Raw genomic sequence first — 57,671 nt, forward strand, 5'->3', positions numbered from 1 at the left:
AACATGTACAATTACACGAGTACGTTCGATATGACGCAGGAATTGATGTCCAAGGCCTACACCTTGATGAGCACCTTCGATAAGTCCCGGTAAATCAGCCATTACAAAGCTACGGTGATCTTCCGTTTCTACTAACCCTAAGTTAGGTACAATGGTTGTAAAATGATATGATGCTATTTTAGGCTTAGCAGCTGATACTACAGAGAGTAATGTAGATTTACCAACGCTTGGGAAGCCTACTAGTCCTACATCAGCTAACACTTTTAACTCTAAAACAACGTTTAACTCGTTTCCTGGTTCTCCTTTTTCGGATAACTCAGGTGCTGGATTCGCTGGTGTTGCAAAACGTGAATTTCCGCGTCCGCCTCGTCCACCTTTAGCGATAACAGCTCTTTGTCCATGCTCAACTAGGTCAGCGATAACTTGTCCAGTTTCCTCGTTCATCACTACAGTGCCTTCTGGTACTTTAACAATTAAATCATCCGCGTTTGCACCGTGCATATTCTTACTACCACCGTGTACTCCTCGGTTCGCTTTAAACTGTCGCTTATATCGGAAATCCATCAAAGTACGTAATCCTTCATCTACTTCAAAGACTACATTACCTCCATTTCCTCCATCGCCCCCAGCGGGACCTCCCATAGGAACATACTTCTCACGACGGAAACCGACCATACCATCTCCGCCATCTCCACCTTTTACATACACCTTTACGTGATCGACAAACATTTATTTCACTCCAATCTTTCCTTTGCAACTAACTTAAATTGCAGGTATCCTACTGTGTTGTTCAGTCTTTCCATAGTAAATAATTCATGATTCGAATATTCTATCCAAGAGAATGGAGACCAATCTCCATTTACTTCAATTATAACTTCAAGTAATTCATTTGAATGGATATGAACCTTTAGAATCTGTTCTTGATAGCCTTGCAGCTTAGGATAAATAGTTTGCACAAAGCAATCGAGAATATTTTCTAATTCATAATCGAACATTTCTAATCCACGTTTTGACACAGATGTTTGAATTTCTAAAGTCATCTGACCATACGTTATAGGAAACGTTTGCAGCCATTCATTCGTCTTTAACAATCCTAAATTGTTTAAATCGAAGAATTGGGCGCACTTCTTTGAATACCTATGAATTAATTGTTTAGCCTCTTCGGGTCTACCGATATCCAAATTCATTTGAATTAAATGCATATGATTTAAAAAATCATGCAGGGAATGACGAAGTACTTCGTTAATTGATATATTTTTAGGATTCATATTAGTATACACGCTCCAACGTTTACTATCCTTCTAGTATAACAGGTATAGAATTATTTTGTGCAGGAGTATGATTACTTTTTTGTTATTTAAGAAAATAAAAAAGGACTGCATAAATGCAGTCCTCTTATTTTGTAAATTAAGCTTCTTGAGCTACAGGATATACACTTACTTTTTTCTTGTCGCGGCCGAAACGCTCAAAGCGCACTACACCGTCAACTTTCGCGAAAAGTGTGTCATCTCCACCACGGCCAACGTTTTCACCTGGGTGAATTTTTGTACCGCGTTGACGGAATAAAATTGATCCGCCTGATACGAATTGTCCATCAGCACGTTTAGCGCCTAGACGTTTCGATTGAGAGTCACGACCATTTTTAGTCGAACCTACTCCTTTTTTCGATGCGAAAAACTGAAGATCTAATCTTAACATATGTTCCACCTCCTACTTTTTGAAGGTTATTTTTATATACTTAGCGTAATCTTGCTCAATCGTTTGTAAAGATACAATCATTGACTCCAATATTAACTGCATGCTTGCAGCTTTTTCAGAGCTTTCAATGCTAGGTACTTCAACGTATAAATACCCTCCGTCACCCTTTTGCTTAATAATAGGAGTAATTTTTGTAAGTGAGATAATGGCATTCACTGCACCAAATGATACAGCAGAAGCTCCTGCACAAACTAAATCCTTCCCATGTTCAGCAAAATCAGCATGTCCTTTCATTTCAAAGGAATGAATAAGACCTGATTGATCTCGTGTAACAGTCACTTTAATCATATTATAAGCTAATAGATTCTACTACTAATTTAGTATATGGTTGACGGTGACCTTGTTTTTTACGATAGTTCTTTTTAGCTTTGTATTTGAAAACGATGATTTTTTTAGCTTTGCCGTTTTTTACAACTTTCGCTGTAACTTTAGCACCTTCCACGAATGGAGCACCAACTTTAACATCATTCCCACCTACGAATAAAACTTTATCAAAAGTTACAACTTCATCAGCGTTTACATCTAATTTTTCAATATAGATTTCTTGCCCTTGTTCAACTTTGATTTGTTTACCACCAGTTTCAATAATTGCGTACATTTACCTGCACCTCCTCTTAGACTAAGACTCGCCTTACAAAAGGTGATTCGATCACTCGAATGCTTGAACCTTTTCAGAGCGGTTGTAGCAACGGGTGCTGCTACAAACAATAACATTAAAATGTTAACACATATAAAAAATCGAGTCAAGCGTTTTTCGTCATTCGATCAAATGCTAGCTTGTACTTTCTAAATCTCCAAGAAGAATAATTTTGTATAGCAACAAATAAAAAGATTAGCGATACAAATAAACCTTTAGGAAAGTAGTACAGACTGGTATAAAAGATTAGCATACTGATCCATAGAGAAAAACTGACTAACTCGATATAAAAGTTCGGAAATATTGAATAGATAACGCGTCCGCCATCAAGTGGATAAATAGGAAGTAAATTTAATCCTAGGATTACTAGCTGCGTATAGGTAAGTAGCTCCACCTGTGGAAAATGCAAAATTAGACTTAATAAAAGAAGTAACAAAGTAACAAATGGTCCTCCAAAAATAACAACAAGTTGCTCTCTCTTTTCCCATTTAGAAAATTGTTCGATTTTAATTTCTCCTCCATACGGGAGAATCGTACATGAATATATTTTCCCACCAACTAGCTTTGCAGCTCCTAAATGACCTAATTCATGTAAGATGAGAGAGCCGAAAACGATAGCATAAACTGCAATCTCTCCAGATAAATAGAAAAAAAGAAGAAAGGGGATCATAATCGGATGTATACGGAAAAGCCTATTCTTCATAGTTTAAAGCTAGCCAGTCAACGATTTCCGTCGTATCTAATACTTCCCCATCCTTCTCTACTTGCACATACAGTATATCTCGCTTTACTGATGCAAATATTTCTCCAGCGCTTACAGAAGTATACGGTAGCTGGAAGAAATCCTTCACAAATCCATAAGTAACTGTTTCTCCATTGTCGTATAAAATAGATATAGTCTTGCCAGTTTTCTTTTTGTAGCCAGTAAATATAATCAGACCATTTTCAGAAGCTCCAATTTCCTGTGAAGCAGAGAGCGACAGGACTGCCCCCTCACTATATGGTTGAATAGTGCTGTACTCCAGTACTGGATTTTCTAAAAGCGGTCCACTCACTGTGACTACTTCCTCGTTTGGGGTAATCCAATCTCTTACTTTTTGATACATTTCTGTAGGCTTTTGAGGAGCTAAAAGTTTAGACGCATAGTTAGTAGACAGTGCATCATTTTCTTCTAATTTGTCCATCGCGATAAAAGTAAATACTAATAGAAATGCAAGAACCCATTTTCTTTTCGATAGCATAACATTCCCCCTAAAAAAATATATGACTATCTGTCCCATTTCATGATAGAAAAATGGAATTGCTTATTAATTTAACTGTTCTTGTTTAAGAGATAAAGGTCATTTATGAAATTAATAGGGAGTAGACATTGATTTACGTTCCAGACGGGCGGTTTCCGCCGGCATGGCCTCAGCCTCCTCGTCGCTGGGGTCTTCGCTTAATGCTTTTCCGGCTGGAGGAGTCATCGTCTTCCATTTCAATCAAAAACTAGGGAGGTTTTTGATAAGGCAAGCTTGCTTCTATTTATAAATTTATCTATTTTATATACTTTTAAAAAGATAAATAGCGATCAAACTTTGATTTACGTTCCAGACGGGCGCTTTCCGCCGGCATGGCCTCAGCCTCCTCGTCACTGTGTTCCTGCGGGGTCTTCACCTCATGCTATTCCGGCTGGAGTCGCCATCTTCCACTGCAATCAAGAACTAGGGAGGTTTTTGATTAGGTAAGCTTGCTTCTATTTATGAATTTATTTATTTTATATACTTTTAAAGAAATTAAAAGCGAGTAGACTTTGATTTGCGTTCCAGACTGGCGCTTTCCGCCGGCATGGCTTCAGCCTCCTCGTCGCTGTGCTCCTGCGGGGTCTTCACCTCATGCTATTCCGGCTGGAGTCGCCGTCTTCCACTTCAATCAATTAGTATCTTCTATACGATTAATAACATATGATCGGTTCGAAAAGTAAAATCTGTAAGTCGATTTGGTAAGTTTAAAATTAGTAAGAACACGCAGAGCAATTCGCCTTTATGAAAAAGAGTGTGTTGTTTTAAGCTATCAGGAAATAAACAAAGAAAGAAGGCACTTTCTGTTCAAAATAGAACAGAGAGTGCCTTCTTATAATGTCTCTTATTTTTTTATTTAGCAAAAATAGATTTTAATTTAGAAATAACGCCTTTTTTAGGGGTATCCATTGACATAAGTGGTACGGATTCTCCTAGAATGCGTCTTGCAATGTTTCGATAACCAAGTGCAGCACGGTTAGATGGGTCCATTACTACAGGCTCTCCTTTATTGGAAGATGTAATAACATTCTCATCATCAGCTATGATACCTAATAAATCGATGGATAAATGCGTTGTAATTTCATTGATATCTAACGCGTCTCCACTTTGCATAAGATGCTGGCGGATCCGATTGATAATTAATTTTGGAGGATCGATAGCTTCCTCTTGCTCCAACAAGCCGATTATTCGGTCTGCATCACGCACGGCTGAAATTTCAGGTGTCGTGACAACAATTGCTTTGTCAGCACCTGCAATTGCATTCTTATATCCCTGTTCAATACCAGCAGGGCAATCTATTAATACATAGTCATAATCTCGTTTAAGCTCCGTTACCAGTTCTCTCATCTGTTCAGGGTTGACTGCATTTTTATCCGTTGTTTGTGCTGCTGGCAATAGGTAAAGTTTATCCTCAAAACGTTTATCCTTTACTAATGCCTGGTGAATCTTACAGCGTCCTTCCACAACATCTACTAAATCATAAATAATTCTATTTTCAAGTCCTAGAACAACGTCTAAGTTTCTAAGACCTATGTCTGTATCCATTAAACAAACTTTCTTACCTTGCAAAGCCAATGCAGTACCAAGGTTAGCAGTGGTCGTCGTTTTACCGACTCCTCCCTTACCTGAAGTTATTACGATTGCTTCTCCCACATTAGCTTCCTCCTTTAAATGTCGATAAATTTGGTCTTATTAATCTAAGCTCCTGTAAACGGTCAATTGCGATAGAGCCATTAGTATGTAAATAAGCACATTCCATTTCGGGTTGCTCCGATAAGACACTTAACTCATCCGTCATCGTTTCTATAACATTATCAATTATTAGATGGGTTGCCTCTAGCCAGGAAGCAGCGATGACTGCATTTTTATTGCCATTTGAACCAGCATGTGCGATGCCCTTTAACCTTCCAAGCACAAACACATTTCCTCCGGCTACTACTCGTCCATTCGGATTGACATCTCCAATGACCACGAGGTCGCCCACAGCTTTGATGACTTGTCCAGACCTTACAATCCCAACATATGTCTCTGACTGATTTTCTAATAATCTTCTATTACAATCTTCAACGGTCATTACTTCACTCTGTATTTTAGAAACACGGAGATGTGCCGTCTGTTGTACACAATTTATAATTTCTTTTGCCTGTTCGTCATTACAATATCGATATCCAAGTTGTAAGAGTACTTCTGCCTGGCCTTCAAAACCTTCATCAGAAACCTTTTTCGTTAATTCTTCTAAAAGTTCTGTGTATGAACACTGATCGTCTAAACGTAATACAAGGCCCTCTTTCGTTCCTTTAATCGATATTAACTGCTTTTTCGTCAATCAAGTCACCTCAGATCTACTGTGAAACCAAAAAATATTATTTTTGAAGAAGTAATGCTTTTTGATTAAAACGGTATAGAAGAATATATTTAAATAACCATCCGAACATCAATATAAAGATGAGGTTCGCCAACATTGTTGGTAAAAGATTATGTTCATAAAAACTACTAAATGTCATGATTTTAATACCAATTGCTGTATAGAAAAAGAACAGCAATGTCTCTACTACTGCCACTAAAACTAGCGACAAGATAGTAGCTACCAGCAAGTGTTGGTGTATAAATTTTACTATAAAACTTGCTACCAAGCACATTAATGGGTAAATAAAAGAATATAATCCAATAATATCAATGAAAAAGACATCGTACAAGAGCCCAAACAACAATCCATATAACATTGCCCTTTTTTTATCATAATAAATAGAAACAAAAATCAAATATATAATTAAAAACCTTGGTACTAGTGTATAAAGTTCATTATTTAGCTCAATTGGCGAGAAAAGACCAAAAATCGGTTCCATATAAAATAATAGAACCGAAATGAGCACTACTAGATATCGCATCATGAGCCATCCCCTGCCTCTTTCTCGGCAGCCAAGTCAGCCTCCGTATTAGCACCATCAGAACCATCTACTCCGTTCATAGAACGATTTGCGATGATTACATGGTCCAATATAGAGAAGCTTGCCTCTGGTTTAATGTAAGCGAGTTTAGTCAAACCATAATCATCTGTGGTAACCTCAGTTACCTCACCAACTAAAATTCCTTTTGGGAATATTCCACCCAAGCCTGAGGTAGTGACTTTCTGCCCTTTTTTCACCTCAAACTCCGAATCAATTCTCTTCAGAACTAATTCTTTTCGTTCTTCGTCAAAGCCTTCTATTAATCCAAACACTTCTCCCTCTTCGCTTGCAATGACAGCTGATACACGATAATTCGGGTTTTGTGTAGATAAAAGCTCAACCGTAGAGGTATATGGAGTAGTTAAAATGACCTTACCAATTAGACCTTTGGCAGTCATTACGGCCATATTTGCTTCTACTCCATGAATTTCTCCCCGATTAATGATTATTTTCTCTTCCCATTGATCGGGATTACGAGCAATAACCGTTGCTTGGATAGGGTTGAAATCACGAAGATCTTCTTTTTTATCAACTATTTCTTGTAATTCTTTTTTTTCGAGCTTTAAATCATTTACTTCTGCTTGTAAGGAGGCATAATCTTCTAATCTTGCTTTCAATCTTTTGTTCTCATCATATGTATTAAGTAAAGAATCTATATTATTAAAAACACCCGTTACATATTGAGTAGGTTTGGAAAACAACGTTTGTCCAAACCCGACTACATCTTTTACTAATTGTTCTGGCAATGATGCATGATTTCGATCGCGCAATGTAAAGCTGATAAGTGCCACAAGAAAAATCATCCCTACAAGTAGCAAGATTAATCGCTTATTTGAAAAAAACTGTGGCATATCTCACTTCCCCTTAACCTTTTGTTTGTTGACGTTTCAATAATCCCATATGATCTAACGCTTTACCAGTTCCGATTGCAACACAATCTAATGGGTTTTCAGCGATAAATACAGGCATATTCGTTTGATCACTAATTACTTTGTCCAGGTTACGAAGTAAAGCTCCACCACCTGTAAGCATAATGCCGCGCTCCATTACATCTGCTGAAAGCTCTGGAGGAGTCTGTTCTAACGTTTTCTTCACTCCATCAATGATAGACGCAATAGATTCACGCAATGCATTTGCGATCTCTTTTGATGATATTTCAATTGTTTTTGGTAACCCCGTCACAAGGTCACGTCCACGAATATCCATAGACTCTTCTGCTTCCATAACACGTGCAGATCCAATTTCCATCTTGATTGCCTCTGCAGTACGTTCACCGATTGTTAGGTTATACGTCTTACGAACATAGCTTGTAATTGCTTGGTCCATTGCATCCCCGCCAACACGAACGGATTCACTCGTTACTACTCCACCAAGAGAAATAACAGCAACTTCTGTAGTTCCTCCACCTATATCAACGACCATACTTCCAGTAGGTTCCCAAACTGGCAGATTAGCTCCGATGGCAGCTGCAAACGGCTCTTCGATAGTCAATGCTTCACGAGCTCCTGCTTGCTTAGCAGCATCAATTACAGCGCGTTGTTCTACTGAAGTAATACCAAAAGGTACGCAAATCATGACATTGGGCTTGCTCCAAGACATTCCTGATGACTTCATCGCATTTTTCAAATAGTATTCTATCATGGCTGAGGTAGTATCAAAATCTGCGATAACCCCATCCTTCATTGGGCGAATCGCCACAATAGAACCGGGAGTACGGCCAATCATATTTTTTGCATCGTTACCTACTGCAACAATGTCACCGTTTTGTACGTTTTTTGCTACTACGGAAGGCTCTCTTAAAACGATGCCCTTCCCTTTGATGAAAACAAGCGTATTCGCTGTTCCTAAGTCTATTCCTACATCTCTTGATCCAAATCCAAACACTATTTTTTACTCCCTTTCTAATCTAAACAAGTTTCACTTATTTTTTAAGTAATAACACTTATTATAACGGAAAGAAAGAAAAATGCACAGTGTCACATATACCCCTTTTCTTTTAAACTTATAAATTGATGGTCCCCTATGATTACATGGTCAAGAAGTTCAATACCCATAAGCTCTCCCGCCTCCATTAACCGTTTCGTTACATCTATGTCTTCAGTCGAAGGAGAAGGGTTTCCTGAAGGATGGTTGTGAGCACAAATAATGGATGCAGCGGAACGTTTTACCGCTTCTCTAAATATTTCCCTAGGATGAACGATGGAAGCGTTTAAAGACCCGATAAATATCGTTTGCTTGTGTAGTATTTGATTTTTTACATTTAGGAATAATGTTACGAAGTGTTCTTGCGTGAGGGAGGTCATATCTGGCATTAAATAAGTGGCTGCGTCACTCGGGGATCTAATTGTAAACTTCTCATTAGTTTTTTGCTGCGATAATCTTTTTCCTAGCTCGACCGCTGCTAGAAGTTGGACAGCCTTTGCTTGGCCAATTCCTTTAACCGTCATCATTTCTTCCAGCGTAGCATTTTTTAACTCTTGAATCTGTTCAAAAAAACCCAAAACTCGATTGGCAAGATGAAGAACAGACTCTTGCTTCGTTCCAGTACGAAGCAAGATTGCAAGTAGTTCTTGGTTTGATAAGCTTGAGGCACCTTGTCTAATCAGTCTCTCTCTTGGTCTGTCCGCTATATGTACATCTCGGATCATTAGAGCGGGAGAAATTTTAGCACTCATTCAGAAGTCTCCTTTTCTAACTGGATGACTTTCAATGTTAAAAGCGTCTGGAACAAACGACCTAGCGGTAATCCGACTACATTATTGTAATCGCCAGTGATTTTTTCAACGAACATTCCACCCATTGTTTGTATACCGTAAGCGCCTGCCTTATCGAGTGAATCTCCACTAGCAACATAAGCATCTATCTGTTCTTCTGTCAGTTCGTAAAATTGCACGGCAGTAGTTTCGGTAAAGCCAATAGAAATACCTGCTCCTTGGATGGATACTCCTGTGATCACCCGGTGCTCTTGACCAGAGAGTGCTTGAAGAAACTCTTTTGCCTGATTAGAATCAACAGGCTTAGTTAATAGTTTTTCGCCCAAATATACAGTAGTATCCGCGGCTATAATGATGGCATCTTCATTTCCTAGTACTATTTCATCTGATTTTTTGGTCGCTATCGCAAGTGTAAATTCCTCTGGAGATAGCTCCTGTTCGATTTCCTCGGATACACCAGAGGCTTGTATTTCAAATGGGATCCCTAATCTACCAAAAAGCTCTTTTCTTCTTGGTGACTCGCTTGCTAGAATAATTCTGTTATTTGATGTTATTTTCATTGAAATTCCCCCTTTTCCTAAGCATACAAAAGAATGGAGAAAATGAAAATTGTGTTAAAAACGTGACTATTTGATTTTGGGCTGTTTTCTTATTTAAAAATTTAATTTTACACAATCGTTCTGTTCTAAATAGTGCGTAAAAACATGCAGTCGAATGACTGATGGACTGTCCGAAAACGTTGTGATAGCTTGAACAATTGTAGCTAGATCATCGGGATATTTCTCCTTACTGGCAATGGAGTCAAAAAAATTTTTAGACAAATTTTCCTCAGTTAATAATGTCATCATGTTTTTAACTTTTGGATTCTCACAGCTGCTAGTAGACACATAAAAATTTTTTATAAAGGATGGCAATGCTTCTGTGCTAACAGCAGCAGTTTCTTTTACGTATAAATCACTCCAAATATAAAACTGTCCTTCTGCCTGAATAATACCGGCGCGTTCTAGTGAGGGTTCAACTGCCATAAAAGAAATGGCACTTTCTTTTGTAGAGAACATTCCATATTGCTTGGCCTTGAAAGTTAGGGACGGCTCCGTAGATGTCTCTACCTTTTCTCCTCCCGTTTCCTTTCCATTTTCGGTAGCCGGCTTTTCCGTATTCTTATCTCCACTTGCCTCCCCTTCAACCTTCCGATCGTTAGCTATATTTAATAACAACCCAAACAATAAAACCCCGACAACTCCTATAACAAGCCCTTGTAGTCCAGCCATTAAAATCATTTTCTTAGGATTTTTTTTTCGAAATGGCATAAATTCACCTCTTTTTTCACCACTTTACCATTCCCCAATTAAAAAAGGACAAGACCTTTGTCGGCTTGCCCTAAAAACTTATCGAGTTAAAAAAACAAATTAATATACAAGTCGACAATTGCTTGACCATAGAAAAAAGAAATTATCGCTGCGATTGCTATAGAAGGTCCAAATGGAATAGGAGTTTTCCTTCCCTGCTTGGATATTTTCAACGTAATAATACCCACTACCGTTCCTATAACAGAGGCTAAAAATAATGTCACTAAGGTGGATACCGTTCCTAACACGACACCAATAACAAAGAAAAGCTTGATATCACCTCCACCCATGCCACCTTTCGACACCATAGCGACTAAGAGTAATATTCCAAATCCAACAATTGCTCCGACTGCACTGTCCCACCAAGGAGTTAAAGGTGAGATAATGCGACCAATAATTAGTGGAATTAAAAAGAATAAAAGTATTTTATCAGGGATGAGCATATACGCAATATCGGAAACTGTAATGATAATTAATAAAGAAATAAAAAATAGTGAAACAAAGAACTCCCACGTAAAACCTAGTTGGAAGTATGCAAATGTGAATAATACGCCTGTAGTTAGCTCGATGACTGGGTAAACCCAATGGATTTTAGTACCACATCCGCGGCACTTTCCCTTCAAAAAAACATAGGATAAGACCGGCACCAAGTCTTTAGCCGTTAAATTGCGGTCACATATCGTGCAATGAGAAGGCGGACGAACAATAGATTCACCTTTCGGCACCCTTAACCCCACAACATTATAAAAAGAGCCAAGCACTAAACCATATATAAATACAAATATTGCGATTACGATTTCCATTCAAACACCTTATTTCCTACTTTTTAAACTTTCTTTATCAGCATACATATTGAGGTCAGCTACATGAAAAAGATCCTCAAAGGAACCTCCCTGCTCAGGGCAGTAGGCTATCCCAATACTTGGTATAACCTTGATATGGATATCGTTATAAATAAAGTTTTTTTCCTTAAATGTCATTCTTAATTGAGATAGCCATCCATCAAAGTCTTCACGGGTTTTAAAGTCATCCAAAAATAGAACAAACTCATCTCCACCAAAACGGGCTACCAAATCGGTTTTGTTCGTTGCATCTTTTAAAACTTCAGCAGTATACTGCAGGACTTGATCCCCGACCGAATGACCAAAGCTATCGTTAATAATCTTAAATTGATTTAAATCTAGTAAAACAAAGTATGCCTCTCCAACGTCCTTCTGCGACAGTTCTACTAATTTTTTGTTAATATGCGTGACAAAAAAAGCTCGATTATGTAAATCGGTCAGGACGTCATGATAGGCCATATGCATAATCATTTTTTCCTTTTCAACCTCGCTCGTGACATCTCTAAGCATAGCGTAGTAGATTCTTTCCTTTCCAGTAACCACGTACTTGGCATCTATGGAGATGTGTATTCGTCCATCAAGGTATAGATTGTCTAGCGCCAAAGAATAGTCTCGTAAAGTACCTTTTAGCTGAAGTTGTTCAATTAGTTTCCGGAGAAGCTTTTTATTATGCTTGGTCCGCGCATATTTCATCAAATTCATATCCGTAGGATCACTGATATTCAACAGAAACTTACCTTGCTTGTTTATTTCTAAAATATCCAAGTTATTATCTAATATCATGATTGGTATGGGACTGATATCAAATAAGGTTCGATACCGCCGAGAAATGTTTGGCAGTAAATCGTTATGCAGGAAGGAAAAAGATATAAAAATTGAGAAAACAATTCCTTCGATCAGGAATGTATAGGGAGGTATATGTTCACCGAAATTTAGATAACCCATGGACGCCTTTAAAGTAAACACAACCAATGTACAAACGATTAAAAACTTTAATAGCTTTCGTTGCTGTAAATTCACGGTCTTTCGCAAACCTATCATTAAAATAAAAACCATCATAATATTCAACATAGCAGATGACGTCAAAACAATATAATATTCCTCATTATAAATAGGCACGTACCAGAAGCCCCTCGACTCGTGAGAAATAAATGGAATGGTCCTCCAATGTAAAATTTGAGCCACTAGCATGATCAAAAAAGGCACATAAAAGACAACAGGATACACGATGCGTGGGATATATATGTACAAGTTGGAAACGTGTATATACAAATGGAGAGTAAGACACACCACCAACAAACCAATTAAACCAAGTCCAATACCAGAAACGGTTGAACTATATTCAATCGGTAACAGGTGCCGAAAAAACTCCCCAAAGTAAAGGAAACTGTAGGCCACTAAAATAGCCGTAATCAATCTATTTTCCAATCTCCTGGACTGCTGTATTAGCACCACACAAGCTAAGCCAAACAAATATAAAGCCGGCATAATATACACGGCTAGATAAATACACAATTGAGATATCGACATAGATAGACTCCCTATCTAGTTATATTTTAAATGTTAGATGAATCATTCCTTATGAAAGAAAGTAGTTAATTGAATGGTGGCTGAGGTAGCAGTAGGTAATTCTTCATCTAGCAGCTCTTGTTCCCCAGGAGCATTCATAGTAATTTGATCTACTCTCAAGACTCGCTCTAAATTTTCAATTTCTTCTATTAAAAGAACTAAATGTTCATAGTTTTTAGTTTGGACTGATACATTGAAGGTAATTAGCTTTAAATTAGCTGGTAAGGGTGCATCAGCCACTGGAGAACTAGGAGGCTCCTCTATTGTGCCTTCAGCTTCATCTGTTGATTCTGATTCTCGTTCAGTTTGTACATCCTCTTCTGTTTGAGTCGTGTCCTCTTCTATACTATCTTCTTGATACAACTCTAATTGCATTTGATCAAGTATCCCATCATAATTATTAAATTCTATAGCTTCAATCTTAGAGTCACTAATCAATTCCACTTGCTCTAAAGATAGCAATAGTTCATCTAGTTCTCGTTCGTATGGAACTTTAGACTCTAAGGCAAATACATTATCAACCTTTACATCTGAAGCTTGAAACGAATCATATTGTTCTTTTAAGGAAGCCACTTCCCCCTGAAGTACTTCGACAGAGATTTCTTTCGAATATTTTTCATCCTTTAGTGGAGAAATAATAAAATAATAGATAGCAAATAACAATAACAAGATAAGGGCCCCTGTTATTAAATAAGCATTTCTTTTATTGCTAACTAATTCATTCAAGGAGTTCCACCCCCATTTCTTAAGTAACCTGTATCTATTTCTAAAGTTAATGTAGCTGAATACCTAGGAATTATATTAAAATGCACTTCATTGTTATCAGTATCATTACTTGGGTTGAAATTACTGATATTTTCTATCTTAGCATCTGTAAAATACTCACTTTCCAATAGATTGGTAACTAAATAGGAAAGAGAACTTAATGTTTCAATATCGACTACTAAAGTCATTCCTTGTTCTAAAAACCCATACTGTCGTAAGTATGTATGTTCCTCTATTAAAGCGTCTACTTCTATAAGTAAAGGGCTAACAGGATAAGAAATATTCTCTGCAAAAGCAACAGAGGAAGGAAAATCTCCTTCCGATGAAAGATCCACAGTAGACATATAATCTGCTATGTCCGTCTTTTCTTCTATAGAGTAAATTTCTTCATTTTCCAAAAGCTCTATATCACCCTTTAAACTCATGTATTGAATAAAAAACCACAAAAGAACTGTTACAATTAAAATAATACCAATTACTAAGATTAGCACGGAATTACTTTTTCTTCTTTCCATTTGAGGTAAGAGGTTTATTTTTGGAACCATGTTTATACCTCCCTATAAATAAGCCCAATCAGCGGAATATCCCTTGATTTGAAATTGGGGTGCGTCTTTTTTACCTTGGTGTCGTCAAAATGCTGGACAGGGGTAACTAAATTAGCTGTCATTTCTGAATAGATATATTCTATTTCAGGATTGTCCCCAAATATAAAAATTTCATCAACGGCTTTTTCTCCTTTATACAAAGAAAAACGGTAGAAGTTTAAAATACGGTCAACCTCTGCAATTTGATCGATGAGTTGCCCACGATATTCGTCAGCTTCTCCATTATATTCATATATGAATTCCTCACCCTTAGTCGCAATGATCCAATTAGAACGTTCTGTTTCTATAGATTGATAACGCAGGAATTCGACTTTACCACCCGAATAAATACTGATAGAAACTCCAGCAATAGACCATTCCATGATTAAGTAACTTTTAGTGCTTTCCATATTTTTTACTTCCTCAAAATATCGTATAGAAGCTAACGCTCTTATTTCTGCAATAGAGGGATGTAAAGACAAATCATCTAATAGACCAGCCATTTTAATAATTTCCTCAGAAGGAGCAGCAAACAGTGTCGCTTCCCCATCACCTTGTTTAAAGTCATAAACATCAAGTAATGGCTGAGAATATGGCAGATGAATAGATCTCCCAAGCTCCATTTCCACAAACCCCTTTAAATTCTCAGTCACAACATCATCTGGATGCTCAAAAGTTTTCATCATAACTGTACTTTCAGGAACAAAAAAACGAACATCTAAACGCTTCAACCCCCATTTTTCTAAGAGTTCCTTCATTAGCTCATAGAACGCCATCTCGTCTACTAATGTATCTCCGTCAAATATTCCATCCACTAAAAGAGATTGATAAATTACAGCATTTTCAATCTGGTTCGTGTTAATCACAACAGCTTTTATTAAAAACTCATTGATATCCATAACGACAAATCGATTGGATTTTTTCTTAAATCGATCAAACATGTTTTGTCTCCCCTATGTATAAGAATTAGTAACACTTTTCAACGAACGATAATCGTTTGCTCAAAAGTTTTACTAAAAGCTACAGCAGCGGGTGGCTGCTGTAGTGTGTTGATTCTTTTAAGACCCTGCTTTCGGGACACTTTTGCTGTTTGGATCACTACCTTTTTGTATATCTTTATTTATAATATCTAACGTTGCTTTGGTAAAAGTAACATTTTTATCTCCTGAGTAAGGTATCGCTCCTGTAGTAATAGAATTTGGACTTCCCTTAGCTACTGAAGCATCTGCTGGAATTTTCCCAGCCGATTCTAAATAATTTTTTTCTATTAAAACGCTCACTTTTACTGATACAACACCATCTGTAGCCTTCTCCTCGGGATTATCAATAAAATACATCTTCGCTGCATTCAATACATTTGTTGCATCTGCTTTTACTGCGCTATATCTACTATTTTCTATAATTCCACCGATTGCTGGAACTGCGATTGCTGATACTATTGCTAGGATTACGATTACTGCTAGTAATTCAACTAGCGTTAAACCTTTTTGATTTTTTAATAAGTGCTTCATCTTCTTCATTGAACTATCCCCTTTGTTTGTCATTTCATTTGATACATGTTGATTTATATCCATGACTTTTTCACCTCCTTTTAATGGATTTCTGTTTATATTTGTTCATACATACTAAACATAGGAATCATAATTGCCATTACGATTGTTCCGACGATACCTGCCAATAAAAGAATCATTAATGGCTCGATAAGAGATTTTAAACTATCGACTGTCCTATCTACGTCATCCTCATAGAAATCTGCAATTTTTTCTAACATATAATCTAGTGAACCCGTTTGCTCACCTATTGCCGTCATTTGTGAAACTAGTGGAGGGAAAATCCAGCTTTTCGATAATGGGGCAGATAATGTTCCACCTTTTTCTAGGCTCGATCGTGATTCTTTTACCACTTTTCCTACTACTGGATTACCAATTACTTTTTCCACAATCGTTAACGCCTGAAGGATTGGAACGGCACTACTGAATAAAGAAGATAGTGTCCGAGTCATTCTCGCTATGGCGGATTTTTGTAGTAGCTTACCAAATACCGGAACTCTTAAAAGAAACAAATGGACGGAATAGTTAAACCTCTCATTGTTTTTAAAGAAATAATGAAAGATAAAAACTACTAATATAATAATTAATAAAAATATATACCAGGATGATTGGAGGGATTCACTTAAACCCATTACTGCTTTTGTAATCAAAGGTAGTTCTGCTCCCATTTCATCAAACATGGACACAAATTGAGGGACAATCGTTAGCATTAAAAAGACCGAGACAATTAAGGTTAAACATAAAAGAATAATAGGATACGCTAATGTCGATTGAACCTTTTTCTTTAAATTGAATTGTTTTTCGTAGGAAAACGCTAAACGATCTAATGCTGAATCTAAGTTACCGGTAGCCTCACCAGCTTTAATCATATTGACAAATAATGCAGGAAAAACTTTTGGATTTTTTGAAGCTGCATCAGAAAAGGAAATACCCGAGCGAACATCTTCTTCGACTGCAAGCAATCCATTTTTTAAAGGCTTACTGGACGTTTGCTCGGCTAATATTTTCGTAGATTCTAGGATTGATACACCTGCACGAATAAGCGTTGCAAATTGTCTGCTATAAATGACAAAATCCTCATTTTTAACCTTGCCACCAAGCGATAATTCTTTATGAAGAATGCTTTTTGATTCATCGATTTCTCTAGCGTTAATGCCTTGAGATCGTAATTTACCAATGGCATCCTGCTTACTGGGTGCATCCACGATTCCTTTTTTTATCGTCCCTGTCGTTGTTCTCCCAACGTATTTATAAACAGTCATTAAAATTCACCTGCATTCATAAACGGCTTGGCTGCATCCAATGAGATTTGTTTTGAAACAAGGAGCTGCTGAATGGATGATTCCAGCGTATGCATCCCTAAAGCACGACTAGTTTGCATCACATTTTTTATTTGATGAATCTTCTCGTTACGAATAAGGTTTGCAACCGATGGGGTTTGTATTAGTATTTCTGTAGCTACAACCCTTCCTGATCCGTTAACCTTTGAGAAAAGACGTTGTGACACAATCCCCTGTAAAACATTCGCTAATTGGATACGAATTTGTCCTTGCTGATGAGGCGGAAAAACGTCAATAATACGATCAATTGTAGTTGGTGCGCTACTAGTATGCAATGTTGCCATTACTAAATGTCCCGTTTCAGCTGCTGTAATCGCCGTAGAGATAGTTTCTAAATCTCGCATTTCTCCTACTAGAATTACATCAGGATCTTGACGCAGCGCTGCACGCAATCCATTCGCAAAACTTTGGGTATCCGAACCAACCTCTCTTTGATTGACGATAGATTTCTTATGTCTATGAACATATTCAATCGGATCTTCAAGCGTAATAATATGTTTTGATTTTGTTGCATTAATATAATCAATCATCGCTGCTAGTGTTGTAGATTTCCCTGATCCGGTAGGTCCAGTGACAAGAATAAGGCCTTGTGGCTTGTCCGCAAGTGTGTAAAGGACGTTTGGCATTCCTAAATCTTCAACAGAAGGTATGATAGATTCAATAATTCGGATAGCAATGGCAACATTATTTTGTTGGAGATACGCATTGATTCGAAATCGGCAAAGGTCCTCTAACGCAAAACTAAAGTCTATCTCTCCTTTTTGAGAAAACTCATCCAGAGCATCCGTATCTAACAGATTTTCCAGCATTTTTTTAGTGTCATTATTCTGCAACTGGTAATCTCCAAAGTTTTCAAGCTTCCCATGAACTCTAAAAACCGGCGCTAGGCCAACTGTTAAATGAAGATCAGATGCTTTATCTTGATATGCTTTTTCCAATAAGTTAAAAATATTTAAATCCATCTCATTCACCTCAGTTAACAGTTGCTACTCTCAATACTTCCTCAGTAGTAGTTAGTCCGTCTCTAACCTTCATTAGCCCATCATCTAAAAGACTTAGAAAACCAGTTTCTTTCATATGACTTTTTAATACTGATGGGCTTTTCCCAGTTAAAATAATTTCTTTGACGTATTCATCTACTCGTAGGACTTCGTGGATTGCGAGTCTGCCCCGATAGCCAGTTTGATTGCAGGCTGGACAACCTTTCCCACGTCGAATCTTGTCTATCTCTATTCCTCTTTCCATGAAAATCTCTTTTTCTCTTACACTCGGAACTACACTTTCTCTACAATCTCTACATACTTTTCGAACAAGCCTTTGAGCTACTATGCCTACTAGCGAAGAAGATAATAAAAATGGCTCGATTCCCATATCCTTTAAGCGGGATACGGACTCTACCGCACTATTAGTATGTAGAGTGCTTAAAACTAAGTGACCAGTCAAAGAAGCTCTAACAGCTATTTGAGCAGTTTCAAGATCTCGAATTTCTCCAACCATCACTACATCGGGATCTTGTCGTAATATAGATCTTAATCCGACTGCAAACGTTAAATCTACTTCTTCGCGGACTTGAATTTGATTTATCCCATTTAACTGATATTCTACTGGGTCCTCTACAGTAATAATGTTAATATGCTCATCGTTCAGCTTGTTAAGTGCTGCATAAAGTGTAGATGATTTTCCGGATCCTGTTGGACCAGTTATTAAAACGATTCCGTTTGGATGTTCAATCATTTTGTTAAATGCAGCTAAGTTTTTATCACTAAAATTTAGTTTAGTAACATCATTTAAGGCATTAGTCATATCCAGTATCCGCATTACGACTTTCTCGCCGTAAATCGCTGGAAGAGTAGATAGACGAATATCAATCGACCTCATATTAACTGTAATTTTAATACGGCCATCCTGAGGTATACGATTTTCAGTAATATTAAGATTTCCCATAATTTTAATACGGGCCAGTACGACATTTTGCATGTATTTAGGAAGTGAACGCTCTGTTTTAAGCATCCCATCCACACGATAACGTACTCGCAATTCCGTCTCTTGAGGATCAAAATGTATATCGCTAGCTCTTTGAGCAACACCATTAGCTATGATTTGATTGACTAGGCGAACTATTGGCGAATCCTCGTCTGTTATTTGCGTATCGTTTTCCATTTCCTTTGGAGACATATCGATTAGCGCTTGCTCCATGGATTCCTGAAAATCATAATACTTTGTAATTGTGCGATATAAATCATCCTTAGCTGCAATGGCTGTCTCTATTTGACACCCAGTGGCCATACGTATTTCTTCGATAGCGAAATAATCCATCGGGTCTGCCATAGCAATCAATAATTTATTTTTCGTTTTTCTTAAAGGCATTACATTAGTTCGCTTTGCTAATTCCTTTGGAACCAATTGGATGAGTTCAGGATTTATAGAAAACTGGTTTAAATTCACATGCGGAATACCTAATTGAAATTCTAGAACTTCTATTAATTGTTGCTCTGTAATTAAGTTCTCACTAATTAAATAATCCCCAAGCTTCTCTTCTCGTTTTTTGTTTTTTAACGCATGATCAAGTTGAGTTGAAGTTATAACATGTGATTCAACTAGTAGGTCTCCTAATAATTTACGAGTCTTGCTTTTCATTTTTTCTCACCTCGTATTTCTTTATTTCGGTGTAATAATATTTCCAGCCTTATCATAATAGCTACCTTCTGGTAATTCACCAGTTTGCTCTGAATTTGGTGAATCTGGAGTGTTAGATGGAGCTTTATCTGTTTCTTCTATATCTGGCAACCCATCTCCATTTAAATCTATGTCAGTCAAGGTATTGGATCCAGCACTTACCGAAGTTTCTATAGACGTAAGTACGATTCGATGCATTGGTGGATAATAATCCTTGCTAATTACTTCTTGTTGTTCATAAGGGCCTATCTTATCCGCAACTGTACGATATACAGTAACTCTTAAGCCTGGCTCCCCCTCCTGAACTAACTCCTCTTCTCCCTCTTTTAAATTGTTAGAGTAACGGTAGATTGTTCGAGGATTAACAATTTCTTTTTCTAAAACTTCATAAGTGCCTTTTATTTCAGATTGGGCTGTATAAAATTCAACTAATATCTCGTTTCCTTTTATACCAGTCTTTAAGACAACCGGTAGTTGAAGAGAATTTATAAATTTAAAGTCTTTACTAAAATCACTTTCTACATCAGCCTCAATACCAGGTTCTAAATACGGAGGAATTATCCCTTGCGAGTGTCTCTCAACGATTTCAAAATCAGTTTGAAGGACAGTTGCATATAAGAGCGAAGCAATGAAATCCATTGTGGCATCGTTGTATGGAACATTTGATTCCTGTAGCTTAGTTAATAACGAAAAAGTCTGACCTTCAGGTATGACGACATCATTCAATGCTTCAATAATATCTGCCTGTCCCACTAAATTTTGAGTAACACTTTCAAGACTAAAGGCACTTCTCTCGGATTCTAAAATAGAATAATCGAGCTCTACAGCTTCAATTGGCGTTGTTACTAAATTCTCTACACTGCTTTTTATATTTTCAATCGTTTTCTCTATATTTAGTGATGGATATTGAGCTAGGATATCTATTAAAGATTCATCTATTTCCACTGTTAAAGGAAGATTCACCTCAACATCTTTCTTCCAAAATTTAAACCAAGCATTGGAAGTAGCCTCGATGTAGGATTGAGAACTATATTCCACATCAAAACTAAAGCTATTTGGATCAAGTATTATTTCCTTGGCTAGAGTTTTTAAGATTATTGGTCGTTCTTTCCACTTTGCTATTTCTTCATTTAAAAGAGCAATGACCTCTTCACGATCTTTAGTTTCTATAGTTACGCCACCAATAGTGGAGCTACCACCATCTGTATTCTTCTCGGCATTTGCCACACCGTTAAGGATAACTATTGAAAATAAGACAAATACGATAGATATCAAAATAATCTTCCTCATATTATTCACCCACTTCTTAATTCACTTATTATTGCCTTTTTTAACCTTTAAAATGGATATTTTTCTTAAAAATAAGAGTATATAAAAGATAATAACTTAATTTAAGTAAAATTACACATGACTTTAGTATCTATTTTTACATAATTCTTCTAAAATCTCTACATTTATATCTATTTATTCTTATTTTTTATGATAATATTGGAAGTATAATAGATTATTTTAAATATTAATAGGTCAAAGAGGGTGTTTTTTTGGTAAATCAAAAGGGGTTAACACTTGTTGAAGTTCTTGCATCATTAGCTATCATATCAATCGTTCTACTTTCATTTTTTCAATTGTTTATAAATACTAGTGTCAATACTGTTAAAAATAACGAGAAATTAGTCATGATTTATTTAGCTGAGGCTGAATTGGAAAGATTAAAAATTAACCCATTTGAACACATAGCTAAGATTGAAAAAGATTCAAATTTGTTATACAACACGTCTTTTACTCGTGAAATAAAATTAAACGACGAAAATTACAAAATAGTAACTTATACATTTCAAGATATGAGAGAAAAGGAACTGCAAATTTTTAACGCCAAAGTTGAAATAAAATCTTTATCTAGTCAAAACAATAGCTCAGTAGAAGGGTATGTGGTTTATGAGTAAGTATCTATCTAATTCAAGTGGATTAACACTTTTAGAGTTATTAGCATCTCTACTTTTATACACTACAATTACAATTTTTTCTTTTTCCTTAATAACAAAAGGGATAGAGCATTATGAAAATATAAAAGTTTCTAATGCAATGAGAGATGAAGCTGATTTTCTAATAGCTACATTAACAAAAGAAATATATACAACAAAAGAAACACAAATCGAATCATTGCCCGATAAAGTCTCAAATAAAAATTATTTTTTAATAAAGAAAGATAATTCCCCTCCCAGAAAAAGTGGTTTTGAAAATAACCAAATTGTTATAGAAGACAGTTACATCCGCCCGGAAAATAAATATATTAGTATTTCATCCAAATCATATATCCAAAAAACTGATAATAGTCTCTATAAAGTCATTCTCGTTCTAACTAATAAAAAAAATAATCAAGAGAAGGTGTTTGAAACTCAAGTAAAAACTATAAATGATAGAGAGGAAGAATAAAATGGATGTTATTAAAAACAAACAAGGAAATACCTTTATAATCACTATTGTTCTTCTCTTAATTTTTAGTATATTAGGCCTAAGTTTAATATCTTTAACTTTAAGTGGAGCAAGTAAAAATGAGGTTCGCCAAGATGAGGTTCGAGCGTCTGCGTTAGCTGAAAAAGGTATGGACAGAATTATACAAGAGATTAACTCAGAGCTTACTAAATCAATAGGAGATGGCGTGGATAGAAATACTTTTAAAAGTAATTTGAATCAAATAATTCAGCTAAATAAATGTGAGACCAAAGAAAATACAACAGCCAATAAATATGACGCATGTATAACCAATACAACTCCTGTAATAGATGTGATTAATGGCATACAAAAAGAGAATGACATAAGAAAACTATTAACAATTAAAAGTATAGGAAAATCAGGTGAGATTTTAAAGACTATCTATACAGATATAGAAATAGGAGCAGAGGTTTCACCAGAAGTGTTAAATTATGCTATTGGAACTAATTTAAATAAAAAGGATGGAATTGATGACGGAGAAGGAAATTTATTTCTCCATGGGGGCGTATCAATAACAGGAGATATAAAAGTAGATAGGGACCTTATAACATCTAAAAGATATTGGTTGCCCGATGAATTGCCTACCATTTCACCTGCTCAAGGTAAAGAAAAATCTAGAATAGTTCTCAGTGGAGATTCTTACCGTATGAATAGCTTTCTTGATAGTTGGCAAGATTTCTTTAAAGGAAAAAAAACTTATATAAAAGAAGATAACATTAATAATTTATTTTCGAAATCTCAAGCAGAAATAATAAAAAAAGACCCTTCTAATAATTTCATAAATATCACAGACCAAAAGAATAATTTTATTATAAATTCGGTTGGGAACTACTCAACAGGGAGACTTAATTTCCCAATATCCAACGTAACTAAGGATACTCTAATTCCTACTATTAAAAAAGACAGCTGCTATTTTGAAGGTATACTTTTAAAATGTAGAGAAATTGAAGATCCTAATGGCTCCTTTAAATTAACAGGAAATAATACTTTTAATAAATTCTCCACTATTGGAGATCTTCATATATATAATTCTACAACAACGTTTAAGAAAGGGTTATTTGTAGGAGGAGACCTACTTATAGGTAGAAGAATTTTAACACCTGATGTCAAAGTAAATTTAGATGGGCCTATTTATGTTGGTAATAACGTGAACATTCAAGGAGCAGATTTAACAACAAACTTACTTATATATGCTGAAGGTGATGTGGATATTCAATTTTCAAAAATTGAAGGGAAAAAATTTGATGACGAAAAACGTGGTAGTTTAATTATTTTTGCTAAAGGAAAGATTAAACTTAAGTTTAACTCAGTAATAGATAATAAGCCCAGTGAAATCAACGGATTTTTCTATTCTGAAAAAGACATAGATATTTCTGGTATAGTGTCAAAATTAAATATTAGGGGAGGAATTTCTGCAAAAAAAATTGTTTTGTCTGGTGAAGAAAGCCGTGATAATTCTAGATTACAAATTATATATGATCAAGATATCATAGAAACCTATTCAAATCTTAAACAACCAGAGCCTATAATTTATAAAGTCGAACCCCCTATAATTAAAGATAGAGAGCTGTAACAGTCGCAGTCCCAGATAAAGGCGAGAATGCTAGTCAGCATCCTCGCCTTTTACTTGTTATTAAGACTTCACATACTCCGCAACCCTATTCCGACCTGCTTGCTTAGCTCCAATATACAGTGCTCGATCGGCATTGCGTATTAGTGAGTTACCCTCGTCACTGTCCTCTGGAGCAGTTGAAACACCAATACTTGCTGTAATAAAGATGATTTCTTCTCTCGTTACGTCAGCTAGATCTAGTTCGACTATAAATGGCGTTTGCTCGATCTTTAATCGCAGCTGCTCGGCGAGATTCATGGCTTGTAGTTTGGTGTAATTAGGCAGGATGACGACGAACTCTTCTCCACCATATCTACCTACAGTACCTTCCCTACCGATTTCGCTTTTTATGAGCTGAGCAAATTCCTTTAAAATTAGGTTTCCACTATGATGTCCATACGTATCATTCACGACTTTAAATTTATCTATGTCCAGCATGATTAATGAAAGAGATTGATATGCCCCTGCCTCCATTTTTGCCATATCGCCCGCTATTTGTTTATCTAAATATCTATAGTTAAAGAGTTTTGTAAGCTCACAGATTTCACTTTGTTCAACAGCTTCGCGAACAAATCTTGCTTTTTCAAGGGAAACAGCAAAATAGGAGCATAATAAATGAACAATATTTAACTGATACGGCTCAAAGGCGAACTTACTCTTCGTTGCTAGAACCAATACTCCCTCAATTTTTTGGTTGCGGTAAATTGGTACACACATGACACTTTGCATTTCTGTTGATAAAAATGGAGGCTTTTGTGAAATCCATTCTACCTGTTTATTAAATAGGGTTGGCTCCCCTTTATCGTAACAAGCACCTACAAAGCTATTTTGAATTTCTTCATGAGGGAATTCTAGCTCTTTCATACTTCCATCTACCATTGCGCGTAAAATAATAAATTTCCCATTCAAATTATCAACAATAAAAGCACTATCAATAGGAAACATGTTAGAAACTCGTTCCACAAAAATATCTAGTATTTCGTTAGTCGTTAAACGTTCTGCTAACTCATGTCCAAATTCACTAGCCTTATTTAAATCATTATTGACCTTTTCTGAATCACTATATAAACGAACTATTACAGTTATTGTCATTAAAGGTATCCCCATTAACAATAAAGCAATGGGACCTATTGCAGCCTCAAATAAATACAAACTTAAACCAAACGGTAGTGTCATGAGTAGACATGCAGTTTCCCAGTAAAAATCTTTTGTAAGAAATAGAGGCTTAAATCCACATATTACCTCTCTCCCATAAAGAATTATATGGTTTATAAAAATGTAAGACACCGCATAAAGGGATCCGAACATTACTACTTCCATTATATTCACACTACCGACTTCAAATCCAAGTCCAATAATAAGACTTCCGCATATTACGGAAAGGAAGAAAAACATAGATGAGTTGAAGAAGTATTTAAATAATGTTTCACGTGTTATTTTCATGTGGTAGATAATAGGAAACATGCATAATTGCATTGAAATTAATTCTGCTAGTATACCGAACTTCATGAAAATTGCTACATTGACCCAAAGGACTAAAACAATGGTGGATCCGGCTATTACAAAAGGAAATACACTAGACAACAAGGCTAAAAGTAAATAGTAGCCGTAGTTATCCCATTCGGTAGGTTTAGTTGGGGAGTTAATATACACTAACAGAGTACCTAGTGGAACAAAGATAAACCAAACAGCTATCATTATATTTTTTGCTCTCTGAGTGAATTCCATAGACCTTTAGACCTCCCTTCAACATATCTATTAATTTTACATATATTTGTATTATAAAGATTATAACATATATAGACTGAATAATTAAAATTACCTTTTAACTGTTTATTCCTTTTAATTCCGTAATTAGATACAATGACCCCGAGACAATAGTCACACTTTCTTTTTTGGTTTTATGTAAGTCTATCAAATGGATATCTTTAGTTACACTTTTATCACTAAGGGTACAGTGGTTAAATAATATAGTAGCATCTAAAGCACGTTCATGTTTGAAATCGACGAATTCAAAGCTAGTCGCTACTTCTTCTAGTCTACTTAATATATATTTATAATCTTTATCTTTTAAAATACCAATAATGAAGTGAATACTTTCATTAGGAAAATACTGCTTAATGGTATCTACAAGTGCATCTATGCTAGCTTGATTGTGTGCACCATCCATGTAAACATGGTCATTCCACTTTTCCATTCGACCTGGGAGTGAAGCTTTTCTAACTGCTTTTCTAACGTTCTCTTCATTTAATATAAAACCAGTTTCTATCATAGCAGTAATGGCAAGGGCCATATTAGAAAGCTGATGCTTCCCTAGCATCTGAGGGGTTAGTTCCTCAAATGCATAGTTTTTATAATTATAGCTGTTTTTACGGATTTGAAAATCTTTATTTATCTCGATCAGTTCTGCATTTTGACTATTTACTTCTTTCCATATAACTTCTTTAGAAGACTGTAAAGTTTCCCCTAATATCAATTTGCCATGTTCCTTTATTATTCCTGCTTTGTGCCAACTAATTTCTTCGATTGTTTCCCCAAGGAAATTAGTATGATCTATAGAAATACTAGGTATAACAGCTACGGATTGTTTAATCACATTTGTACTATCAAATCTTCCACCCATACCTGCTTCTATAAATACTACATCCAATTCTTGTTCTGCAAAGATTATAAACGCAATAACTGTTAACAGTTCGAAGTCAGTCAGCATTCCACTAATACCCACATTCATTAGCTGTGCAAACGCGTGATCCATTTGGGCCTCTGTCACATTATTACCATTCAGTTGAATTTGATCATGTACGTCAATTAAACATGGAGATGTGAAACTTCCGTACTTGAGTTTATGTTCAGATGCGATTGCTCTCATAAAAGCAATCGTTGAACCTTTCCCATTTGTTCCGGCAACATGAATTATTTTTTGTTTATCTTGAGGATTCCCAAGCAAATCTAGAGCCTTTTTTATCCTATCCAGGCCAGGTTTAATCATAGTTTCACTATTAATATTCCACTTTATCTTATAATTGTTAAATTTTTTTATTTCCAAGTCATTCACCCTATTCCGTCTTGGTTACTTTTCTGCTAAACTTCTTGTGAACACATTATAACACGTACCCGTGGAGGTCATTTAATTATGCAAACTTGTTGGATCATTTACAATGGTAGTCTTACACATGATAAGTTTCTCGATCAGGCTCTCCTCCTTAAAGAAGCCGCAGAGAAAAAAGGCTTACAAGCTATTTTAGTAAAGAATTATGAACTTCTGATGAACGTTCATGAAAGCTTATCAGCGAGGCCTGATTTTGTCGTCTTTCTAGATAAAGATATTTTGCTTGCGAAATATCTGAAGAATGCGGGCATACCAGTGTTCAATGATCCTAGTGTAATTGAGATTTGTGATAACAAAGCACATCAATATCTCGAGCTAGCAAAAGCTGATGTACCAATGCCAATAACGATCATAGCACCAAAAGTTTATCCTGAATTCACTATTATGCATACAGGTTATTACGAACATGTGCTACAAATACTTCAACTGCCAATGATTATTAAAGAAGCGCATGGCTCCTTTGGTCAGCGTGTATACCTAATAGAAACAAGAGAGCAGTTCTTTGATAAAGTAGAAGAACTAAAGGGAGTAGAGTATGTATTCCAGCAATTTATTGAATCTAGCAGAGGAAGAGACATACGGGTGAATGTGGTAGGTGGACAAGTCGTTGCTTGCATGCATCGCCAATCAGCTACAGATTTCCGGGCTAATATTACTAACGGTGGAACTGCAACTGAAATTATTTTAACAGAAAGACAAAAAGAAGTAGCTATTCAAGCTGCTACTGCACTGAATGCTGAGTTCGCAGGAGTAGATCTTCTGTTTGGGGAAAATGAAGAGCCTTTAGTATGTGAAGTTAACGGAGTAGCCCATATACGTAACATTTATAACGTCACAGGCATTAACGTAGGAGATGCGATGATCAACTACATTTTATCTAAAATTGGTGCTGTTGTTATATGAACGGCCTATTGATATATGAATATAAAGAGATTGAGCGAAATCAAAGCTTTATAGATCGGCTAATCCAAGCAGCAAAAACTTATGGCCATTCTCTTACCGTTATAGACGATAATCAAACTGAATTTCCGGATTGTGATTTCATTTTCTTCCGAGCAAGGAATCCTGAGCTTTCAAAAAAGTTAGAGCAACGCGGTGTTCCCATGTTCAACCGATCAGAGGTCAACGTCATTGCTAATGATAAATGGAAAGCAATCCAGCTAGTTCAAATGCTTGGAATCGCTACAGTTCCAACCTATAAAATTAACAACGTTGAAGACATACGAGATTATCCGGTTGTACTTAAGACGACTGGCGGACATGGGGGAATGCAGGTAGAAAGGTGTACGGAACCACAAGATGCAGATGTATTTCTAAGTGACTTTTCATCCCAGACCATTATCGCTCAAGCTTATGTAGAAACGAATGCTACCGATGTAAGAGTATTTATGTTAGGTAGCGAGGTAATTGGAGCAGTAAAAAGAATCGGTGCCCCAAATAGCTTTAAATCCAATTTCACGTTAGGTGGTACCGTAGAAAAATATGAGCTCTCTGCAACTCAAGAATCAGATGTGATTAAAATAGCAAAAGCCATTAAAAGCGATTACGTAGGAATTGATTTCTTACTTCTACCCGACGGCAGATGGCTATTCAATGAATTAGAGGATCCTGTTGGAGCAAGATCATATTATCAAACAACCCAGACGGATATCGCTATACCAATTATGAAATATATTGATGAGCATTTAAAAAAGTACATCGAGCGTTAAGCTTGATGTACTTTTATTTGTTTATGTGGCCATTCATTTCTGCAATACTTCCAGCCAGTTGTGCAACACTCTCTCTATTTCCCGCAATACTTTTATTTCGCGCAACACTTCATCTCATTTCTGCAACACTTCCGACCCGTTCGCCCAACTCTTTTTGCCATCTCTTTAATACGTTTTCCATCACCGCTTCACATTATCACTCGCAAGGTTCTACTCACTCCATCTCCGCAAGATTTTCCCCCGTCTCCGCAAAGTTCCACTCCATCTCCGCAAGGTTCTACCCCGTCTCTGCAAGGTTCTGCACCATCTTCACAATACTTCCCACTCACCATTGCTCCATCTCAGCAATATATTAAAACACCATTATCCATTAAAAAAGTGTAGCCAGATACCTCATCGGTACTGGCTACACTTGCACTTGCTTTTTTACAAGCTATTTAATTCCTCAATACGTTTTAGAACGGTTGCGTGTTTTTCGAGGTAATCCTGTTCTTTTGCACGCTCTTCAGCAACTACTGCCTCAGGAGCTTTTGATACGAAGCGTTCATTGGATAATTTCCCTTGAACTAGTTTCACTTCTTTTGCCCATTTTTCTAATTCTTTTTCCAGACGTGCTTTTTCAGCATCAATATCGATTAAGCCTTGTAATGGAAGGTATAAAAGAGCACCTGTTACTACTGCTGACATCGATTGACCTGGATCATCGAGGTCTTGACCGATTACTAGAGGCTCTGGATTACAGAAACGCTCTAAATATTTTGCGTTTGCTTCTAGTACTGCTAGCGTATCTGCATCTTTTGCAGAAATGTATAACGGTACTTTTTTGCTCATCGGTGTTTGTACCTCTGAACGGATGTTACGAACAGAGCGAATGATCTCTGCTAGTAATTTCATGCTTGCTGCTTGGCTTTGATCAGAAAGCTCTTCATTTACTGTCGGCCATGTCGCTACGGTAATAGATTCGCCTTCATGAGGTAGGTTTTGCCAAATTTCTTCTGTTATGAAAGGCATGAATGGGTGCAATAAACGCATCGTGTTGTCTAATACGTATGCTAGAACCGACCGAGTCATATGCTTCGCTTCTTCGTCTTCTCCGTTTAGTGGGAGCTTCGACATTTCGATATACCAGTCACAGAAATCATCCCAGATGAAGTTGTATAGGGCACGACCAACTTCACCGAACTCGTATTTATCGGAAAGTCTTGTTACTTGTTCGATTGTTTCATTTAAACGAGTTAGGATCCAAGCATCTGCAACGGATTTTTTCCCATCTAAATTAATTTCCTCGTATTTCAATCCATCCATATTCATCAATGCAAAACGTGAAGCATTCCAGATTTTATTGGCAAAGTTCCAAACAGCCTCTACTTTTTCTACTGAGAAACGTAAATCTTGTCCTGGAGAAGAACCAGTACTTAAGAAATAGCGTAGTGAATCTGCTCCGTACTTATCTATTACATCCATTGGGTCGATACCATTTCCAAGGGATTTAGACATCTTACGTCCATCTTCTGCACGTACAAGGCCATGAATTAATACATCATCGAATGGTCGAGTTCCTGTAAATTCTACTCCTTGGAATATCATACGTGACACCCAGAAGAATATAATATCATAACCTGTAACAAGGGCATTCGTTGGGTAATACTTCTTCATCTCTTCGTTTTCTACATCCGGCCAGCCTAGCGTAGAGAAAGGCCATAACGCAGAGGAGAACCATGTATCTAGAACATCTTCATCCTGCTTCCAATTTTCTTCGTCTGCTGGAGCCTCATGCCCAACATACACTTCTCCAGTTTCTTTATGGTACCATGCTGGAATTCTGTGTCCCCACCATAGTTGACGGGAAATACACCAGTCATGTATATTTTCCATCCAACGTAAATACGTTTTTTCAAAGCGATCCGGTACAAAATTAACCTTACCCTCTGACTCTTGCAACTTTATTGCTTCTTCTGCAAGTGGCTGCATTTTTACAAACCACTGAGTGGAAAGGTAAGGCTCAACTACTGCTCCGCTTCGCTCAGAGTGGCCTACCGAATGTGCATGCTCTTCAATTTTAAATAAAACACCTGCATCTTGAAGATCTTTTACGATTTGTTTGCGGCACTCAAAGCGATCTAAGCCTTCATATTTAGCTGCGTTTTTATTCATGGAACCATCTTCATGCATAACTAAAATTCGCTCTAAGTTATGACGGTTACCAATTTCAAAGTCATTCGGGTCATGGGCAGGTGTAATTTTAACTGCACCACTACCAAATTCTATATCCACGTAATCATCTGCTACGATTGGAATTTCACGGCCAACGATCGGTAACTTCACCATTTTTCCGATTAAATGTTTGTAGCGCTCATCCTCAGGATGTACTGCAACAGCTGTATCCCCTAGCATTGTTTCTGGTCGAGTTGTTGCAACATCGATCGAACCAGTACCATCTGCAAGTGGGTAATGCATATGATAGAATGCACCCTGTATATCTTTATGAATTACTTCGATATCAGAAAGTGCTGTTTTTGTAGCAGGATCCCAGTTGATAATGTATTCCCCGCGGTAAATCAAGCCTTTGTTATAAAGCTTAACAAATACTTCCTTTACTGCATTGGAAAGACCCTCATCTAAAGTGAAGCGTTCACGAGAATAGTCTAAGCCTAGACCTAGTTTTGACCATTGCTTGCGAATATGTCCTGCATATTCATCTTTCCATTTCCAAGTTTCTTCCACAAATTTTTCACGGCCTAGGTCATATCTCGAAATATTGTCAGCACGTAATTTTTCTTCTACCTTTGCTTGTGTAGCGATACCTGCATGGTCCATACCTGGTAGCCATAGAGCGTCATATCCTTGCATACGCTTCATGCGAATAATAATGTCTTGAAGAGTTGTATCCCAGGCGTGACCTAAATGTAGCTTCCCTGTTACGTTAGGCGGTGGAATCACAATGGTATATGGTTCCTTTTCACTTTCTGGATGCGCCTCAAAATATTTACCTTTTAACCACCATTCATAGCGGCCTTTTTCGATTGACTGCGGATCATACTTGGTTGACATCGTTGTCTCATTTGTCATATCGTTTCCTCCTTAAAAAAGAATATAAAAAAACTCCTATCATCACTAAAGGACGAAGGAGTTTGTTCGCGGTACCACCTTTATTCGCAGATGCAATACAACACATCACGCTCTCAATTAGATAACGGCTTCAAACCGGCAATTGCTACTGTTAGTTCACAAAAGCTGCTCTTGGGCTACCTTCAAATGGTGGCTAACGGAAACATTTCAGCAAATTGTTTCCTTTCTTTAGATAACCGTGTCATTTTACTCTTCCCATTCATAGCATCCATATATAGTTGTTTTTATTGTATAGGATATTATTATATGCCGTCAAGCATAGTCTTGTGAAAGGAGGAAAACACTATGAAAAGAGGATACAACCCCTATTTACTGCCCGACTGGTTACGAAGAACTCGTTTTTACGTGAAAGGAATCATTATACCAATCGGTTGCTTTCAACTTGTTCGTGTTTTAATTGTTCCAACAACATGGGATTTTCTCTTGCTAGTATTTCTAGCATTTCTTGGTTTTCTATTATTTAAGGACATTATTTGATGGAAAGGAAAGCTTGGTATACCCATCCTCCAAATTAAATATAAACTGTAGCTCAGAATCATCCTCAGCCGGGCTTTCCACTTCTCTATTTTTAATCGTCACATTAGTCTGTTCCGGAACTGGTTCCTGTACCGTACGTGGGGACTGCTGTTCATTACTTACAAAGGCCTCTCTATGGCTACTAGACTCTAAGACTAGGGTTTCTTCTACTTCTTCAATCATTTCTTGTCTTACCTCTGCTACTACTTCCTCCGTTTTCGGACGTTGCGTCTCATATTCACAATTCACTAGCCATACGATTTCAATACCATCAGACTCTGCCTTGCAATTTATAGTTTCTATACTAACTGTCGGTAACGTTTCGGCTTGTATTCTATCTTTACTAATCTCTACACTCATCGGTACCGCATATTCAAAATAACCAAGCTCACCGTTTAAATCTAGATCTTCGATTTCCGTAAATTCACTTGTTGCGTGATGCTCCACTTCACCCTCCTCGAACTCCACGTGACAAGTAATATGATAAATACCGTTGATATGCACCATATTGTCCATTTCCTCATGAAAATACTGTGGGGTTACATTGATTGTTTTTACTTCCTTAGGCACTCCAAAACTTTGTGGAAAACAGAACTGTTCCTTTACTTCCCAACTTTTAACTTCCATGTTTCATCCTCCTTCATATAGGACAAATTATGTTTCAACGTAAGAAAATATGAAAAAAACCTCTCAATTATGCCAGCTTTTCAAAAGTTTTACCCAGTCTCCGCTATCTTTTCTATTTTCTCAGTGAGTTCCGCCTCTACTTATAACTAATTGTAAATATAAAATAAATACAAAAAAACAGACAAGCCATTCTAATTGCTTAGAACGTTTGTCTGTTTTTAATATTTATTATCGAGCTAATTTTTCAAACACTGTATGGAACGCTTGAATTGTTTTTTCAATATGCTCCTCAGTGTGCGCAGTGGAAAGGAACATTCCTTCAAATTGAGAAGGTGGTAGATAAATTCCTTCCTCAGCCATTAGGCGATAGTATTTTGCAAATAAGTCAAGGTCTGCCGTTTTAGCTACGTCATAGTTCACAACATTATCATTTGTAAAGAAGAAGCCAATCATAGACCCAGCACGATTTACTGTATGTGGAATGTTGTATTTGCTTGCAGCTTCTCTGAATCCTTTTTCAAGCATGTCACCAAGCTTCACGAAGTACTTATACGTATCCTCGTTCAAGCGTGATAATGTCTCATAGCCAGCTGTCATCGCTAAAGGATTGCCTGAAAGCGTACCTGCTTGATATACAGATCCTGCTGGTGCAATCATTTCCATGATTTTGCGTTTCCCACCGAAAGCTCCTACTGGTAGGCCTCCTCCGATTACTTTACCTAAACAAGTTAAATCTGGAGTAATACCAAAATGTCCTTGTGCACAGTTATAATCAACACGGAAACCCGTCATTACTTCGTCAAAGATTAAAACTGTTCCATTTTTCTCTGTTAATTCACGCAATGCTTCGAGGAATCCTTCAATTGGAGGCACAACTCCCATATTACCTGCCACTGGCTCCACAATAACTGCTGCTAAATCGTCACCAAAGTTTTCAAACACGTAGCGAACACTCTCAATGTCATTATAAGGTGCCGTAATCGTATTTTTAGCAATCGACTCTGGAACACCAGGGCTATCTGGAAGACCTAGTGTAGCAACACCAGAACCGGCTTTAATAAGCAGGCTGTCTCCATGTCCATGGTAGCATCCTTCAAATTTTAAAATCTTGTTGCGGCCTGTGTAGCCACGAGCTAATCGCAAAGCACTCATAGTAGCCTCTGTACCAGAGGAAACCATACGGACCATCTCGATTGATGGCACTCGCTCCATAACTAATTTTGCAAGTTTATTTTCAACTAACGTAGATGCTCCAAAGCTAGTCCCAGTTGCAGCTACATCTTGAATTGCCTTCACGACATTCGGCTCCGTATGACCTAAAATAAGTGGTCCCCAAGAAAGTACGTAATCAATGTATTCATTACCATCAATGTCCTTCAATATAGCGCCTTTTCCACTTTCCATGAAAATCGGATCCATGTCGACCGATTTAAACGCACGAACCGGACTATTTACGCCACCTGGCATTAAGTCCTTTGCTTCTGCAAATGCTTCTTTAGATAATTTGTATGATTTAGACATTATTTCTCCTCCAACCAACGCGCTACATCTTTAGCATGATACGTTAAGATGATATCTGCTCCAGCACGTTTCATTCCTGTTAACGTTTCTAAAACTGTTTCTTTTTCGTTTATCCAGCCATTGATGGCAGCAGCCTTCACCATTGCATATTCTCCGCTTACGTTATACGCAACAATTGGAGCGTCGAAGCTATTTCTAACATCACGAATAATATCCAAATACGCTAGTGCAGGTTTAACGATTAAGAAATCTGCTCCCTCTTCGATATCAGAAGTGGCTTCGCGTATAGCTTCCATTCGGTTAGAATAATCCATTTGATAGGTTTTGCGGTCTCCAAATTTAGGAGCTCCATCTGCCGCTTCACGGAATGGACCGTAATAAGCGGATGCGTATTTAACTGCATACGACATAATTGGTATATCGTGAAAACCAGCTCTGTCTAATCCTTGACGAATAGCAGTTACAAATCCATCCATCATGTTAGAAGGTGCAATAATATCTGCTCCAGCTTGAGCCTGACTTACAGCTGTCTTTGCTAACAAATCTAAAGATGGGTCATTCAGTATTCTTTCATGCTCGTCTACTACTCCACAGTGACCGTGATCCGTAAATTCACATAGGCAAGTATCAGCTATAACAACTAAGTTTGGATGACGCTCCTTGATGAAGCGAATTGCCTTTTGTACAATTCCATGATCATGATACGCTTGAGTTCCCTCAGCATCCTTTGTTGCAGGTAAGCCAAATAAAATAACGGATGGGATTCCTAAAGAAACGACCTCGTCTACTTCTTCACCTAAACGGTCTAATGAAAATTGGAAAACTCCCGGCATAGAGTTAACGGGATTTTTAATGTTCTCTCCATCCATAACGAAAATCGGATAGATTAAATCCTCTTTATGTAAGTAAGTTTCTTTTACCATTGCTCTAATACCAGCCGATTGTCTTAAACGGCGGTGACGTTGAAAATATAAGTCTGTCATTACATTCATCCCTTCCATTGAGCTAGCGCATTTACTACCTCTGTTAAAGTATAGGTTTTAGGCATTACCTGCACGGTAACACCTAATGATTTTAAATGGTTTTTCGTTATATGACCAATAGCACATACTGTAAAGCTATTATAGCCTAAATCCTTGCCAATCGTTTGATGAAAGGCATTAACCGAGGAAGGACTAGTGAATACTACCGAGCAGCTATTCCCACTAGTTAAAAGCTTCTTCACCATCTCCACATTATCTTCTAGCATCACGGTCTCATAGACTGTCCACTCATCAACTGAATTGACCAGGCCCTCTGTAATTGTATTTTTTGCAAGATTCCCTCGGAAATACAAACATGCATCATCCGGGGCTGCTACCTGTGGAAACTCTTTAATAAAAACATCTGCACTAAAGGTAGTCGGCATAAAATCTATTGTAAATCCAATTTTTTCGAGAGCTGACGCCGTTTTTGAACCGACAGCGGCCATTTTAACCTGAAAAGCTTCTACATCTAATTGATAGGTAAGCATCTTTTGATGAAAGGCAGCTACACTAGCCTGACTCGTAAATATAAACCATTGGTAAGCTTTACTGTTTAAGAGTTTATCTTTGTCTTCGAGCTCCACAATTTCCTTAGTAGCTATGAAGGGTGCCACATAGGGAACCCCTCCTAAACTAGCAGTAAGGTTTGCTGCCTCATCTGATCTATTCACCCCTGTAAAAATGATATGCTCATTTTGTAGAGGTGAATTTTTAGACATTTAAATCAGCCTTAACCTTTTGGATTAAATCATAAGCTCCTTGTTCTGTAACAATTCGTGCCGCTTCTTTTCCTACTGCTTCCGGGTTTGTTCCCGATACTACTTCTTTGTACACAACAGACGCATCTGGTGCTGCAATAAGTCCAGTGAACGTTATTTCATTGCCATTCATAACTGCATGTCCTGCAATTGGTACCTGACATCCGCCATCCATAGCTGCTAAGAATGCACGTTCAGCATGTACAGTATCCCAAGTTTCTTTGTCTGAAAGCTTTTGAAGCTCAGCTAGTAGCTCAGCGTCATCCTCACGACATTCAACCGCTAACGATCCTTGTCCAACAGCCGGTACACAATCCTCTACCGAAATGTATTCAGTAACTACTTCATCACTCCAGCCAAGTCGTTTAAGTCCAGCTGCAGCCAATATAATAGCATCATATTCTCCGTCTTGAAGCTTTTGCAGTCTTGTATCCACGTTTCCTCGTATCCACTTAATCTCGATATCTGGACGTAATAAAAGTAATTGAGCGCTTCTGCGTAGACTACTTGTCCCAACAATAGCTCCCTTAGGTAAATCCATTAGCTTCACATGTCCCGTAGAAATGAAAGCATCACGTTCATCGATACGCTTAGGAGTACATCCCATTACTAAGCCAGGAGGCAAGACTGATGGCATATCCTTCATGCTATGTACGGCAAAATCTATTTCTTTGTCAAATAACGCTTGCTCAATTTCCTTAACGAATAGACCTTTCCCTCCAACTTTGGAAAGTGTTACATTTAGGATTTGATCACCTTTTGTAACAATCTCTTTTACTTCAAACTCAAATGGTGCGCCCATATCTTTCATTTGTTGGATAAACCAATTCGTTTGTGTTAGAGCTAATTTACTTCTTCTTGAACCTACAATAATTTTACGCATAAACACGCTACCTTTCTTAATACCAAAAGTGGAATTGTGATAATTGACTACCTAGTAAAAAATTAATTATAACAAATAAAAATGCATATACGTGAATCCACGCATAATTCGTTCCTTTATATCGTACACCCTTTCTTATTAAAAGAACGACAATATATAGAACTAATAGAATAAAGGAATTAACAATCTTAAAATCAAATATAGAAAACTCATTTAAAGATATATAAGCCCATTGTAACCCAAGAACGAGACTTACAAACAATAAAGGTATTCCAGTAATAATAGACAGGGTCATTCCTGTTTCCGCATGCTGTAGAGAAGGTAATCTACTAAATTGCTTTGTCCATTTTTTCTTCTTCAACACTCTATACAATATCAAATAAAGAATAGAAAAAACAAACGATAAAGCAAATGCTGCGTATGCTAAAAAAGCAAATGTAATATGAATGAATAATAACTCCGATCGGAGTGCATCACCCACTGGAGATTGCTCCAATTGGCTCGGGGCAAATGTATGGATAGTCATAAATATGAAACCAATAATATTTAAAAAGAATCCAGGCAAATCTGATTTGAAAACTAGCTGCATGACTAAGGAAAGCAAAATGATGAGCCATGCATAAAAGTAAATCCCTTCAAACAACGATAAAATTGGAAAGCGCTTCATTTCAATCATATACAACACTAAAAACACCGTTTGAAGTAGCCAGACGATGGAAAGAAGCCCTACCGCCAAGCGATGAACTTGCCGATCCTTATTAAGATAATCTATAAAATAGAAGACAAGGCTAACGGATTGAAGGACGACCATAATCTCGTGGAGCCGTGTCATCGTCAAATCAGCCATATAAATTTCTCCCTTTGTACAACAAAAAAGGTGTTTTTATATCTCTCTAGTTGCCATAAAGATACAAAAACACCTCCTTTAGATTAATTGAACGTTAAGTTCTCTTTTAAATCTTGATGCATTAACGCTTGCTTCAAATTAATTTTTGCTTTTTCAGCTTGGCTTTCGACTTCCATTTTCACATCATCCTCAATACCAAAGATCTGTTGGAATAATTGAAGCTGTTCACCTGGATTTTTAGACGTAGAAAGCTCTTTAGCTTGTAATATTGGCTCTTTTAAAAGCTGATTAACGATTGATTTCGTATGTTTATTTAATATTTTTCGTTCACGATCAGATAAGTTTGGCATCTTGTTTTCAATAGAACTCATTGTTTCCATTTGAATTCTGTTAGCTTTTTGACGTAATGCAGATATGATTGGCACTACTCCAAGCGTAGCTACCCATTCATTAAACTGATCAATTTCTGTCTCAATCATTTTATTGATTTGGACTGCAGCACGTTCTCTTTCTGCAAGATTCGCTTCTACAATTCCTTGAAGGTCATCAATATCATATAAGAACACGTTTGGTAAATCACCGATACGTGGATCTAAGTCGCGCGGTACAGCAATGTCTACCATGAATAAAGGCTTGCCTTTACGTAAACGGTCTACAAATTGCATTAGCTCATAGTCAATTACATACTCAGTGGCACCAGTAGAACTGATAAGAATATCAGCCTCTAATAGAGCACATTGAAGTTCGTCCATCGGCTTAGCGTTTCCAGCGAATTTAGACGCAAGCTCCTTTGCTTTCTCATACGTACGGTTTATAACCGTTACCTTTTCAGCCCCGCTACCATGTAGGTTTTGGATAGCTAACTCGCCCATTTTCCCAGCACCTAGGATGACCACGTGCTTATGATTTAGCGAACCAAATATTTTTTTTCCTAACTCAACTGCTGCATAAGAAACAGATACTGCATTTTCACCAATAGATGTCTCCGCATGAGCACGTTTCGCAAACGTCACTGCTTGTTTAAATAATTGGTTAAATATCGTACCAGTTGTCCCATTTTCTTGCCCATTTAAAAAGCTCTTCTTCACTTGTCCCAGAATTTGAGTTTCCCCTAGAACCATGGAGTCGACTCCAGCAGTAACACGGAATAAGTGATTATTTGCTTCATTGTCTTCATGAATAAATAAATATCTAGAAAGGTTCTCCATCGGGATATCGAACCAATTTGCTAGAAATTGTTTTACATAGTATCTTCCTGTATGCAATTGATCTACAGTAGCGTAAATTTCAGTACGGTTGCATGTAGACACAATAACGTTTTCTAAAATACTTTTCTGTTCTTGTAACGCCTGCATCGCATTTGGAAGCTCCGCTTCAACAAAAGAAAGCTTTTCACGAATCTCAACAGGTGCAGTACGATAATTGACACCTACCACTAGTGTGTGCATGGAGTCATGTCACCCTTTCACGTTCATTTCATAAGACCTATTATAGCATAGGTTCACAAGTAGAGAATTCGACATTTGTGAACAAGCTATGAAATCTTAATTAGAATTATTATAAATTAATAATAGCAAAAACTATTCGCATATACAAACATTCTGTCCAAGTTTATAAAAGATTAACTATTCAAATTTAATTTTATGACCATTATCAAAATTCCTATTTTTAGTTAAATCACGATAATTAATTAATTTTAATACTTTTTGATGAAAAAAGTAGAATTGATTTGCGCTCTCGGCGGACGCTTTCCGCGGGGCGAGCGATAAGCCATCACCCATCGCTAACGCGCGTGGTTGTAATGTCTTATCTGTCTCCCTCCTCCCGCAGGAGTCGCCGCCTGCCGCTACAATCAATAAATAGGAAGTATTCTTGTTTGAACCCTACAGCACTATATAGGAGATTTAATAAAAATTAAAAAAGTATTCTTTTTAAACAATAAAGGAGAAATGGTCGTATCTAATTAGGAAATCATTCATTAGGAAATGGGCTCGATTTTGTATTCATGGCATTGGTGCTTTATTAGATTAACTATTCGCACAAAAAAAGATTAACTAAGGATGGTATTCCCCAATTAATCTTTTTTAATCTTATCTAGACTTATTAACGACTTAATTTAAGGCATAAAAGAGTATATATGAAAATACTACATTCTAGTTTCGATTTCCTTCCAAGCTGCATCGAATCCTAGTCCAGTTTCAGAAGAGAAAACAATTAGTGGATCGCTTTTATCCATTTGAAGTTCGTCTTTTACAATCTTCTTATGTTTGTCCCATTTTCCTTTAGGAATTTTGTCCGCTTTTGTAGCGATTACGATACATGGAATGTTGTAATGCTTCAAGAAATCATACATCATACAGTCATCTTTAGTAGGTGGATGTCTTAAATCCACTATTAATAGTACACCTTTTAGAACCTCACGAGAGGTAAAATAAGTTTCAATCATTTTACCCCACGCGGCACGTTCTGATTTTGATACCTTTGCATATCCGTATCCAGGTACATCGACAAATAGCAGATCTTCTTCTAGCTTATAAAAGTTCAGTGTTTGTGTCTTTCCTGGCTTGGAAGAAATACGAGCCATGCTTTTTCGCCCAATCATCTTATTGATGAACGAGGATTTCCCAACATTGGACCGCCCAGCAAGCGCAAATTCCGGCAAGTCACCTTCTGGATATTGCGCTGGCCTTACGGCACTTATTAATAGTTCGACGTTATGAATTTTCATTTATTTTGCCTCCTCTAATGCAAGTTGAAGCACCTCTTCAGCATCGGAAACAAAATGGAATGTTAATACTTCGCGAACACTTTCTGGAATATCTTCAATATCACGCTCGTTGTCTTTCGGACAAATAATTGTCGTCAAACCAGCGCGATGAGCACTTAATGTTTTTTCTTTTAAACCACCGATTGGCAACACACGACCTCTTAATGTAACCTCACCAGTCATCCCGACCTCACGTAGAATTGGGCGTTTAGATAGTGCAGAAACAAGTGCCGTCACAATCGTTATACCTGCAGATGGGCCATCCTTTGGAACAGCACCTTCTGGTACGTGAATATGAATATCCTTATTTTCATGGAAGGTAGGATCAATTCCGAAATCAGCTGCCTTAGAGCGAACATAAGATAACGCAGTTTGAGCCGATTCCTTCATAACATCTCCAAGTTTACCTGTAAGCTGTAATTTACCAGACCCGGCTGATAAGGAGACTTCTATTTGAAGTGTATCCCCACCAACTGTTGTATAAGCAAGACCAGTTGCAACACCTACTTGATTTTCCGACTCTGCTTGTCCATAACGGAATTTTCGCTTACCAATAGTATCTTCCAAATTCTTTGTGGAAATAGTAACTCGTTTTTTATCACCTGAAACAATCAGGAGAGCTGCTTTACGGCAAATATTAGCTAATACTCTCTCTAAGCTACGAACACCCGCCTCACGAGTGTAATAACGAATCACATCTATAAGTGCATCGTCCTTCACTTGAAGCTGAGTTTTCTTTAATCCATGCTCTTTCAGCTGCTTTGGTAGCAAGTGATTTTTAGCAATAGACAGCTTTTCAATTTCTGTATATCCCGCAATTGATATAATTTCCATACGGTCTCTTAATGGACCTGGAATTGTGCTTAAATCATTAGCAGTAGCAATAAACAATACATTGGATAAGTCATAGGTCTCCTCAATGTAGTGATCACTAAAGGAGTTATTTTGCTCTGGATCTAGCACTTCTAGCATTGCAGCTGCAGGATCTCCACGGAAGTCATTGGACATCTTGTCAATTTCATCTAAGAGAATTAACGGATTGATCGTCCCTGCCTTTTTCATTCCTTGAATAATACGACCAGGCATAGAGCCTACATAGGTTCTTCTATGTCCACGGATTTCTGACTCATCTCTTACCCCTCCAAGAGAGATACGAACGAATTTTCTACCTAGGGACTCTGCAATAGATTTCGCTAATGAGGTTTTCCCCACTCCGGGTGGTCCCGACAGACAAAGAATTGGTCCTCTTAGTGATTTAGTCAATTGACGAACTGCTAAATACTCAAGCACGCGTTCTTTAACAGTTTCTAATCCATCATGATCGCGATCTAGAATTTGCTCTGAGCGTTTAATATCTAACTGATCTTCTGTAGAATTGGACCATGGAATAGAGACAATCCATTCAATATAGTTACGAATTACTCCACTTTCTGGAGCTTGAGTTGGCAACTTTTCATATCGGTCTAATTCCTTCAGTACATTCTTTTTAGTAGACTCAGGTAAGCCTGCTTTTTCAATACGTTTTTTTAACTCGGCAACCTCGCCAGTCTTACCTTCTTTATCACCAAGCTCTGTTTGAATCGCCTTCATTTGCTCACGGAGGTAGAACTCTTTTTGTGTTCTTTCCATCGCATTTTTAACTCGATTATTTATTTTTTTCTCAAGATTCAAAATTTCTTGTTCATTATAAAGCTGCACGATTAAAGTTTCCATGCGCTCTTTAACATCCATAATTTCCAAAATCTCTTGTTTGCCTGAAATCTTTAACGGCAGAGCTGCTGCGATCATATCAGCTAATCTACCTGGTTCTTCAATATCAGCTACTGAACGATATGTTTCCTCCGATACGTGCTTCGAAGCTTTAGAATACTTTTCGAAATTATGTAATAGAGTACGCATTAAAGCTTGATCTTCTTGATCAGCATTTTTAGGCTCAATATAAGCCGATACAGTAACCTCGTCAATTGTATCTGTCACTTTATATTCATCCCAAATTGCACGCTGTAAACCTTCTACTAAAACTCTCATCGTCCCGTTAGGTAGTTTAACCACTTGTTTTATATGTGCAATTATTCCCACATCATAAATATCCTCTTGCACTGGCTGTTCAATACCTAAATCCCTCTGAGCAGAAAGAAATAGTTTTTCCTCACGTTCCATTGCTGTGTTCAAAGCGGCGATGGAACGCTCGCGACCTATATCTATATGAAGCACCATGGTAGGAAATATAAATAATCCACGAAGGGGTAATACCGGGTAATATGTCTTTTCTGCCATCTTGGAAGTCACCTCCATCATATTGTATCCTTTATATATCCTAATAATACAGTAAATCCTCTGGATAAAAAGAGGTAGATTTCACGTTATAAAGAGAAATAGCTGACATCCTTGCTCGCGCCTAAAGCACGTAGTTTGGAAGCCAGCTTTTTCAATGGCTATTAAGCCGATGTTTTTTCGTTGTCTATTTCTTTAAGTTCAGACCCATCTTCCAATAAAAGCTTAGGACGAGAGTGTTGTGTAATTGTTTCTTTCGTAATCACACATTCCACAATATCTTCACGAGATGGTAATTCATACATAACGTCTAGCATTGTATTCTCAATGATAGAACGTAATCCACGAGCACCAGTCTTACGCTCAATAGCTTCTTTCGCAATCTCCACTAAAGCTTCATCTTCAAATGTTAACTTAACATTATCCAACTCAATCATTTTTTGGTATTGCTTCACTAATGCATTCTTAGGCTCAGTAAGAATTTGCACTAATGCTTTGTCATCCAATTGCTCTAAGCTAGCTAATACTGGAAGTCGTCCTATGAATTCTGGAATTAAACCAAACTTTAGTAAATCCTCAGGAATTAATTGGGATAATACTGATTTTACATCTACTATAGCTTTATTTGGATCTGCACCGAAACCAATTACTTTTTCACCTAAACGGCGTTTAATAATTTGTTCGATTCCATCAAATGCTCCTCCAACGATAAACAATATGTTTGTTGTATCTATTTGAATGAATTCTTGATGGGGATGCTTACGTCCGCCTTGTGGTGGAACGCTTGCAACAGTTCCTTCTAATATTTTTAGAAGTGCTTGTTGTACCCCTTCACCTGAAACATCTCTAGTAATAGAAGGATTTTCAGATTTTCGAGCTACTTTATCTATTTCATCTATATATATAATACCTTTTTCTGCTCTTTCAATATCATAGTCTGCTGACTGAATAAGCTTTAACAGGATATTTTCAACATCTTCTCCAACATACCCAGCTTCTGTTAATGAAGTCGCATCTGCAATAGCAAAAGGAACATTCAGAATTCTAGCTAAAGTTTGAGCTAGTAAAGTTTTACCGCTCCCTGTTGGTCCGATTAAAACTATGTTTGATTTAGATAATTCAACTTCATCAATTACGCTATTGGAATTAATACGTTTGTAATGGTTATAAACAGCTACTGCAAGTGATTTTTTTGCTCGCTCTTGGCCAATTACGTATTCATCAAGAATAGCTAAAATTTCTTTTGGTTTTGGAACTTCTTTGAACTCTACTTCTTCTTCTGTGCCAAGTTCCTCTTCCACTATCTCAGAACATAGATCTATACATTCATCACAAATGTAAACTCCAGGTCCTGCAACAAGTTTACGAACTTGTTCTTGTGGCTTGCCACAAAAAGAACATTTTAAGTTCCCTTTTTCATCATTGAATTTGAACAAAATATTCACCCCTATTCAAGCCATTATCTTACAAGATTCTTTGTCCAGAATCAAATAATAAGTTTGCTTAAGATTTATTCTATATACGCTGTTACATCGGATTGCATTACTCAAGGTAGTATTCAGACTAGATACAAGTGACAACGATAGCAACAGCGCCATACTAAAAAAGTTATGTATGTATAAAACAAGGCACAGACAGATGCTGTACCTTGTTATATTATAACGCGTTATGTGTAATTATGAAATTTTAGCGTTTTCTACTAAGAATTCCACAGTTTTTTGGAAGCGAAGGTCTTTTTCAAGAACTTCCGTACCACCAAGTGCACGTTTAATATCATCAGCTGACATATTGAATTGAGCACTCATTTTTTCTAGTTCAGCATTAACCTCTTCTTCAGAAGATTGAAGCTCTTCTTTTTCTGAGATAGCTTCAATAGTTAATTGTACTTTCACACGCTTTTTAGCATCTTCTGTCATTTGCTCACGTAAAGCAGCTTCGTCTTGACCAGAGAACTGGAAGTAAAGTTCTAAGTTCATACCTTGTTGCTCTAAACGTTGACCAAATTCTTGTAACATGCGGTCTACTTCTGTTTCGATCATAGCTTCTGGGATATCGATAGTAGCGTTTGCAGCTGCAGCTTCTACTAAATCATCACGAAGGTTTTGTTCAGACATTTGTTTTTTCTCTTCAGTTGCTGCTTCTTTTAGCTTAGTGCGTAAAGCTTCAAGACCTTCAACCTCAGCATCAATTTCTTTAGCAAGCTCGTCATTAAGTTCAGGAAGCTCTTTTCCTTTTACTTCTTTAACTGTCACTTTGAAAGTTGCTGCTTTACCAGCTAATTCTGCTGCATGATATTCTTCTGGGAATGTAACTTCTACGTCTTTTGATTCGCCAGCTTTAACGCCAACTAATTGACCTTCAAAGCCTGGGATGAAAGAGTTAGAACCGATTTCTAAAGGATAATCTTGTCCTGCTCCACCTTCAAATGCTTCTCCGTCTACAAATCCTTCAAAGTCGATTACTGCAGTGTCGCCTTCAACGATTGCATCTTCTTTTACAACTAATTCAGCTAAACGAGCTTGATGCCCTTTAAGTTGCTCTTCGATTTCTTCGTCTGTAACTGTTTGATCTAACTTAGTAACTTCAAGACCTTTGTAATCGCCAAGAGTTACTTCTGGTTTTACTACTACATTAGCAGTAAACACTAAAGGTTGACCTTTTTCCATAGTTACGATGTCGATTTCTGGACGATCTACTGGATCGATTCCAGCTTCATCAATTGCTGAAGCATATGCTTCAGGAAGAATGAAATCTAATGCATCTTGGTATAAAGACTCAACTCCGTACATTTTTTCGAAAATTGGGCGTGGCATTTTCCCTTTACGGAAACCTGGTGCATTAATTTGCTTAACCACTTTCTTAAAAGCTTGGTCTAAACCTTTGTTTACTACATCAGCAGCAACTTCAACTGTTAAAAGACCATTATTTCCTTCTTGTTTTTCCCATTTAACTGACATTTATTCTACCTCCAATAAATAAATTACAATAATTTAGTAGCCTGTATATTAAAAGTTTGAAACTTAACAGGACAGTTTTTCACTAATTATATTGACAACTTGTATATTATAGCATAACTGACTAGACTTTCAACATTATTGATATACAAGTAAGCTCGCCTATTTTCCTAGTAAACTTTTTTCTATATGTTATGTAAGGGCTTCAAAACTATTACCTAATCAGATAACCTTCATTACTTATAATCCTTTAATCCTTATAAGGTTGTCAACTATAAAATCGGAATTGCCGTTCTTTACTATTCATAAAATGAATTGATTTTATAATTTTTAGGCTATGTTAAAGGGTAGAGTTGAATTATAATGCAAAGAAATCTTCAAGAAAGTAGAATTGATTTCCGCCCCAGCCGGACGCTTTCCACGGGGTGAGCGATAAGCCATCACCCATCGCTTACGCGCGTGGTTGTGAGGTCTTATCTGTCTCACTCATCCCGTTGGAGTCTCCGTCTGGCGCTCCAATCAATAAATGGGAACAGCTTTAGCATCTATAAATCGAATCAATTTACTCGCATAAACAAAGCTGAAAAGCTGCAAACAACCCCAATTTCATCATCTTTTTATGTTCATAATAGCCATTTGAATATTCCTTTTCTAATGACTACAGTCATTTTAAAAAAGAACCGTTAGTCAAAATCAACCATTAACTTTAACAAAGCTAATTTTTATTTTAATTTGCTAACACAAGCTACATATATAGAATTATGACATTTAGATGCTTTTATATTTATAGAGTAGAATTGATTATCCTTTAGACGAACGGTTTTCACGAGCTTTGCTATAAGACATCACCCGTCATTAACACGCGCAGTTTTGATGTCTTAGCTGTCTCTATCATCACTACTTATATAGCGCATGCAGCTTACACCATCCGTACAGAAGAAATGCTTTTTGGTTACGATTCCTGTATTAAATCAACCTACACAATCGAATTTCCCCAAGCTATTTTACCCATAATAACTGCTTTTTTAGCCCCGGTAGCCGCAGGAAGGTTATTTGTTTTTTTCTTTAAGCATTGATAGCCTAATAAAGCGAAAATTACCGCTTCTTTCGCATCTGCGCTTACTTCATATGCTTCCATCCCAACCACAGAAACACGATCTGACATATAACCTTGTAGGCTGTTGAATAGTGTCAAATTATGTCTCCCCCCGCCGCTAACGATTACTTCTTCTATCTGTGCAGATTCAATAAATTTTAAGATTTCTGTAGCAATCGTCCGTGCAGTTAATGCAGTAATGGTAGCAATCCGATCCTCCAGACTAATAGCTAGATGTTCAGCTTCCTCCCACAGTATTCTCGCAAATTGAGTTCCAAACATCTCTCTACCTGTGCTTTTTGGGAAATTCTGATGGAAGAACGGATAAGCAAGTAGCTTAGTTAGCCATTTTTCATTCACCTTACCGCTTGCTGCTATAGCTCCATCGCGATCATAGTCATTTTTACTATTTGTTGCCCATTGGACAAATGCATCAATGATCATATTTCCCGGGCCGGTATCGTATGCAATAACCTCCGATGCTGTAGCTCCTTTCGGAAGGACAGTTATGTTAGCAATTCCTCCTATATTAACGAGCACTCTCCCATGACTCTTATTCGTATAAAGCATATGATCAGCATAAGGGACTAACGGAGCTCCTCCTCCCCCTACGGCCATGTCTCGTGTCCTAAAATCACCAACAGTCGTAATACCGGTACGTTCAGCAATTACTGCTATGTCCCCTATTTGTAGAGTGGATGTAACATCTCTTCCTTCAATGTTAATCGAAGCCGGCTGGTGAAAGATAGTTTGACCATGGGAGCTTACAAGTAAAATATCTTGCGGCATTAAATTGGCTTGTTGAATAATAGATAAGGTAGCCTCAGAGAAGATTTCTGCTAAATACATATTCATCCCACTAATGTCTGTTACTTTTGCTATTTCAGGAGTGCAAATTTCTCTAAGCTTTTCTTTTAGTTCCCTTGAGTAAGGGACTGACAAATACTTTACTAAATCTATTTGCAAATTGTCATTAATATCATTAATTTTGATGAGAGCTGCATCTACCCCATCTAGTGATGTTCCGGACATAAGACCAACTACATAGCTCGTTTGCTCTTCCAAATACATCTCTCCCTATAAAGAAATTTATAATAAAAGCATATTAGAGCTCTTTTCTATAAGAGGTGTAGCCTTTCCAAACCTCATAATCTAATTTACGATAAAAATCGACAAGCCCGGTCCAATCAATGACAATATGTTTAATGTCTCTATTTCTTAGAAAAGCTATAGCAGCTTGTACGATTGCTATACCGTATCCATTCCCGCGTTCCATGGAATCGACCCCTAAAGGTCCTATCCCCCCTAATTCTTGGCTGAATAGCGGTGCCCAGTACACGTTTTGAGCGATTAAGGGCGAGCTATTATCGTTAATTCTTGAAAACCCAATAATCTTATATTCTTTTTTAAGAACGGCAAATTCCCTACCATTCCCACCCTTTTGGAAATATTGATGAGCCTCGTATTCCCATCGTCCTGGAAAGCATCGATGTAAAAATGCAAGGAACGCCTCCTTTTCCTCATGCTTTAATATTGAAAACTCAACATTAGGAAGGGCAGGTAATTCTTTCGCTACCTCACCCTCATATTTACAGAGCATATCGAACTCTTTTCCAAAAGAATGATAGCCTCTTTTTTCAAACCAATCTTCATAGCTATCTAATGGGACACCAGGGAAATAATGCCATGGGTCTTTTCCTAATAATATTTCCTGCATTCCAGCTAATTGAAAAGCGTCCTCTGCATGCCTTAATAGATTAGAGCCGATCCCCTTGTTTCGGTACTCACGATGAACAAGAATTACTTGAATCCAGCCTGTTTTATCCTTCATCGGTATCTCTAATTCTTCCTGCCACCTTTTACCTACTACAAACCCGATTATTTGACCTTGCTCATTTACAGCTATTCGGGAAGCATCATAGCAAATATTTTCATCCTGAAAACTATTTTGCTCAAATAGCTCCTTTCGCATTGGAAAATCTCTTCCTAGCTCTTGATTCCACAAACTCACCAATTCATCTAGTCTATCTAACCGCCATTCTATCAACTGCATGCTTTCACCTCAATTATCATAGTTTGTTCTATTAAATGTTTCTAAAAAATACTCTTCTATTTCTATATTTTCTTCTAAAAGAGCAGCAACTACTGCCCCACCTGCCGGTAATATTTTCGGGAAGATTATATCTACATGAATACCTTCATTCTTAATCGTTCTTTCGATTGATTCTTTCAAAATGTCATATCTATTAAAAAGTCCACCTACTAAAACAACTCGTATAACATCATTCCCTTGGCTGAATAGCTGTTTTACAAGAGCAGATATCGCCAATCCAAGCTCTACTCCATTCTGATCGATGATGCGCTTGGCAATCATATCATTACGTTCTACCGCCTTCATAACAAGCACCGTGAGAGAGGATATCAGCTTTTTCGGATTGTCTGCCTGATAAATAACCGGAATAATATCCGGCAATTCTTCTTTAGTGAAATGCTGGATAAGTAGGTCAGACAATAATGTTTGTTCCATGAGACCGTCCCTCGCTTTAAAGGCAGCTTCTAATGCATCTCTTCCAATGGCATATCCACTACCTTGATCTCCAAACAGATGGCCCCATCCTCCTACACGCGCTCGATCGGAAGCTTCATTCACACCGTATGTGATTGCTCCAGTTCCAGCAATTTGGACTACCCCTGGTTTTCCTATTGTCCCGGAATAAAGTGCTGTAATCGCATCATGGTCTATAGTAATACTTACCTCTGAAGAAAATAGAGGTTGTAGTATGGCTTTTAAGGCGTCTTGATTGGTTATATTGCCCGCTCCTGCCATACCAGCAAATACACGCTTTACTAGTAAGAAATTTTGTGGTGCCAATTCTTTTAGTTCTCTTATAAGCTTTTGCAGTTCTGATTGGACAGCTGTTTTGCCCGTACTATTAATATTAGTTCCACCAACCGTTGCTTTTGCTACTACTTCCCCTTTAGATGTAGCAATGATTCCAGTAGTTTTCGTTCCTCCACCATCAATCCCTAACACATACATTCTCTACACCCCTTTTGACAATAAACAAGCCAACTCATAGAGAGTCAGCTTATGAATAAATTATTTCTTTGAATCCTTTGATAGAAAATTGACCGCATCTCGGGTAGCATCTAAATACTTAACCGTTTCTTCATATTGCAGAGAAGCAACTCCCATAAACAAAATATCCACCACTTGCAGCTGTCCAATTCGAGAGGAGGTAGCGCCACTACGAAACGTTGATTCTCTAGTGGCAGACGTATATAGCTTAATGTCTGCAATTTTAGAAACGATAGAGTTACCATATTTCGTAATACTGATAATAGAGATACCCTTTTCCTTAGCAAGCTCTAAAACTCTAGCAACTTCTGATGTCTCTCCAGAAAAGGAAATTGCTACAACCACATCCCCTTTTTCGGCAGTAGCTACGAGTGTCATTGCTAAATGCATATCTGGAAAGGCATAAGAGTTCTTGTTAATACGCAAAAACTTTTGTTGAGCATCTTGTGCAATGATATTAGAAGCTCCTACTCCAACAAAATGGATTGTATTGGCCACTCTAAGTAGGTCAATAGCTTTTTCTAATTCTTCGGTATTTAACATTTCAGCCGTTTCTCGAATCGTTTTAATACTATTGTTTGTCATCTTATCTATTATCGACATAATTGGTTCGTTCGGTTCTATATCTCTAAAACCATGCTCTGTTGTCTTTTGTAAATCTCCTGCAATTCTTAGCTTCAGATCTTGTAAGCCTTTTAAATCTAATGACTTACAAAGCCTGATGACTGCCGCCCCACTAGTAGAGCTTCTTTTCCCTAATTCGACTGCAGTTAAAGAAATTGCCTCTTGAGGATGATTTAATATATATCTTGCAATTTTCTTCTCAGAGGGTGGCAATGTATTCACCATTTCATTTAGCATAACTAGTCCACCGTTGGCAGATGACATAATTTATCCACTCATTTCTTCCTTGAAATAGCTATTTAACTCTACCTCTCCCTTTGGACTAGGTCACTGAGGTATTAAGTTAAAAGGCTTGTATTCATAATATATACCGTTAGATTGTAAATGGAGGAGCCCGTAACCGATGTTATTCTCCTGCTTCATCACATATTTTTTTGGTGAGGCATTGCCTGTAATAATGTATCTCACATCGCTAACTTCCCATTGGTCTTGCGTATGTAAATGTCCAAATAAAACTACAATGTCTCTAGAAGGTAATTCTTTTTTGTATTCGCTAAGTATATCTACTAATTGAACGGAATCTTCATATACCATTTCATGTGCAGTTCCAAAATGGTCCTTAGTAGGTACATGAGTAAGTACTACAATATGCTTTTGCTCATGGGTAGATAATACTTCCCTCAGGTAAGTTAACTGGGTTGAGTCTGAAAGCGTGAGACTTTGCCCTAAAGCACTATTTAAAATGATAAACAGTACTTTCCCATAAGTAAAATGATAGGATGGTGAACCCATAAAGCTCTGATATAGCGTTAAGTTTCCTCGAAATGCTTCATGATTCCCAGCAAGCGTTAATATGGGTATGTGTTTCTTCATATCCGAAAATAGAGATGTCTTCGCTAACTTAAATTCCTCTTCTGTCCCTTGATCTACAAAGTCACCCATATGTATGATAAACTCAGGTGCTTCATCCAATGAATGTACTAAAGCAGCTTTTCCATGCTCCAGCGTATGTGTATCTGGAATTATACCTACTATAAAGTTGTCCTCGTCTATTGGCCCTTTTATAGATTGAACAACAAAATTTTGCTGATATGGGTCCATTTCATTTCCTGCTCGATCCTTTGCATGAATAGAAAGGTAATGTGGACCATCTATTAAATGAGTACTAGATATCGCAAATCCCCAGCCTGTTTCTTCATCATAGAACACTTTTTGCTTTTCATTATTAATAGTAAGAATTATATCGTTCTTTTCAATCCCACTATGTTCATCACAAAGTCGAAAGCCAATCCGCGGTGTAGCTGTATAAATAACAGCGGAATCAGTTGGTGTGACATCAGATATAATGGGACATTCATAATCTTCACTTAAATCTATTAAATAATTTTTTTCTAGATGCGGTACCGACCAATTACCAGCCAAATCTTTTACTTGGATGCTAACTTTACAATTTCCCTCTTGAAGTTCTTTTACATGATAAGATATTTTGTTCGCTTGAATAGAAGGAACAACCAATTTATTATTGATTTTCATGATTAAAGAATCGAAATCTACACCTGACATGTCATCGCTCACTACTGCAGAAAAGACAAAGGAATTTCTATATACCTTCTCCTTTTGAGGTAATATGTCACTAAAAATTGGTCCCGTTAAGTCTTGATCATCAACATATACAAATGTAATATGATCCAAATAGAACTTTCCATTAATACTGGAGTCTTTTTGATTAACCAAATTTGTTTCTACTGCATATATTTGCTCCAACCTTAATGGAAGCTTCCAGTTTTGCTCCAAGTCTGCATCTAAGTATTTCCATCCATTCCAGCTAATATTTCCATTTGTTAAGTTAATTATCTTCCGTTCATTATCTCCATCTATTATTGTTGCTCGTAGCCATGGTGTTTTTCCATCACTATGTACCCAAACTGCCAGCTTTTTTGGCATCTGCTTTGTCACTAACTTCTTTTTAAACTTGATATACATAGCTCCATTTCCTTTAACCCAACCTCCGTAGTTAAAGTTAACCTCTAAGCTATACTTTCCATGTTTGACGTGATCCTTGTTTAAAGATAAATAATAGGAGGAGACAAAGGAATGATTGGTTTCATAGTCACTAAGATTGGCATTATTGAAATCGTCCAAGATTAGCTTCTTATGTTCCTTCATCCTTTTCCCTCCTCTTATAATTTCATATCCACTATTTCTATAGCTTTTCTTACAAAACCGTTTGCCTGTTTAATATAATCTATTGCCTCTTCATAATTAACATTAGCTTTCATCATTACTATCGCAGGTTTTACTTCATTATTTGCAAGCTCTAAAAATTCTTCTGCCTCTTTATATGACCGGTTAGTAATCGTTTGAATAATACCCTTCGCTCGCTCTTTAAGCTTTTCATTACTAACGGAAACATCTACCATTAAGTTTTCATAAACCTTACCTAGCTTAATCATAACCGTTGTTGAAATCATATTTAAAATGAGCTTATGTGCAGTAGCTGCTTTCATCCTTGTAGACCCCGTAATTACCTCTGGTCCAGTCTCTACCTCAATTTTAATAGTAGCATGTTCACTGATAGAGGAATTTTTGTTTGCAGTTAAACTGATTGTTTGTGCACCAACCTCATTAGCGTATTCCAATGCCCCAATTACATATGGTGTTCTTCCACTCGCTGCTATTCCTATCACTACATCATAACTAGACAAAGCTCTTTCTCTTAAATCCTCTTTACCTTTCTCTGGACTATCCTCGGCACCCTCTACCGCTTTTTCGAAAGCTGAAAGTCCACCTGCCATAACAGCCTGCACTAAATTGGGCGGTGTCCCAAAGGTGGGTGGACATTCGACCGCATCTAAAATACCTAGTCTCCCACTTGTTCCTGCTCCAACATAAAATAGTCTCCCACCAGATTTCAATGAGTTGAATACAGCCTCTGCAGCCCTTTCAATATCATCTATTTCATCCTGTACACATTCAGCAACACGTTTATCCTCTTCATTAATCATTGCTAAAATGCTTTTAGTAGACATATGATCAATGTTTATGGAATGGCTATTTCTCTGTTCAGTTGACAGTTTATTCAAATTAGATAAATCATTCATTTTAATCATCCTAGTTATATATGTCGTATATTTTCTTTTCTTTTTGAAAGCCTTCTATTAAATCTTGACAATTCTCTATATATTCTTTTGTCGTTCCATTCCAAATACGTTCCCTTATGCTTTTAGAACCAGCCAACAAGTCAAAGAAATACTTCTTCTGCTCATTTTCTATAAATGAGAAGTCATTTGGATACATTTCTGCGATTGTTTCTATAAGCAACAGACCAGTTTCCCATGCATTTAATGTGCGACGATCGACAATATGTAGCTGAATTCCGCTGCAAATGACATTCATATACTTTTGATAGGTTGGCTTAAAAGAAATGGGCCTTGCGATAATTCCTTCTATCTTTTTCTCATTAAATGCCTTTGCAAGCCTTTGCCCATCCACATAAGGAGCACCAATCCATTCAAAGGGTCTTGTAGTGCCTCTCCCTTCAGATAAGTTAGTTCCTTCTATTAAACAGGTTCCAGGATATAATACATTCATATCAATGTTAGTAGTATTTGGAGAAGGGGGTACCCACAATACAGGAGTGTCATCAAAGTACATAGCACGATGCCATCCCTCCATTGGAACAACTGTTAAATCACAATTATAGCCAAACTTATATTTAAATAACTGTGCAAGTTCCCCTACAGTCATCCCATGCCTATTTGGAATAGGTAGCAAACCAACAAAGGAGCGAACATCCTCTTCCACAAGATTTCCTTCTATTCGGTCACCAGAAATCGGATTTGGTCGATCCAATACAACAAACTGCTTTCCTTGCTCTCCACAGGCTTCCATTACATACGCCATTGTATAGATGTACGTGAAGTATCTTGAACCAATATCCTGTAGATCAAAAACAATTACATCAACAGATTCTAACATCTCTTGTGTAGGCTTCCTTGAATCACCATATAGACTGTAAACCGGAAGATTTGTGAAAGGGTCTATCGATGACTGGACTCCCTCTCCTTCTTTCGCATCTCCACGAATCCCATGTTCTGGTCCATATAATGCTGTAAGATTTATGCCAGGATGATCGACAAATAATTCAATAGTCGGAGTGAGCTTTTGGTTTACCCCCGTCATATTTGTCACCAAGCCTATACTTTTCCCCATAAAAGGTTTATAGCCATCTTCCAAAAATACTTCTACCCCTAACTTCATGTGCTTCCTCCATTAAATTAGACATTTGAGGGTTCATACTTTGTAAATGTTTTAGACGCTCCCCATGTGAGGATAAAGGCAGTTACACTTCCGCCAAAGAAAAAGAGCAAAGCAGGAATGGTTATAAAAGTTACATAGTGAACAAATAATAATATGGCAATCAATGCAATCGTTAGTATAGGATGAATGACTCCTATCACAAATGCCCATTTAATATTCTGTAAGGTGCTTATATTAAAATGTACAAAGATTGGGAACGAATATAACAATACAATCAGTAAAACTATAAATAACGCAATTACCCCATAGCTAGCCACAAAGTAAACCATATTCTCCTGAGCTCTTAAAATTTGCAGCTCGATATATAGTAGGTATCCTATACCGGCAAGTATGTATCCGAGTAGATTAGCTTTAAAAAATTCTTGACGATAAGATTTCCAAAAGGTTTGAAATACGGGAATATCGGTATCTCCAGAAACCCATTTTCTTACTACTGCAAACATACCCGCCGTTGCAGGCATGAGCCCAAAAAAGAACAAGCCTACTAGTGTGAATACAAACCAAAGTATGTTCAAGTATGCTAACCTCATTGCCCATACTGCGAACTGATAGTATCCATTAACAAAACTGTTCATAGTAGACTCTCCCTTCTATGTTTATATTGAAAAGCGTAGGCGCCTATTCCTGCCCCGACAGGCAAATGGAAAAAAGCGAGGAGGCAGCTCTTCAGCCACCGTAGCTTTTAACCATTTGACCCGAGGGGCAAGGCGCCGAAGCCAGACACCATGAAAAGCGGAGGCGCCTATCCCTGCCCCGACAGGCAAATGGAATAAAGCGAGGAGGCAGCTCTTCAGCCACTGCAGCTTTTAACCATTTGACCCGAGGGGCAAGGCGCCGAAGCCAGACACCATGAAAAGCGTAGGCGCCTATCCCTGCCCCGACAGGCAAATGGAATAAAGCGAGGAGGCAGCTCTTCAGCCACCGCAGCTTTTAACCATTTGACCCGAGGGGCAAGGCGCCGAAGCCAGACACCATGAAAAGCGTAGGCGCCTATCCCTGCCCCGACAGGCAAATGGAATAAAGCGAGGAGGCAGCTCTTCAGCCACCGCAGCTTTTAACCATTTGACCCGAGGGGCAAGGCGCCGAAGCCAGACACCATGAAAAGCGTAGGCGCCTATCCCTGCCCCGACAGGCAAATGGAATAAAGCGAGGAGGCAGCTCTTCAGCCACCGCAGCTTTTAACCATTTGACCCGAGGGGCAAGGCGCCGAAGCCAGACACCATGAAAAGCGTAGGCGCCTATCCCTGCCCCGACAGGCAAATGGAATAAAGCGAGGAGGCAGCTCTTCAGCCACCGCAGCTTTTAACCATTTGACCCGAGGGGCAAGGCGCCGAAGCCAGACACCATGAAAAGCTATTCTTTAATCGAACCGATTAATACACCTTGGACAAAGAACCGTTGTAAAAATGGGTAAACAATTAGTAGTGGCAAAGAGGAGATAATGATGACCGCATATTTAATAAGGCCACCTGTCCTCACCTGTTGGATGAGCGATTCAGTTTGCTCCCCAGATCCTTCACCTAGTTGTGCCTGATTTACTACTAAAATTTCCCTCAAAATGAGCTGCAGAGGATATTTATCCCGATCAGACAAATAAATTAACGCATTAAAATATTGATTCCATAAGCCAACTGCATGGAACAATGCCATAACCGCTATAATTGGCAATGATAGTGGTAATACAATTTTGATAAACATATAAAAATCAGATGCTCCGTCAATTTTAGCCGCTTCTACTAACTGATCTGGAATACTACTTTGGAAGAAAGTTCTCGCTACTAAAATAGACCAAGCCCCAACCACTCCAGGTATTACAATAGCCCAAATGGTATCAAGCATTCCTAAATTTTTAATCACTAAATAAGTTGGAATCAAACCACCGCTGAACATCATTGTGAATAGAACAAACCATAAGATATACTTACTTCCCATCAACTCTTTTCTAGAAAGTGCATAAGCACATGGCAATAGCACAAATAAATGGAGAAGTGTTCCTACTGCGGTATATAAAATGGTATTGCGATACCCTAACCAAATAGAGTCATTTTGTAATATTTTTCTATACCCTTCAAACGTAATATCAACTGGCCATAACCACATTTTCCCTGAGCTTACGGCTAAGGGATCACTTATGGAGGCACTGATAACAAAGACAAGTGGATAAACTATTAAAATGACGATGAACGTTAAGAATATTTTGTTTAGCACGTCAAAGCCTTTATCAGACAAACTAACTTTTTTCATTTGAACCCCTCCTTACCATAAGCTGTTATTGCTAGTTTTTCTTGCAACATAATTGAAGGTTATTAATAAAGC

The 57,671-nt window shown here is 37.4% G+C and carries 55 protein-coding genes and 2 other annotated features (2 of these 57 running past the window's edge); of the genes, 6 read left to right on the forward strand and 49 right to left on the reverse strand.

Features of this window, described 5'->3' with window-relative positions:
- From obgE to NSQ95_RS11630, 25 genes are all read right to left on the reverse strand, one after another.
- Positions 1 to 729: the 5' portion of a GTPase ObgE gene (gene obgE / locus NSQ95_RS11510; protein ID WP_169359904.1), read on the reverse strand. Its footprint begins 561 nt before the window's first position; only the first 729 of its 1,290 coding nucleotides appear in the window; it begins with the start codon at positions 727 to 729; the stop codon falls past the left edge of the window.
- A 5-nt stretch (positions 730 to 734) separates the two neighbouring features.
- Entirely contained in the window at positions 735 to 1,268 is a 534-nt protein-coding gene (locus tag NSQ95_RS11515; protein ID WP_342559651.1) for a Spo0B domain-containing protein, read from the reverse strand.
- 139 nt (positions 1,269 to 1,407) lie between these two features.
- A complete protein-coding gene (gene rpmA, locus NSQ95_RS11520) occupies positions 1,408 to 1,698 on the reverse strand; it encodes a 50S ribosomal protein L27 (RefSeq protein WP_144535725.1) in 291 nt (96 codons plus the stop codon).
- 12 nt (positions 1,699 to 1,710) lie between these two features.
- Entirely contained in the window at positions 1,711 to 2,046 is a 336-nt protein-coding gene (locus NSQ95_RS11525; protein WP_340883165.1) for a ribosomal-processing cysteine protease Prp, read from the reverse strand.
- A 1-nt stretch (position 2,047) separates the two neighbouring features.
- Entirely contained in the window at positions 2,048 to 2,356 is a 309-nt protein-coding gene (rplU, locus tag NSQ95_RS11530) for a 50S ribosomal protein L21 (protein ID WP_142538629.1), read from the reverse strand.
- Positions 2,357 to 2,370: 14 nt separating this feature from the next.
- Positions 2,371 to 2,450, reverse strand: a sequence feature (ribosomal protein L21 leader region).
- A gap of 51 nt (positions 2,451 to 2,501) precedes the next feature.
- Positions 2,502 to 3,098 (reverse strand): site-2 protease family protein, encoded by a 597-nt coding sequence (locus tag NSQ95_RS11535; protein ID WP_342559652.1) that lies wholly within the window; start codon positions 3,096 to 3,098, stop codon positions 2,502 to 2,504.
- Positions 3,088 to 3,636, reverse strand: coding sequence for a hypothetical protein (locus NSQ95_RS11540; RefSeq protein WP_342559653.1), 549 nt, complete (start codon positions 3,634 to 3,636; stop codon positions 3,088 to 3,090). Before NSQ95_RS11540 ends, NSQ95_RS11535 begins: the two co-directional genes overlap by 11 nt.
- A gap of 891 nt (positions 3,637 to 4,527) precedes the next feature.
- A complete protein-coding gene (minD, locus tag NSQ95_RS11545; RefSeq protein WP_169359899.1) occupies positions 4,528 to 5,328 on the reverse strand; it encodes a septum site-determining protein MinD in 801 nt (266 codons plus the stop codon).
- Position 5,329: 1 nt separating this feature from the next.
- Positions 5,330 to 6,001, reverse strand: a complete 672-nt coding sequence (gene minC, locus NSQ95_RS11550; RefSeq protein WP_169359898.1) for a septum site-determining protein MinC — start codon at positions 5,999 to 6,001, stop codon at positions 5,330 to 5,332.
- A gap of 37 nt (positions 6,002 to 6,038) precedes the next feature.
- Entirely contained in the window at positions 6,039 to 6,566 is a 528-nt protein-coding gene (gene mreD, locus NSQ95_RS11555; RefSeq protein ID WP_169359897.1) for a rod shape-determining protein MreD, read from the reverse strand.
- The gene (mreC, locus tag NSQ95_RS11560) at positions 6,563 to 7,474 is read right to left on the reverse strand and encodes a rod shape-determining protein MreC (protein ID WP_169359896.1); all 912 of its coding nucleotides are present in this window, start codon (positions 7,472 to 7,474) and stop codon (positions 6,563 to 6,565) included. The genes mreD and mreC overlap by 4 nt, the downstream gene beginning before the upstream one ends.
- 13 nt (positions 7,475 to 7,487) lie before the next feature.
- Positions 7,488 to 8,507: a rod shape-determining protein gene (locus tag NSQ95_RS11565; RefSeq protein ID WP_169359895.1), complete on the reverse strand. Its 1,020-nt coding sequence runs from the start codon at positions 8,505 to 8,507 to the stop codon at positions 7,488 to 7,490.
- Between the two features lie 92 nt (positions 8,508 to 8,599).
- On the reverse strand, positions 8,600 to 9,298 hold the full coding sequence (gene radC, locus NSQ95_RS11570) for a DNA repair protein RadC (protein ID WP_342559654.1): 699 nt from the start codon (positions 9,296 to 9,298) through the stop codon (positions 8,600 to 8,602).
- Complete coding sequence (locus tag NSQ95_RS11575) at positions 9,295 to 9,897, reverse strand: Maf family protein (RefSeq protein WP_342559655.1); 603 nt, start codon at positions 9,895 to 9,897, stop codon at positions 9,295 to 9,297. The genes radC and NSQ95_RS11575 overlap by 4 nt, the downstream gene beginning before the upstream one ends.
- Positions 9,898 to 9,990: 93 nt before the next feature.
- Positions 9,991 to 10,647, reverse strand: coding sequence for a hypothetical protein (locus NSQ95_RS11580; RefSeq protein WP_340883161.1), 657 nt, complete (start codon positions 10,645 to 10,647; stop codon positions 9,991 to 9,993).
- 86 nt (positions 10,648 to 10,733) lie between these two features.
- The gene (locus NSQ95_RS11585; RefSeq protein ID WP_342559656.1) at positions 10,734 to 11,489 is read right to left on the reverse strand and encodes a prepilin peptidase; all 756 of its coding nucleotides are present in this window, start codon (positions 11,487 to 11,489) and stop codon (positions 10,734 to 10,736) included.
- 9 nt (positions 11,490 to 11,498) lie between these two features.
- Positions 11,499 to 13,058: a sensor domain-containing diguanylate cyclase gene (locus tag NSQ95_RS11590; protein ID WP_342559657.1), complete on the reverse strand. Its 1,560-nt coding sequence runs from the start codon at positions 13,056 to 13,058 to the stop codon at positions 11,499 to 11,501.
- 42 nt (positions 13,059 to 13,100) lie between these two features.
- Positions 13,101 to 13,823: a hypothetical protein gene (locus tag NSQ95_RS11595; RefSeq protein WP_342559658.1), complete on the reverse strand. Its 723-nt coding sequence runs from the start codon at positions 13,821 to 13,823 to the stop codon at positions 13,101 to 13,103.
- Complete coding sequence (locus tag NSQ95_RS11600; protein ID WP_342559659.1) at positions 13,820 to 14,407, reverse strand: hypothetical protein; 588 nt, start codon at positions 14,405 to 14,407, stop codon at positions 13,820 to 13,822. Before NSQ95_RS11600 ends, NSQ95_RS11595 begins: the two co-directional genes overlap by 4 nt.
- Before the next feature lie 2 nt (positions 14,408 to 14,409).
- Positions 14,410 to 15,387, reverse strand: coding sequence for a pilus assembly protein PilM (gene pilM, locus NSQ95_RS11605; protein WP_342559660.1), 978 nt, complete (start codon positions 15,385 to 15,387; stop codon positions 14,410 to 14,412).
- Between the two features lie 117 nt (positions 15,388 to 15,504).
- Positions 15,505 to 16,020: a type II secretion system protein gene (locus NSQ95_RS11610; RefSeq protein WP_342559661.1), complete on the reverse strand. Its 516-nt coding sequence runs from the start codon at positions 16,018 to 16,020 to the stop codon at positions 15,505 to 15,507.
- A 32-nt stretch (positions 16,021 to 16,052) separates the two neighbouring features.
- Positions 16,053 to 17,258, reverse strand: a complete 1,206-nt coding sequence (locus NSQ95_RS11615) for a type II secretion system F family protein (RefSeq protein ID WP_342559662.1) — start codon at positions 17,256 to 17,258, stop codon at positions 16,053 to 16,055.
- Positions 17,258 to 18,298, reverse strand: a complete 1,041-nt coding sequence (locus NSQ95_RS11620; protein WP_342559663.1) for a type IV pilus twitching motility protein PilT — start codon at positions 18,296 to 18,298, stop codon at positions 17,258 to 17,260. The genes NSQ95_RS11615 and NSQ95_RS11620 overlap by 1 nt, the downstream gene beginning before the upstream one ends.
- A 10-nt stretch (positions 18,299 to 18,308) precedes the next feature.
- A complete protein-coding gene (locus NSQ95_RS11625; protein ID WP_342559664.1) occupies positions 18,309 to 19,973 on the reverse strand; it encodes an ATPase, T2SS/T4P/T4SS family in 1,665 nt (554 codons plus the stop codon).
- A gap of 21 nt (positions 19,974 to 19,994) precedes the next feature.
- Positions 19,995 to 21,302, reverse strand: a complete 1,308-nt coding sequence (locus NSQ95_RS11630) for a VanW family protein (protein WP_342559665.1) — start codon at positions 21,300 to 21,302, stop codon at positions 19,995 to 19,997.
- Between the two features lie 251 nt (positions 21,303 to 21,553).
- Here NSQ95_RS11630 and NSQ95_RS11635 point away from each other — a divergent pair, with 251 nt between their 5' ends.
- The 3 genes from NSQ95_RS11635 to NSQ95_RS11645 are packed head-to-tail and all read left to right on the forward strand — an operon-like array spanning position 21,554 to position 24,078.
- A complete protein-coding gene (locus tag NSQ95_RS11635) occupies positions 21,554 to 21,955 on the forward strand; it encodes a prepilin-type N-terminal cleavage/methylation domain-containing protein (RefSeq protein ID WP_342559666.1) in 402 nt (133 codons plus the stop codon).
- Positions 21,948 to 22,445: a hypothetical protein gene (locus NSQ95_RS11640; RefSeq protein ID WP_342559667.1), complete on the forward strand. Its 498-nt coding sequence runs from the start codon at positions 21,948 to 21,950 to the stop codon at positions 22,443 to 22,445. Before NSQ95_RS11635 ends, NSQ95_RS11640 begins: the two co-directional genes overlap by 8 nt.
- Position 22,446: 1 nt before the next feature.
- Complete coding sequence (locus tag NSQ95_RS11645; RefSeq protein WP_342559668.1) at positions 22,447 to 24,078, forward strand: hypothetical protein; 1,632 nt, start codon at positions 22,447 to 22,449, stop codon at positions 24,076 to 24,078.
- A 60-nt stretch (positions 24,079 to 24,138) separates the two neighbouring features.
- On the opposite strand, the gene NSQ95_RS11650 is transcribed toward NSQ95_RS11645, so the two are convergent.
- The gene (locus tag NSQ95_RS11650) at positions 24,139 to 25,845 is read right to left on the reverse strand and encodes a sensor domain-containing diguanylate cyclase (protein WP_342559669.1); all 1,707 of its coding nucleotides are present in this window, start codon (positions 25,843 to 25,845) and stop codon (positions 24,139 to 24,141) included.
- A gap of 97 nt (positions 25,846 to 25,942) precedes the next feature.
- The gene (locus tag NSQ95_RS11655) at positions 25,943 to 27,163 is read right to left on the reverse strand and encodes a folylpolyglutamate synthase/dihydrofolate synthase family protein (RefSeq protein ID WP_342559670.1); all 1,221 of its coding nucleotides are present in this window, start codon (positions 27,161 to 27,163) and stop codon (positions 25,943 to 25,945) included.
- Positions 27,164 to 27,250: 87 nt separating this feature from the next.
- Between NSQ95_RS11655 and NSQ95_RS11660 the strand changes: the two genes are divergently transcribed.
- Both NSQ95_RS11660 and NSQ95_RS11665 read left to right on the forward strand, forming a co-directional pair.
- Positions 27,251 to 28,129 (forward strand): RimK family alpha-L-glutamate ligase, encoded by an 879-nt coding sequence (locus NSQ95_RS11660; protein ID WP_342559671.1) that lies wholly within the window; start codon positions 27,251 to 27,253, stop codon positions 28,127 to 28,129.
- Positions 28,126 to 28,935, forward strand: coding sequence for an alpha-L-glutamate ligase (locus NSQ95_RS11665; RefSeq protein ID WP_342559672.1), 810 nt, complete (start codon positions 28,126 to 28,128; stop codon positions 28,933 to 28,935). Before NSQ95_RS11660 ends, NSQ95_RS11665 begins: the two co-directional genes overlap by 4 nt.
- Positions 28,936 to 29,361: 426 nt before the next feature.
- On the opposite strand, the gene NSQ95_RS11670 is transcribed toward NSQ95_RS11665, so the two are convergent.
- Positions 29,362 to 32,004: a valine--tRNA ligase gene (locus tag NSQ95_RS11670; protein WP_342559673.1), complete on the reverse strand. Its 2,643-nt coding sequence runs from the start codon at positions 32,002 to 32,004 to the stop codon at positions 29,362 to 29,364.
- 45 nt (positions 32,005 to 32,049) lie between these two features.
- Positions 32,050 to 32,276, reverse strand: a binding site (T-box leader).
- Positions 32,277 to 32,349: 73 nt separating this feature from the next.
- Here NSQ95_RS11670 and NSQ95_RS11675 point away from each other — a divergent pair.
- Positions 32,350 to 32,541: a hypothetical protein gene (locus NSQ95_RS11675; RefSeq protein WP_169359874.1), complete on the forward strand. Its 192-nt coding sequence runs from the start codon at positions 32,350 to 32,352 to the stop codon at positions 32,539 to 32,541.
- Here NSQ95_RS11675 and NSQ95_RS11680 read toward each other — a convergent pair.
- From NSQ95_RS11680 to NSQ95_RS11780, 21 genes are all read right to left on the reverse strand, one after another.
- On the reverse strand, positions 32,521 to 33,207 hold the full coding sequence (locus NSQ95_RS11680) for a hypothetical protein (protein ID WP_340883142.1): 687 nt from the start codon (positions 33,205 to 33,207) through the stop codon (positions 32,521 to 32,523). The two genes, NSQ95_RS11675 and NSQ95_RS11680, sit on opposite strands and share 21 nt — an antisense overlap.
- Before the next feature lie 228 nt (positions 33,208 to 33,435).
- Positions 33,436 to 34,728 (reverse strand): glutamate-1-semialdehyde 2,1-aminomutase, encoded by a 1,293-nt coding sequence (gene hemL, locus NSQ95_RS11685; RefSeq protein ID WP_340883141.1) that lies wholly within the window; start codon positions 34,726 to 34,728, stop codon positions 33,436 to 33,438.
- Positions 34,728 to 35,711: a porphobilinogen synthase gene (gene hemB / locus NSQ95_RS11690; RefSeq protein WP_340883140.1), complete on the reverse strand. Its 984-nt coding sequence runs from the start codon at positions 35,709 to 35,711 to the stop codon at positions 34,728 to 34,730. Before hemB ends, hemL begins: the two co-directional genes overlap by 1 nt.
- 5 nt (positions 35,712 to 35,716) lie before the next feature.
- Positions 35,717 to 36,472, reverse strand: coding sequence for a uroporphyrinogen-III synthase (locus NSQ95_RS11695; protein ID WP_342559674.1), 756 nt, complete (start codon positions 36,470 to 36,472; stop codon positions 35,717 to 35,719).
- Positions 36,465 to 37,394, reverse strand: coding sequence for a hydroxymethylbilane synthase (gene hemC / locus NSQ95_RS11700; protein WP_342559675.1), 930 nt, complete (start codon positions 37,392 to 37,394; stop codon positions 36,465 to 36,467). The genes NSQ95_RS11695 and hemC overlap by 8 nt, the downstream gene beginning before the upstream one ends.
- A 16-nt stretch (positions 37,395 to 37,410) precedes the next feature.
- Positions 37,411 to 38,241: a cytochrome c biogenesis protein CcsA gene (gene ccsA / locus NSQ95_RS11705; RefSeq protein ID WP_340883137.1), complete on the reverse strand. Its 831-nt coding sequence runs from the start codon at positions 38,239 to 38,241 to the stop codon at positions 37,411 to 37,413.
- An 83-nt stretch (positions 38,242 to 38,324) separates the two neighbouring features.
- Positions 38,325 to 39,689, reverse strand: coding sequence for a glutamyl-tRNA reductase (gene hemA / locus NSQ95_RS11710; RefSeq protein WP_340883136.1), 1,365 nt, complete (start codon positions 39,687 to 39,689; stop codon positions 38,325 to 38,327).
- A 698-nt stretch (positions 39,690 to 40,387) separates the two neighbouring features.
- Positions 40,388 to 40,969: a ribosome biogenesis GTP-binding protein YihA/YsxC gene (gene yihA, locus NSQ95_RS11715; RefSeq protein ID WP_169359866.1), complete on the reverse strand. Its 582-nt coding sequence runs from the start codon at positions 40,967 to 40,969 to the stop codon at positions 40,388 to 40,390.
- Entirely contained in the window at positions 40,970 to 43,285 is a 2,316-nt protein-coding gene (gene lon, locus NSQ95_RS11720) for an endopeptidase La (protein ID WP_169359865.1), read from the reverse strand.
- A 161-nt stretch (positions 43,286 to 43,446) separates the two neighbouring features.
- Positions 43,447 to 44,718 (reverse strand): ATP-dependent protease ATP-binding subunit ClpX, encoded by a 1,272-nt coding sequence (gene clpX / locus NSQ95_RS11725; protein WP_340883135.1) that lies wholly within the window; start codon positions 44,716 to 44,718, stop codon positions 43,447 to 43,449.
- A gap of 240 nt (positions 44,719 to 44,958) precedes the next feature.
- Entirely contained in the window at positions 44,959 to 46,239 is a 1,281-nt protein-coding gene (gene tig, locus NSQ95_RS11730; protein ID WP_169359863.1) for a trigger factor, read from the reverse strand.
- A 973-nt stretch (positions 46,240 to 47,212) separates the two neighbouring features.
- Positions 47,213 to 48,397 (reverse strand): anhydro-N-acetylmuramic acid kinase, encoded by a 1,185-nt coding sequence (locus tag NSQ95_RS11735; protein WP_342559676.1) that lies wholly within the window; start codon positions 48,395 to 48,397, stop codon positions 47,213 to 47,215.
- 40 nt (positions 48,398 to 48,437) lie between these two features.
- On the reverse strand, positions 48,438 to 49,385 hold the full coding sequence (locus NSQ95_RS11740) for a GNAT family N-acetyltransferase (RefSeq protein WP_342559677.1): 948 nt from the start codon (positions 49,383 to 49,385) through the stop codon (positions 48,438 to 48,440).
- Between the two features lie 9 nt (positions 49,386 to 49,394).
- A complete protein-coding gene (locus NSQ95_RS11745; protein WP_340883132.1) occupies positions 49,395 to 50,372 on the reverse strand; it encodes a BadF/BadG/BcrA/BcrD ATPase family protein in 978 nt (325 codons plus the stop codon).
- A gap of 60 nt (positions 50,373 to 50,432) precedes the next feature.
- Positions 50,433 to 51,299: a MurR/RpiR family transcriptional regulator gene (locus tag NSQ95_RS11750; protein WP_251553447.1), complete on the reverse strand. Its 867-nt coding sequence runs from the start codon at positions 51,297 to 51,299 to the stop codon at positions 50,433 to 50,435.
- Between the two features lie 63 nt (positions 51,300 to 51,362).
- Entirely contained in the window at positions 51,363 to 53,201 is a 1,839-nt protein-coding gene (locus tag NSQ95_RS11755; protein ID WP_340883131.1) for a metallophosphoesterase, read from the reverse strand.
- 14 nt (positions 53,202 to 53,215) lie between these two features.
- Positions 53,216 to 54,136: an N-acetylmuramic acid 6-phosphate etherase gene (gene murQ / locus NSQ95_RS11760; protein ID WP_342559678.1), complete on the reverse strand. Its 921-nt coding sequence runs from the start codon at positions 54,134 to 54,136 to the stop codon at positions 53,216 to 53,218.
- Between the two features lie 10 nt (positions 54,137 to 54,146).
- A complete protein-coding gene (locus NSQ95_RS11765) occupies positions 54,147 to 55,295 on the reverse strand; it encodes a DUF1343 domain-containing protein (RefSeq protein WP_340883129.1) in 1,149 nt (382 codons plus the stop codon).
- Positions 55,296 to 55,312: 17 nt separating this feature from the next.
- Positions 55,313 to 55,930: a YesL family protein gene (locus tag NSQ95_RS11770; protein WP_169359856.1), complete on the reverse strand. Its 618-nt coding sequence runs from the start codon at positions 55,928 to 55,930 to the stop codon at positions 55,313 to 55,315.
- Between the two features lie 778 nt (positions 55,931 to 56,708).
- Positions 56,709 to 57,599 carry a carbohydrate ABC transporter permease gene (locus NSQ95_RS11775; RefSeq protein ID WP_340883128.1) on the reverse strand — a complete coding sequence of 297 codons (891 nt, stop codon included), beginning with the start codon at positions 57,597 to 57,599 and terminating at the stop codon, positions 56,709 to 56,711.
- A 12-nt stretch (positions 57,600 to 57,611) separates the two neighbouring features.
- Positions 57,612 to 57,671, reverse strand: partial view of an ABC transporter permease subunit gene (locus NSQ95_RS11780; protein ID WP_169359854.1) — the 3' portion only. Its footprint extends 897 nt past the window's final position; only the last 60 of its 957 coding nucleotides appear in the window; the start codon falls outside the window, past its right edge — the gene reads right to left on this strand; the stop codon is at positions 57,612 to 57,614.

The organism is Psychrobacillus sp. FSL W7-1457, assembly GCF_038593405.1.
Lineage (GTDB): Bacteria > Bacillota > Bacilli > Bacillales_A > Planococcaceae > Psychrobacillus.

Excerpts from the sequence above, each read along its gene's own strand:
- NSQ95_RS11515 (WP_342559651.1), bottom strand. The coding sequence starts at position 1,268 with ATGAATCCTAAAAATATATCAATTAACGAAGTACTTCGTCATTCCCTG.
- rpmA (WP_144535725.1), bottom strand. The coding sequence starts at position 1,698 with ATGTTAAGATTAGATCTTCAGTTTTTCGCATCGAAAAAAGGAGTAGGT.
- NSQ95_RS11525 (WP_340883165.1), bottom strand. The coding sequence starts at position 2,046 with ATGATTAAAGTGACTGTTACACGAGATCAATCAGGTCTTATTCATTCC.
- rplU (WP_142538629.1), bottom strand. The coding sequence starts at position 2,356 with ATGTACGCAATTATTGAAACTGGTGGTAAACAAATCAAAGTTGAACAA.
- NSQ95_RS11535 (WP_342559652.1), bottom strand. The coding sequence starts at position 3,098 with ATGAAGAATAGGCTTTTCCGTATACATCCGATTATGATCCCCTTTCTT.
- NSQ95_RS11540 (WP_342559653.1), bottom strand. The coding sequence starts at position 3,636 with ATGCTATCGAAAAGAAAATGGGTTCTTGCATTTCTATTAGTATTTACT.
- mreD (WP_169359897.1), bottom strand. The coding sequence starts at position 6,566 with ATGATGCGATATCTAGTAGTGCTCATTTCGGTTCTATTATTTTATATG.
- mreC (WP_169359896.1), bottom strand. The coding sequence starts at position 7,474 with ATGCCACAGTTTTTTTCAAATAAGCGATTAATCTTGCTACTTGTAGGG.
- radC (WP_342559654.1), bottom strand. The coding sequence starts at position 9,298 with ATGAGTGCTAAAATTTCTCCCGCTCTAATGATCCGAGATGTACATATA.
- NSQ95_RS11575 (WP_342559655.1), bottom strand. The coding sequence starts at position 9,897 with ATGAAAATAACATCAAATAACAGAATTATTCTAGCAAGCGAGTCACCA.
- NSQ95_RS11580 (WP_340883161.1), bottom strand. The coding sequence starts at position 10,647 with ATGCCATTTCGAAAAAAAAATCCTAAGAAAATGATTTTAATGGCTGGA.
- NSQ95_RS11585 (WP_342559656.1), bottom strand. The coding sequence starts at position 11,489 with ATGGAAATCGTAATCGCAATATTTGTATTTATATATGGTTTAGTGCTT.
- NSQ95_RS11590 (WP_342559657.1), bottom strand. The coding sequence starts at position 13,058 with ATGTCGATATCTCAATTGTGTATTTATCTAGCCGTGTATATTATGCCG.
- NSQ95_RS11600 (WP_342559659.1), bottom strand. The coding sequence starts at position 14,407 with ATGGTTCCAAAAATAAACCTCTTACCTCAAATGGAAAGAAGAAAAAGT.
- pilM (WP_342559660.1), bottom strand. The coding sequence starts at position 15,387 with ATGTTTGATCGATTTAAGAAAAAATCCAATCGATTTGTCGTTATGGAT.
- NSQ95_RS11610 (WP_342559661.1), bottom strand. The coding sequence starts at position 16,020 with ATGGATATAAATCAACATGTATCAAATGAAATGACAAACAAAGGGGAT.
- NSQ95_RS11615 (WP_342559662.1), bottom strand. The coding sequence starts at position 17,258 with ATGACTGTTTATAAATACGTTGGGAGAACAACGACAGGGACGATAAAA.
- NSQ95_RS11620 (WP_342559663.1), bottom strand. The coding sequence starts at position 18,298 with ATGGATTTAAATATTTTTAACTTATTGGAAAAAGCATATCAAGATAAA.
- NSQ95_RS11625 (WP_342559664.1), bottom strand. The coding sequence starts at position 19,973 with ATGAAAAGCAAGACTCGTAAATTATTAGGAGACCTACTAGTTGAATCA.
- NSQ95_RS11630 (WP_342559665.1), bottom strand. The coding sequence starts at position 21,302 with ATGAGGAAGATTATTTTGATATCTATCGTATTTGTCTTATTTTCAATA.
- NSQ95_RS11640 (WP_342559667.1), top strand. The coding sequence starts at position 21,948 with ATGAGTAAGTATCTATCTAATTCAAGTGGATTAACACTTTTAGAGTTA.
- NSQ95_RS11645 (WP_342559668.1), top strand. The coding sequence starts at position 22,447 with ATGGATGTTATTAAAAACAAACAAGGAAATACCTTTATAATCACTATT.
- NSQ95_RS11650 (WP_342559669.1), bottom strand. The coding sequence starts at position 25,845 with ATGGAATTCACTCAGAGAGCAAAAAATATAATGATAGCTGTTTGGTTT.
- NSQ95_RS11660 (WP_342559671.1), top strand. The coding sequence starts at position 27,251 with ATGCAAACTTGTTGGATCATTTACAATGGTAGTCTTACACATGATAAG.
- NSQ95_RS11665 (WP_342559672.1), top strand. The coding sequence starts at position 28,126 with ATGAACGGCCTATTGATATATGAATATAAAGAGATTGAGCGAAATCAA.
- NSQ95_RS11670 (WP_342559673.1), bottom strand. The coding sequence starts at position 32,004 with ATGACAAATGAGACAACGATGTCAACCAAGTATGATCCGCAGTCAATC.
- NSQ95_RS11675 (WP_169359874.1), top strand. The coding sequence starts at position 32,350 with ATGAAAAGAGGATACAACCCCTATTTACTGCCCGACTGGTTACGAAGA.
- NSQ95_RS11680 (WP_340883142.1), bottom strand. The coding sequence starts at position 33,207 with ATGGAAGTTAAAAGTTGGGAAGTAAAGGAACAGTTCTGTTTTCCACAA.
- hemL (WP_340883141.1), bottom strand. The coding sequence starts at position 34,728 with ATGTCTAAATCATACAAATTATCTAAAGAAGCATTTGCAGAAGCAAAG.
- hemB (WP_340883140.1), bottom strand. The coding sequence starts at position 35,711 with ATGACAGACTTATATTTTCAACGTCACCGCCGTTTAAGACAATCGGCT.
- NSQ95_RS11695 (WP_342559674.1), bottom strand. The coding sequence starts at position 36,472 with ATGTCTAAAAATTCACCTCTACAAAATGAGCATATCATTTTTACAGGG.
- hemC (WP_342559675.1), bottom strand. The coding sequence starts at position 37,394 with ATGCGTAAAATTATTGTAGGTTCAAGAAGAAGTAAATTAGCTCTAACA.
- ccsA (WP_340883137.1), bottom strand. The coding sequence starts at position 38,241 with ATGGCTGATTTGACGATGACACGGCTCCACGAGATTATGGTCGTCCTT.
- hemA (WP_340883136.1), bottom strand. The coding sequence starts at position 39,689 with ATGCACACACTAGTGGTAGGTGTCAATTATCGTACTGCACCTGTTGAG.
- yihA (WP_169359866.1), bottom strand. The coding sequence starts at position 40,969 with ATGAAAATTCATAACGTCGAACTATTAATAAGTGCCGTAAGGCCAGCG.
- lon (WP_169359865.1), bottom strand. The coding sequence starts at position 43,285 with ATGGCAGAAAAGACATATTACCCGGTATTACCCCTTCGTGGATTATTT.
- tig (WP_169359863.1), bottom strand. The coding sequence starts at position 46,239 with ATGTCAGTTAAATGGGAAAAACAAGAAGGAAATAATGGTCTTTTAACA.
- NSQ95_RS11740 (WP_342559677.1), bottom strand. The coding sequence starts at position 49,385 with ATGCAGTTGATAGAATGGCGGTTAGATAGACTAGATGAATTGGTGAGT.
- NSQ95_RS11745 (WP_340883132.1), bottom strand. The coding sequence starts at position 50,372 with ATGTATGTGTTAGGGATTGATGGTGGAGGAACGAAAACTACTGGAATC.
- NSQ95_RS11750 (WP_251553447.1), bottom strand. The coding sequence starts at position 51,299 with ATGTCATCTGCCAACGGTGGACTAGTTATGCTAAATGAAATGGTGAAT.
- NSQ95_RS11755 (WP_340883131.1), bottom strand. The coding sequence starts at position 53,201 with ATGAAGGAACATAAGAAGCTAATCTTGGACGATTTCAATAATGCCAAT.
- murQ (WP_342559678.1), bottom strand. The coding sequence starts at position 54,136 with ATGAATGATTTATCTAATTTGAATAAACTGTCAACTGAACAGAGAAAT.
- NSQ95_RS11765 (WP_340883129.1), bottom strand. The coding sequence starts at position 55,295 with ATGAAGTTAGGGGTAGAAGTATTTTTGGAAGATGGCTATAAACCTTTT.
- NSQ95_RS11770 (WP_169359856.1), bottom strand. The coding sequence starts at position 55,930 with ATGAACAGTTTTGTTAATGGATACTATCAGTTCGCAGTATGGGCAATG.
- NSQ95_RS11775 (WP_340883128.1), bottom strand. The coding sequence starts at position 57,599 with ATGAAAAAAGTTAGTTTGTCTGATAAAGGCTTTGACGTGCTAAACAAA.